Origin of the sequence: Flagellimonas baculiformis (genome assembly GCF_033441575.1) — a bacterium.
Taxonomy (GTDB): domain Bacteria; phylum Bacteroidota; class Bacteroidia; order Flavobacteriales; family Flavobacteriaceae; genus Flagellimonas; species Flagellimonas baculiformis.
In genome coordinates this window covers 1-57,671 of record NZ_JAUZVW010000015.1, presented here as the reverse complement: position 1 = coordinate 57,671, position 57,671 = coordinate 1, and the positions used below count along the sequence as shown (strand labels likewise).

59 protein-coding genes are annotated in these 57,671 nt (G+C 43.7%); 14 read left to right on the top strand and 45 right to left on the bottom strand.

From position 1 onward, the window contains the following. Positions 1-125: 125 nt before the first annotated feature. The 45 genes from SD450_RS17400 to SD450_RS17185 form a co-directional block, all read right to left on the bottom strand. Positions 126-578 (bottom strand): pyridoxamine 5'-phosphate oxidase family protein, encoded by a 453-nt coding sequence (locus SD450_RS17400; RefSeq protein WP_036378982.1) that lies wholly within the window; start codon positions 576-578, stop codon positions 126-128. A gap of 178 nt (positions 579-756) precedes the next feature. Beyond that, positions 757-1,938, bottom strand: a complete 1,182-nt coding sequence (locus SD450_RS17395) for a phospholipase D-like domain-containing protein (RefSeq protein WP_136565978.1) — start codon at positions 1,936-1,938, stop codon at positions 757-759. Positions 1,939-1,940: 2 nt separating this feature from the next. Further along, positions 1,941-3,200 (bottom strand): MFS transporter, encoded by a 1,260-nt coding sequence (locus SD450_RS17390; RefSeq protein WP_136565979.1) that lies wholly within the window; start codon positions 3,198-3,200, stop codon positions 1,941-1,943. Beyond that, the gene (locus SD450_RS17385) at positions 3,200-5,062 is read right to left on the bottom strand and encodes a copper-translocating P-type ATPase (protein ID WP_404828260.1); all 1,863 of its coding nucleotides are present in this window, start codon (positions 5,060-5,062) and stop codon (positions 3,200-3,202) included. The genes SD450_RS17390 and SD450_RS17385 overlap by 1 nt, the downstream gene beginning before the upstream one ends. A 71-nt stretch (positions 5,063-5,133) precedes the next feature. Then, complete coding sequence (locus tag SD450_RS19560; protein WP_404828259.1) at positions 5,134-5,268, bottom strand: hypothetical protein; 135 nt, start codon at positions 5,266-5,268, stop codon at positions 5,134-5,136. A gap of 91 nt (positions 5,269-5,359) precedes the next feature. After that, positions 5,360-6,091, bottom strand: a complete 732-nt coding sequence (locus tag SD450_RS17380) for a PPK2 family polyphosphate kinase (protein WP_036378977.1) — start codon at positions 6,089-6,091, stop codon at positions 5,360-5,362. 11 nt (positions 6,092-6,102) lie between these two features. Then, positions 6,103-6,396: a hypothetical protein gene (locus SD450_RS17375; RefSeq protein WP_036378974.1), complete on the bottom strand. Its 294-nt coding sequence runs from the start codon at positions 6,394-6,396 to the stop codon at positions 6,103-6,105. 3 nt (positions 6,397-6,399) lie between these two features. Further along, on the bottom strand, positions 6,400-7,053 hold the full coding sequence (locus SD450_RS17370) for a hypothetical protein (RefSeq protein ID WP_051947118.1): 654 nt from the start codon (positions 7,051-7,053) through the stop codon (positions 6,400-6,402). Then, entirely contained in the window at positions 7,050-7,943 is an 894-nt protein-coding gene (locus SD450_RS17365) for a ribose-phosphate pyrophosphokinase (RefSeq protein ID WP_036378972.1), read from the bottom strand. The genes SD450_RS17370 and SD450_RS17365 overlap by 4 nt, the downstream gene beginning before the upstream one ends. An 8-nt stretch (positions 7,944-7,951) precedes the next feature. After that, complete coding sequence (locus SD450_RS17360) at positions 7,952-9,454, bottom strand: thymidine phosphorylase family protein (RefSeq protein ID WP_036378969.1); 1,503 nt, start codon at positions 9,452-9,454, stop codon at positions 7,952-7,954. A gap of 3 nt (positions 9,455-9,457) precedes the next feature. Then, a complete protein-coding gene (locus SD450_RS17355; protein ID WP_036378967.1) occupies positions 9,458-10,834 on the bottom strand; it encodes an MBL fold metallo-hydrolase RNA specificity domain-containing protein in 1,377 nt (458 codons plus the stop codon). Positions 10,835-10,849: 15 nt separating this feature from the next. Continuing rightward, positions 10,850-11,104, bottom strand: coding sequence for a hypothetical protein (locus SD450_RS17350; protein ID WP_136565982.1), 255 nt, complete (start codon positions 11,102-11,104; stop codon positions 10,850-10,852). A 27-nt stretch (positions 11,105-11,131) separates the two neighbouring features. Further along, positions 11,132-11,971, bottom strand: a complete 840-nt coding sequence (locus SD450_RS17345) for an ATP cone domain-containing protein (protein ID WP_036378964.1) — start codon at positions 11,969-11,971, stop codon at positions 11,132-11,134. Then, positions 11,964-12,518 carry a potassium channel family protein gene (locus tag SD450_RS17340; RefSeq protein WP_318345665.1) on the bottom strand — a complete coding sequence of 185 codons (555 nt, stop codon included), beginning with the start codon at positions 12,516-12,518 and terminating at the stop codon, positions 11,964-11,966. Before SD450_RS17340 ends, SD450_RS17345 begins: the two co-directional genes overlap by 8 nt. Before the next feature lie 13 nt (positions 12,519-12,531). Beyond that, positions 12,532-13,362, bottom strand: coding sequence for a universal stress protein (locus tag SD450_RS17335; RefSeq protein ID WP_036378961.1), 831 nt, complete (start codon positions 13,360-13,362; stop codon positions 12,532-12,534). Between the two features lie 25 nt (positions 13,363-13,387). Then, a complete protein-coding gene (locus SD450_RS17330) occupies positions 13,388-14,383 on the bottom strand; it encodes a 2-hydroxyacid dehydrogenase (RefSeq protein WP_036378959.1) in 996 nt (331 codons plus the stop codon). Positions 14,384-14,405: 22 nt separating this feature from the next. Then, positions 14,406-15,686: an MgtC/SapB family protein gene (locus SD450_RS17325; protein ID WP_236640884.1), complete on the bottom strand. Its 1,281-nt coding sequence runs from the start codon at positions 15,684-15,686 to the stop codon at positions 14,406-14,408. After that, positions 15,686-16,768 (bottom strand): site-2 protease family protein, encoded by a 1,083-nt coding sequence (locus SD450_RS17320; protein WP_318345664.1) that lies wholly within the window; start codon positions 16,766-16,768, stop codon positions 15,686-15,688. The genes SD450_RS17325 and SD450_RS17320 overlap by 1 nt, the downstream gene beginning before the upstream one ends. Then, positions 16,765-19,122, bottom strand: a complete 2,358-nt coding sequence (locus SD450_RS17315) for a hypothetical protein (RefSeq protein WP_318345663.1) — start codon at positions 19,120-19,122, stop codon at positions 16,765-16,767. Before SD450_RS17315 ends, SD450_RS17320 begins: the two co-directional genes overlap by 4 nt. 7 nt (positions 19,123-19,129) lie before the next feature. Further along, a complete protein-coding gene (locus SD450_RS17310) occupies positions 19,130-20,098 on the bottom strand; it encodes a 6-phosphofructokinase (protein ID WP_036385910.1) in 969 nt (322 codons plus the stop codon). A 126-nt stretch (positions 20,099-20,224) separates the two neighbouring features. Continuing rightward, positions 20,225-21,523, bottom strand: coding sequence for a hypothetical protein (locus SD450_RS17305; protein ID WP_318345662.1), 1,299 nt, complete (start codon positions 21,521-21,523; stop codon positions 20,225-20,227). 14 nt (positions 21,524-21,537) lie between these two features. Further along, positions 21,538-21,759 (bottom strand): hypothetical protein, encoded by a 222-nt coding sequence (locus SD450_RS17300; RefSeq protein WP_318345661.1) that lies wholly within the window; start codon positions 21,757-21,759, stop codon positions 21,538-21,540. 24 nt (positions 21,760-21,783) lie between these two features. Continuing rightward, the gene (gene glgP, locus SD450_RS17295; protein ID WP_318345660.1) at positions 21,784-24,324 is read right to left on the bottom strand and encodes an alpha-glucan family phosphorylase; all 2,541 of its coding nucleotides are present in this window, start codon (positions 24,322-24,324) and stop codon (positions 21,784-21,786) included. Positions 24,325-24,367: 43 nt separating this feature from the next. Continuing rightward, positions 24,368-25,261, bottom strand: a complete 894-nt coding sequence (locus SD450_RS17290; RefSeq protein ID WP_036385904.1) for an alpha/beta fold hydrolase — start codon at positions 25,259-25,261, stop codon at positions 24,368-24,370. Positions 25,262-25,307: 46 nt separating this feature from the next. Beyond that, positions 25,308-27,002: an alpha-amylase family glycosyl hydrolase gene (locus SD450_RS17285; protein ID WP_220473567.1), complete on the bottom strand. Its 1,695-nt coding sequence runs from the start codon at positions 27,000-27,002 to the stop codon at positions 25,308-25,310. Between the two features lie 7 nt (positions 27,003-27,009). Beyond that, on the bottom strand, positions 27,010-28,380 hold the full coding sequence (locus SD450_RS17280; protein ID WP_318345659.1) for a dicarboxylate/amino acid:cation symporter: 1,371 nt from the start codon (positions 28,378-28,380) through the stop codon (positions 27,010-27,012). A gap of 16 nt (positions 28,381-28,396) precedes the next feature. Beyond that, positions 28,397-29,458 carry a class I fructose-bisphosphate aldolase gene (locus SD450_RS17275; RefSeq protein WP_036378945.1) on the bottom strand — a complete coding sequence of 354 codons (1,062 nt, stop codon included), beginning with the start codon at positions 29,456-29,458 and terminating at the stop codon, positions 28,397-28,399. 9 nt (positions 29,459-29,467) lie between these two features. Then, positions 29,468-30,481: a type II glyceraldehyde-3-phosphate dehydrogenase gene (locus SD450_RS17270; RefSeq protein ID WP_036378943.1), complete on the bottom strand. Its 1,014-nt coding sequence runs from the start codon at positions 30,479-30,481 to the stop codon at positions 29,468-29,470. Next, positions 30,478-31,788: a Na+/H+ antiporter NhaA gene (gene nhaA / locus SD450_RS17265; RefSeq protein ID WP_318345658.1), complete on the bottom strand. Its 1,311-nt coding sequence runs from the start codon at positions 31,786-31,788 to the stop codon at positions 30,478-30,480. The genes SD450_RS17270 and nhaA overlap by 4 nt, the downstream gene beginning before the upstream one ends. Before the next feature lie 22 nt (positions 31,789-31,810). Beyond that, positions 31,811-33,175, bottom strand: a complete 1,365-nt coding sequence (locus tag SD450_RS17260; RefSeq protein ID WP_051947539.1) for an NAD(P)/FAD-dependent oxidoreductase — start codon at positions 33,173-33,175, stop codon at positions 31,811-31,813. A gap of 119 nt (positions 33,176-33,294) precedes the next feature. After that, entirely contained in the window at positions 33,295-33,753 is a 459-nt protein-coding gene (locus SD450_RS17255) for a universal stress protein (protein ID WP_318345657.1), read from the bottom strand. Positions 33,754-33,781: 28 nt separating this feature from the next. Next, entirely contained in the window at positions 33,782-34,495 is a 714-nt protein-coding gene (locus tag SD450_RS17250) for a lycopene cyclase domain-containing protein (RefSeq protein WP_318345656.1), read from the bottom strand. Between the two features lie 4 nt (positions 34,496-34,499). After that, positions 34,500-35,294 carry an AlbA family DNA-binding domain-containing protein gene (locus SD450_RS17245; RefSeq protein ID WP_051947114.1) on the bottom strand — a complete coding sequence of 265 codons (795 nt, stop codon included), beginning with the start codon at positions 35,292-35,294 and terminating at the stop codon, positions 34,500-34,502. 146 nt (positions 35,295-35,440) lie between these two features. Then, on the bottom strand, positions 35,441-35,716 hold the full coding sequence (locus SD450_RS17240) for a DUF5676 family membrane protein (RefSeq protein WP_036378938.1): 276 nt from the start codon (positions 35,714-35,716) through the stop codon (positions 35,441-35,443). Positions 35,717-35,790: 74 nt separating this feature from the next. Further along, positions 35,791-36,201: a hypothetical protein gene (locus SD450_RS17235; protein ID WP_318345655.1), complete on the bottom strand. Its 411-nt coding sequence runs from the start codon at positions 36,199-36,201 to the stop codon at positions 35,791-35,793. Between the two features lie 75 nt (positions 36,202-36,276). Then, positions 36,277-36,492 carry an SHOCT domain-containing protein gene (locus tag SD450_RS17230; RefSeq protein ID WP_036385890.1) on the bottom strand — a complete coding sequence of 72 codons (216 nt, stop codon included), beginning with the start codon at positions 36,490-36,492 and terminating at the stop codon, positions 36,277-36,279. Between the two features lie 39 nt (positions 36,493-36,531). After that, entirely contained in the window at positions 36,532-36,750 is a 219-nt protein-coding gene (locus SD450_RS17225) for an SHOCT domain-containing protein (protein WP_036385889.1), read from the bottom strand. A 27-nt stretch (positions 36,751-36,777) separates the two neighbouring features. Then, positions 36,778-36,993 carry a heavy-metal-associated domain-containing protein gene (locus SD450_RS17220; RefSeq protein ID WP_318345654.1) on the bottom strand — a complete coding sequence of 72 codons (216 nt, stop codon included), beginning with the start codon at positions 36,991-36,993 and terminating at the stop codon, positions 36,778-36,780. A 14-nt stretch (positions 36,994-37,007) separates the two neighbouring features. Then, positions 37,008-37,271, bottom strand: coding sequence for a hypothetical protein (locus SD450_RS17215; RefSeq protein WP_081894146.1), 264 nt, complete (start codon positions 37,269-37,271; stop codon positions 37,008-37,010). A gap of 30 nt (positions 37,272-37,301) precedes the next feature. Next, positions 37,302-37,814 (bottom strand): hypothetical protein, encoded by a 513-nt coding sequence (locus SD450_RS17210; RefSeq protein ID WP_136565989.1) that lies wholly within the window; start codon positions 37,812-37,814, stop codon positions 37,302-37,304. A 24-nt stretch (positions 37,815-37,838) separates the two neighbouring features. Then, complete coding sequence (locus SD450_RS17205) at positions 37,839-38,156, bottom strand: hypothetical protein (protein ID WP_147378303.1); 318 nt, start codon at positions 38,154-38,156, stop codon at positions 37,839-37,841. A 20-nt stretch (positions 38,157-38,176) separates the two neighbouring features. After that, the gene (locus SD450_RS17200) at positions 38,177-39,334 is read right to left on the bottom strand and encodes a hypothetical protein (RefSeq protein ID WP_318345653.1); all 1,158 of its coding nucleotides are present in this window, start codon (positions 39,332-39,334) and stop codon (positions 38,177-38,179) included. Continuing rightward, the gene (locus tag SD450_RS17195) at positions 39,331-39,705 is read right to left on the bottom strand and encodes a c-type cytochrome (protein ID WP_318345652.1); all 375 of its coding nucleotides are present in this window, start codon (positions 39,703-39,705) and stop codon (positions 39,331-39,333) included. Before SD450_RS17195 ends, SD450_RS17200 begins: the two co-directional genes overlap by 4 nt. A 108-nt stretch (positions 39,706-39,813) precedes the next feature. Continuing rightward, positions 39,814-40,395 carry a helix-turn-helix domain-containing protein gene (locus tag SD450_RS17190; protein ID WP_318345651.1) on the bottom strand — a complete coding sequence of 194 codons (582 nt, stop codon included), beginning with the start codon at positions 40,393-40,395 and terminating at the stop codon, positions 39,814-39,816. Between the two features lie 166 nt (positions 40,396-40,561). Further along, positions 40,562-40,981: an HYC_CC_PP family protein gene (locus SD450_RS17185; RefSeq protein WP_318345650.1), complete on the bottom strand. Its 420-nt coding sequence runs from the start codon at positions 40,979-40,981 to the stop codon at positions 40,562-40,564. A gap of 550 nt (positions 40,982-41,531) precedes the next feature. On the opposite strand from SD450_RS17185, the gene SD450_RS17180 reads away from it, so the two are divergent. From SD450_RS17180 to SD450_RS17115, 14 genes are all read left to right on the top strand, one after another. Continuing rightward, positions 41,532-41,948, top strand: a complete 417-nt coding sequence (locus SD450_RS17180) for an HYC_CC_PP family protein (RefSeq protein ID WP_404828258.1) — start codon at positions 41,532-41,534, stop codon at positions 41,946-41,948. Positions 41,949-42,052: 104 nt separating this feature from the next. After that, positions 42,053-45,889, top strand: coding sequence for an efflux RND transporter permease subunit (locus tag SD450_RS17175; protein ID WP_318345648.1), 3,837 nt, complete (start codon positions 42,053-42,055; stop codon positions 45,887-45,889). Position 45,890: 1 nt separating this feature from the next. After that, positions 45,891-47,114 (top strand): TolC family protein, encoded by a 1,224-nt coding sequence (locus SD450_RS17170; protein ID WP_119618907.1) that lies wholly within the window; start codon positions 45,891-45,893, stop codon positions 47,112-47,114. A gap of 4 nt (positions 47,115-47,118) precedes the next feature. After that, on the top strand, positions 47,119-48,960 hold the full coding sequence (locus SD450_RS17165) for an efflux RND transporter periplasmic adaptor subunit (protein ID WP_318345647.1): 1,842 nt from the start codon (positions 47,119-47,121) through the stop codon (positions 48,958-48,960). Between the two features lie 73 nt (positions 48,961-49,033). Then, complete coding sequence (locus tag SD450_RS17160; protein ID WP_318345696.1) at positions 49,034-51,400, top strand: multicopper oxidase domain-containing protein; 2,367 nt, start codon at positions 49,034-49,036, stop codon at positions 51,398-51,400. Then, positions 51,401-52,708, top strand: coding sequence for an APC family permease (locus SD450_RS17155; protein ID WP_318345646.1), 1,308 nt, complete (start codon positions 51,401-51,403; stop codon positions 52,706-52,708). A gap of 131 nt (positions 52,709-52,839) precedes the next feature. Beyond that, a complete protein-coding gene (locus SD450_RS17150) occupies positions 52,840-53,469 on the top strand; it encodes a DUF3347 domain-containing protein (protein ID WP_318345645.1) in 630 nt (209 codons plus the stop codon). Continuing rightward, entirely contained in the window at positions 53,470-53,928 is a 459-nt protein-coding gene (locus tag SD450_RS17145) for a heme-binding domain-containing protein (RefSeq protein ID WP_318345644.1), read from the top strand. It abuts the gene before it with no gap. A gap of 339 nt (positions 53,929-54,267) precedes the next feature. Further along, the gene (locus SD450_RS17140) at positions 54,268-54,765 is read left to right on the top strand and encodes a YybH family protein (RefSeq protein ID WP_318345643.1); all 498 of its coding nucleotides are present in this window, start codon (positions 54,268-54,270) and stop codon (positions 54,763-54,765) included. After that, a complete protein-coding gene (locus SD450_RS17135) occupies positions 54,765-55,466 on the top strand; it encodes a PepSY domain-containing protein (protein WP_318345642.1) in 702 nt (233 codons plus the stop codon). The genes SD450_RS17140 and SD450_RS17135 overlap by 1 nt, the downstream gene beginning before the upstream one ends. A gap of 88 nt (positions 55,467-55,554) precedes the next feature. Continuing rightward, positions 55,555-55,737 (top strand): hypothetical protein, encoded by a 183-nt coding sequence (locus tag SD450_RS17130; protein WP_318345641.1) that lies wholly within the window; start codon positions 55,555-55,557, stop codon positions 55,735-55,737. A gap of 31 nt (positions 55,738-55,768) precedes the next feature. Further along, the gene (locus SD450_RS17125) at positions 55,769-56,326 is read left to right on the top strand and encodes a helix-turn-helix domain-containing protein (RefSeq protein ID WP_449757764.1); all 558 of its coding nucleotides are present in this window, start codon (positions 55,769-55,771) and stop codon (positions 56,324-56,326) included. A gap of 134 nt (positions 56,327-56,460) precedes the next feature. Then, on the top strand, positions 56,461-57,105 hold the full coding sequence (locus SD450_RS17120) for a formyltransferase family protein (RefSeq protein WP_318345640.1): 645 nt from the start codon (positions 56,461-56,463) through the stop codon (positions 57,103-57,105). 126 nt (positions 57,106-57,231) lie between these two features. Beyond that, positions 57,232-57,671: cation transporter (locus SD450_RS17115; RefSeq protein WP_318345639.1), on the top strand; the 440-nt coding region annotated here is incomplete at its 3' end.

The window sequence follows — 57,671 nt, the reverse complement described above, 5'->3', positions numbered from 1 at the left end:
ATCGTATTCCAATTTTAAACGAATTTTGGCCTTGTTTAATTTTTTTTAACCACGTTAAAATCTTTTCGTTTCTCATTTCGGAATCCTATGATTCAAAAAGATGGTCTCTTTTTGAAATCTATCTTTTATTTTTTTCTTCTTTTACCCGACATTTCTAGTATTTTGATTTGAAAGACGACTGGAATGCCATTAGCAGATGATTTACTGGAAAATTCATTGATGAACCCTACCTCTCTGTTTTCTTTTCTACGGATAATGTCCTTCACGCCTTCGGTGAATAGATGTAATTTTTGTTTGGCACTACTGCCTCGAATTTCTTCGAATGTACCTTGTAACATGACCGATTCCCAATTGGATATGGATTGCACTTGTTCGACTTGAACGGCAACCGATTTGTTGGCTCGCATCGCATCGATTTTATGGCCTTCCGAGGTATAGCTAATGATCGTATTGTCCGTAGGGTCAAAATAATAGGTAAAGGGAATCACATGGGGCTTCCCTTGCCATAGATAGGCCAAGTGGCCGAGGTAATTGTTCCTGAGTATGCGTTCGATCGCGTTTGGTGTTAAATCTGTCATTATTAATGTATTTCAATATTACTAATCGTTTTATATGTATGGTGCCTAGCGCAGTTACAGTTTGCATTCCGCCACTGATTGTATATTTCCTTATTTTAGGTTCTTGTGCCGTATGGTTTGCTGCTCGGGTCGTAAAGACAGATAAACGAGCCCAACCATTTAACCACTTGCCAACATATTATAACCTATAATTTTTCAAAAACCTTAAATGCGGAAGAAAGGTCAGAAAAAGCATAATCGTTCGTACCATTTGGTAAAAAATCCAATTACCCAACTTATTGAATATACCGGCTCTTTGTCTTAGACTCCCCTTTGTAATTTCGCTACACTCGCTTATAACTATTTCAAAGTCAGCCCGAAGGTTTTCGGCAAATTCTACTGAGTGAACCTCTACGTTCATTTCAATGCTGCCATAGCAACTAAGACTGTTCAAGTTAAATGAGCCTATGGTAGACCATTTGTTATCAACCACCGCAGCTTTACCGTGTACTACGGATCTGTTCCATTCAAAAATTCTCATATGATGGTCCAAAAAGGAGGAGTACAAATGTTCGGTTGCCCGCCGCACCAACGGCACATCGCTAATACCCGCTAAGATCACCGTTGTTCTTATTCCTCTTCTACAGGCCTTTTTCAAAGCCTTTGCCAATCTGCTTCCAGGCAAAAAATACGAGCCCACGATTACTATTTCCTTTTCGGCATGAATGAAGGCGTTCGTGTAGGCATCACAGACTTCTGTTTTTCGCTGCAGCCAGTCGTTTTGTAAAATTCCCACCAGTGCGCTACCGGCCGAATGTAACACTGGCGGTATTTTTTTTGAACTCCCCTTTTTGAAAAAGTAATCGCTACATAATATTTGTAGATTTTCAGCTGCCGGGCAGTTCAACTGAACGGCATAGTCCAACCAAGGTTCCGAACCTGTCGTTCCGTGGTATTTATCGGCAATATTGATTCCGCCTATCAATGCCATTTTTTCATCGGCGACCACAATTTTATGGTGCATCCGCCTACCGATATAAAAATTGTTCAGAGAGAATAAAGGCGAAAAAAAACGAAGTAAAATACCATGCTGCACCAAATCTTGGGCAAAACTATTGGGTAATGCAGCGCTACCATAGGCATCCAATAAGACATATACCTTTACCTTTCGTTGAGCGGCTTTCTTCAAACAGGAGGCTATACGGTTTCCCGTATCATCGTTTTCAAAAATGTAGGTCTGTATATGGATTTCTTTTTCTGCCTTATCGATTAGCTTTTCCAGCCTTAAAAAATAGTCTTCTCCCGAACGAACCAATTCAACATATTTCGAATTGTCAGCAGCATTTTGAAGTGCTGTTTTACTACATTTTCTATGATCCATCCCTATAGTTTTTTATGCTGGTCAGCCAATAAGGGCGCGTCAATCCCTTTATTTGGTCGCTTCAAAAAGTAAACCAGTCCCATAGCACCAAAAATGGTTGCACCGGCAATAATAAAAGGGTAATAAAACCCACCAGCTATCAGCCAAGTCCCCAATACCGGGCCCAAAATCTGTCCGATGCTGTTCGTGGAACTTTGAATGGATATATTCCTTCCCGTATTATCCCGGGAAATCAAAGAAACTGCCGAAAGCAGGTTTGGTGTCACCATGGCTCCCCCAGCTGCGAAAATTATTATGGTACCGTAAATGTATAGTTCACCGCTCACAAAGGGGAAGACAATTAACGAAACACCGGATATTAATAACCCTAATGTTATTTGCTGTTTTGAGGTCAGCATTTTTTCGCCATAGGTCGCGAACACAGGCTGCAAAATGGCCATTACAGAACCACAGAGCATAAAACCGATACCCACCTGATTGGTTGTAAATGCCAACTCATCCTTCCCATAAATTGAAAACACGGTCTCAAACAGGGTAACCACAAACTGTATCGCAAAGGATAGGAGCAACAAAATGATAAAATAGTTACTCAGGGAAAAACTGAATTTGACCGCCTCAGAAACAATACGTTTTTTTATTTCGGTATTCTTCAGCCATTTTATGATTATCAGTAATACCACAAAGCCCAAAAGAGCGGCCAAAATAAAGGGAACCGAAAAACGGTCTAAGTGGAACACCCCAAAAGAGTATGTATAATGTAGGTTCGTTTGCGACAGAAATCCCCCCAGAACAGGGCCAAATATCACCCCGGAACTGATAGCGACCCCAGACCAGGCCATTATTTTGGTCCTTCGCTTTTCAGAGGTAATATCACTTAAATAGGCATTACTGACCGGAATGACCGCTGACGTAAAGATGCCCCCTATGATACGGCCTATATATAGCATCGACAGAGAAGTGGCAAGACCGGTTAGCAAGTTCATCACGACAAAACCTACAAGCCCCAATAGTATTATAGGTTTACGGCCGTGTTTATCGGAAAGCTTGCCCCAGACGATAACGAACAAGAGCTGGAACAACGGATAAATACTGGTCAACATTCCGATATGGAAGTTGATAAGGTCCGTATCCAGATTGTCTTTTAAAGCCAGCCTTTCGGTATAATATGGGAGGGTAGGCAATAAAATGCCGTAGCCCAACATCACTACGAACAAACTCAATAAAACTAGGAATATTCTACCGAGTTTTTCTTTCCTGTTCATCAGTTGCTTCCGATTTTTCTTTTTAACAATTGAGCGTTTATGGCAACAATGATGGTACTCAAGCTCATAAATACGGCACCTACTGCTGGCCCCAACACAAATCCTGAAGAATATAAAACCCCAGCGGCCAACGGTATGGCCACAACGTTGTAGCCTGTTGCCCACACCAAATTCTGGATCATTTTGTTATAGGTGGCTTTACCGAACAATATCAGATTGGCGATATCTTTTGGGTTACTGTTTACCAAAATGATATCGGCGGTTTCCGCGGCAACATCGGTACCGGAACCAACAGCAATTCCTACATCAGCTTTTGCCAATGCAGGTGCGTCATTGACCCCATCTCCCGTCATGGCCACAAACTCTCCTTTGCTTTCCAGCTCTTTTACGATTTCCACTTTTTGATGGGGTAGCACCTCGGCATAATACCCATCCAAACCAAGTTTGTCACTCACAGCCTTTGCGGTTTTTTCATTATCGCCCGTAGCCATTAAGACTTTGATGTTATTCTTTTTGAATACTTTGATGGCATCGGCAGATTCTGGCCGTATTTCATCGGCCAGTGCAATATATCCTGCTAATTTTCCATCTATCAGAACAAAAACTACGGTCTCTGCGGCATCACTATAGGCATCTTCGGTAATTTGGATTTTTTCATCCCGAAGATATCCCGGACTTACTACCTTGACCTTCTTACCCTCTACGATTGCCTCTACACCCTTGCCCGTTATGGCGTTGAAGTTTTTGGGCTTTGGAATCTCGATGTCCTTTTCTTTGACCTTTTTGATGATCCCCACGGCGATGGGGTGTTCGGAGCTTAGTTCCAGAGCACTGGATAACCTCAGAATTTCATCTCTGGTGTACAATTCGTTCACTGATTCAATTCGGGTCACCCCAAAATCACCTTTGGTCAATGTTCCTGTTTTATCAAACAATAAAGCCGATATTTTTCGGGATTCTTCAAAGGCCGTTCTGTTCCGGATCAATAAACCATTTTGGGCAGATACCGCTGTAGATATAGCGACAACCAACGGAATGGCAAGACCGAGCGCGTGTGGACAGGCAATGACCATGACCGTTACCATTCTTTCCAATGCAAAAACAAATGGGAAACCTAAAATCAGCCAAACCGCGAGTGTCCCAAAGCCAATGGCCAATGCAATATAGGTCAGCCATTTGGCCGCCCGATCTGAAAGGTTCTGCATCTTCGATTTCGTGCGCTGTGCCTCATCGACCATCTTGATCACCTTGTTCAGGTAACTGTCCTTTCCAGTATGCTCTACCTTTACCCTTAAGGTACTATTGCCATTTATGGAACCTCCGATGACCTTATCCTGTACTTCTTTTTTTACCGGTTTTGACTCGCCTGTCAGCATCGACTCGTTCAGGTAGCTAGATCCTTCGGTGATGATGCCATCCGCGGGTACTTTCTCGCCGGGTTTAACCAATATGATGTCATCTTTTAATAAATCCTCTAGTTTTACATCTTGAATTTTATCACCCACAACTTTATGGGCCTCAGCGGGCAGCATACTGACCAAAAGTTGGAGTGCCTTGGATGCGCCCAGCACCGATTTCATTTCCAACCAATGTCCCAACAGCATGATGACAATCAAGGTGCTCAGTTCCCAGAAAAAGTCCTCCCCAGGGAGTCCGAAAACTGTAGCGGCACTATAGAAATAGGCCACACTTATAGCCATTGAGATTAGGGCCATCATGCCCGGACCCTTGGATTTTATTTCATTATAAAATCCCTTTAAAAATGGCCAGCCGCCCCAGAAATAGACAAATGTTGATAGTGCAAATAGGATATACGGATTTCCGGGGAGCAATAGGTCATACCCAAAAAACTCCTGTATCATTGGCGATAAGAACAATATTGGGATGGTAACGATTAAAGATATCCAAAACCGTTTTCTAAAATCCTTGACCATCATTTTATGGTGGTCGTGCCCCATTTGTCCGTGAGCGGGGTTATGGCCCGAATGGTCTCCACTTCCGTGATCCATTTTAGAATGGTCTTCTCTTTGGTGTTGCTTTTTGGAGGAGTCCATCTTAGCATGGTCATGGTTACTGTGATCCATTTTTGAGTGATCCATCTTAGAATGGTCCATTTTTTTGTCCTTGTGCTCTTTGTGATTGTCCATAGTGTTCTATTTTTAGGTATTTGGATATGTTAAATTATGTTTTTTAAGGTGTTCCAATACTATTTTGGCAACGCAATAGTTGCGGTACCAACGTTTGTCGGCTGCAATAATGTGCCATTGAGGGTCGTTGCAGTTGTTCATTAACATATTATAAGCCTCTCTGTAAACTTCCCATTGGCTGGCCGCTTTTTCGTCTTCGGCACTATATTTCCAGCGTTTATAAGGTTTGGTCTGTCTTTCTTTGATACGTTCTTTCTGTTCTTCTTTGGAGATATGAAGAAAAAATTTGAGTACATGAATGTTATTTTGCCTAAGATGCTGTTCCATATATTTTAATAGCTTGCAACGGTGTTCAAGTATTTCTTCTTCGAGGGAATTGGTAACCTTGGGTACCAGGATATCTTCATAATACGAGCGGTTAAAAACTTGTATCATGCCCTTTTGGGGAAAGTGCGGATAGACCCTCCACAGAAAGTCGTGCCTGAGCTCCTCTTCGGTCGGCTTTTTGAATGATTTTACATGAACACCCTGTGGATTCATGCCCTTAAGCGCATTACGAATCGTACCGTCTTTTCCAGAAGTATCCATTCCCTGCAAAATAATCAACAAGCCAAAGCGCCCATCGGCATAAAATTTGTTCTGAAGCTCAAAAAGTTCTTCCCGTATCCCTAACAATCTTTTTTTGGATTGTTTTTTTGAGCTACCTGCGGGAGGAAGGGTTGAAATTGTATTTAAGTCTATCATAGGTTACAGTTTTATCGTAATTTTCTTCGCATTGCTTCCGAGATATTTTCAGCATAGACCCCATAGGCATCTACCAAAAGCCCCTTTATACCATCTTTTGATGAAATGGCATAAAGAACACTGTTATCGTCTGTACTGCTCATACCTTCAAAACGATGGGTTTCATCCACATCAAAATCTTCGGGCTGAATTTCCATTTTCAGTGAGGCACATTGCAAGCATTCTGGTTTCAAGTTGAAATCATAGGTATATCCCCTGATCTGTAAATCATTAATTGCTTCTGATAGGGTGTCATAGTTTCTCATAATTTATGGTTTGTATGTCATCGTAAAATAGCTGCCGTCTTTCTCGGTAAATTTCTGGAATGATAACAAGTTCTCATTTGTAAGTTTTTCACTTGCAACATAGTCCAATTGTTTAATTCGTATACCAATGGCGTAGGCTTTAATATTGATTTTGGATTTGATTGTTTTCCCATTACCATTGGATTCCAACACCCGGTCATAAATTTTTATTTTGCTGTTAGAACCAAAGAAATTCAACAATCCGGAGTCGAAACTCATTTCGAGTTCGACACTATCCAAGTTCGACAGATCATAGAGTTCCTTGAAATTTTCAGAGGTCGTACTGATTTCGGTTTCCTTGGATTTTGGGTTCGAAAACGGAAAGGCCATTACCATTATACTGGCTTCATCGGGCTTGCAGCGATACGTCATGGTGTATTTGTCAGTAGATTTTTTGTCCTTGTCAAACAGTTCGGCAACCACTTCAACCTCATAATATCCATCGACTTCTTTTAGCTTTCCCGCCTTAAAGGTCTGCTTGTTCAGAAAGTCTCCATTTTTATTAAAACTTTCCCGTTCCACCCATCTATCGGACAATTGTCCGATCAACATTTTATTCTGTGCATATGCAGAAACGACCATAAAAATGAATACTGTAAAGTGCAATCCTATTTTCATTGATGGTGCATCAGTTCGTTTACTTCCTTGGCTATGGTATCGCTTAAATCAATTTTATTTGACTGATGTGGAATTGTATTGCAGGTAATGATATCCTTGACATGGGCATCCCAGAGATCTTGATAGGCATTCCCTGAAAATACGGCATGAATGCCAATGCATATTGCAGGTTTCATTCCCGTACTCTTCAAATGCTCCGTAGTATCTATCATGGTACGGGCCGTAGAGATGATATCGTCCACCAAAACAGGGGTCGCGTCCTTAAATTTGTCAACTTCAGGCACGGAGACTTCAACATCACGGTCACCATGGCGAGTCTTTTGTAAGACCGTGAAAGGTGCTCCCGCTTTTTTTGCCACATCTGCAACCCACTGCTCGCTTTCCGAATCGGGCCCGATCAGTACCGGATTATGGATATTTTCCTTGATGTATTTTGAGATTTCGTCAGCGGCATGGATGACTCTGTTCGGAATTCTATATACTTCGCCCAACGAATGTATCCGATGCAAATGGGGATCAATGGTGGTGATGCTATCTGCGAAACCCGAAATCAATTTCCCAAAAAAACCAGAAGTTACACCTTCACCTTCATTAAAAATCTTGTCTTGCCGCATATAGGCAAGATAGGGTGCTACCAAACAGGTACACATCGCACCAAGTGATTTTGCTGTTTGGCTTAAAAAATAGAGCGGTAATAGTTTTTCATCTGGTTCGTGTAAGGTACAGACCAAAACTACACATTTATCTTTTACATCGGAAAGTATGCGTGTATAGGATTCACCGTCCGGAAATTTTCTTATGTTGCATTCCCCGATTTCCGCTTTCATTTTTTTAGCCAACAACTCGGTGAGTTCCTGATTTCCGGGAAGACTGAATAATATAGTTTTCATTTTGTTTTTTATTTAATGGTTATGATATCGTTATGGCGATTTTTGTATTCTAAAGCATAGTTTAGCTCACCTTGTGATTCTGCAAAAAGCGTGTATAGTAAGCCGTCTTTTTCAACTTTATCATTTAAATGGACATTCAATGAAATTCCCGCAGATTTAGATTGGGGTGCACCTGAAAGTTTTGCGAGCTTCGCTATCTTTCTATTGTCAATACGCTTCAAAATCCCCGAAGTCTCCGCTCTGATTTCTGTTTTAAAAGGTGCCAAAACAGGTTGTGTAAAACGCCCCTGGGCTTTACAAATGGCAAGAAATTTTTCGTAGGCCTTACCAGATATAAGTACCTCTTTGGCGGTTTCCATTCCTTTTTCTTTTTCGACCTTTCCTGAAAGTTCTAACAGTTCTCCAGCCAACAGCACAACACGTTCCTTTAAGTCTTTGGGTGCATCTTCTTCATTTTTTAGCACATTCAATATGTCGATAGCTTCCAATGTTGGGCCGATGCCATAGCCTACAGGTTGAGAGCCATCTGTTATGATTGCTTTTACCTTCAGGCCGACAGCCTTACCGACATTTTCCAAATGATTTTTCAGCTTTTCAGCCATTTCCATACTACGAACTTTGGCAGTTTCACCTACAGGGATATCGATAACAACGTGAGTAGAACCAGCTGCAGCTTTTTTTGATAGTACGGAAGCTATTAGCTGCCCTTCACTGTCAATATCCAATGCTTTTTCAATTTTAATGAGCACATCATCTGCGGGACTTAGTTGGGCAGTACCGCCCCAAACAAAACAACCACCTTCTTGATTTACTACGTTCTCTATCTCGTCAGCAGAAAGCGCAACGTTGGTGAGAACTTCCATTGTGTCCGCCGTACCTGCTGGTGATGTAATGGCTCGGGACGATGTTTTGGGCATTGTAAGCCCGTAAGCGGCAACTATAGCCACTACCAAGGGGGTGGTTCGGTTTCCAGGCAATCCACCAATACAATGTTTATCCACAACTATTTCTTTGTTCCAGTTTAGTTGCTTTCCTGAAGCAATCATCGCTTTTGTTAGGTCGGATATTTCATCAATATCCATTCGGTCTCCTGCACAGGCTGTGATAAATGCTGAAAGATGGATATTTGAATAATCTCCCTCCACGATGTCTTTTATGATCTGATTATAGGCATCGTAATTGAGCTTTTGATTATAAATTTTTGCCCTTACGTGACTCAACGATTCAATAGGTTCCAAATGGGAAACATACAGCATATCATTTGGGGAAACATTCAGTTTTTTTGCAGCAGCGTCTGATAGACCTATCTCATTGGGCAACAGAATATCTGAATTTATGACGTTGAGGCTTGCCACTATTGAACGGGTTACTTTAGCAACCCTTATCCTTGTGAGTGCCTCAAACCCTTCCGAAATACACACGAGGCAATCATCACGCATATATACCACATTTTCGTTTTGGGTATAGATACCAAGATGTTTATATTTTAAAATATTTGAATGTTGTTCCATGGCCTATACTATTTCTTCAATGCTGTATAATTGCGGTATTTCTGCTTTCCAGCTATAAGTTCTCTCAATGTCGTTTTTCAATGCCTTTGCACCTTCATTTTCACCGTGTACAATAAAAATCCGTTCAGGCGTGTTCTGTATCTTACTCATCCAACCCAAAAGTTCTTTATGGTCTGCATGCGCTGAAAGCCCTTCAATTTCAACAACTTCCATGTTAAAAGGAACCCATTTTCCATAAACTTTGAGTTCCTTGTCACCTTCCAGTAACTTCCTGCCACGTGTACCTTCGGCCTGATAACCTACAAATAGAAGGGTATTATTGGAGTTTTGAGCTTGGGTTTCAAGATAGTTAAGCATTCTTCCTCCAGTAAGCATTCCGCTTCCGGCAATGACAATTTTTGGTTTATTATCAGTCCGCAATTCCATAGTTTCACGATAACTGCTTACAACGGTAAAGTGCGAGCACATTTCATCACATTCATTGTCTTCTAATCTGTGCCAATCCCTTGTGCGGTGGAATAGTTCTAGTACATTAGTCCCCATAGGGCTGTCCATTATCATTTGCACTTTTGGTATTTTATTTTCCTTGAGCAATCTCCAAAAAATAAGCATCATAAGTTGGGCACGTTCTACCGAAAAGCTTGGGACAAATAGACTGCCACCTCTATCAAGGGTGTCATTGACCAGTTTTTCAATCTGTGGAATGGCTTCTTCTTCCTCTGGATGAAATCTTCCGCCATAAGTGGATTCAATAAACAGTACATCGGCCTTTTTCGGGTTTAATGGTGGGTATAACAGTAAATCATGGGTTCTACCTATATCTCCTGAAAAGACATAGCGTTTTCCATGTACATCCAAATCGATATAAGTTGCTCCCAAAATATGTCCATTGTATTGGAAACGGGCTTTTACGCCATCAAACAATGGAATCCATTGTGATTGCGGAACGCCCTTAAAATGTGGAACGGTTTTTTCAACATCCTTTAAATCGTATAGTGGCTCTGCTGGGCTGTGCTTGGAATAACCTTCTTTATTGGCACGTTCGGCTTCCTGTTCCTGTATTTTAGCACTATCGTTCAGAATGATTTTGGCAATATCCAAGGTTGGATTTGTACCGTAAATAAAACCATTAAATCCTTGTTTGACCAATCTTGGTAGATAGCCTGTGTGGTCCATATGGCCGTGTGTGAGCAAAACCACATCAATCTCTGAAACGTTCACAGGGAGATATTCCCAGTTTTTGAGACGTAACTCTTTTAAGCCTTGAAACAATCCACAGTCAATCAGTATTTTTTTGTTTCCAGTATCCACTAAATATTTGGAACCGGTTACTGTACCAACCGCTCCCAAAAAATGGATGTTTATTTTATTATTTTTCATTTTTATAATATTTTTTTAGTGGCCACCACAGCAAGAAGGTGTGTTACTTTTGTCTTGAGTCGATTTGTACAACTCTACTATTTCATTATAAAGATTTCGCGAATCCTCTTTGATAAAAAGGGCTAACTTTTTAATGGATGAAGGTTCAAAGTTTACCATTTCCAATAGTATTTCCAAGGCTTCTTCAAGCAGTTTTGGGTCATCTTCCAATGCTTCGTAAAATGGTTCTAAATCAATACTCTTTTGTTTCTTTAATTCTTCTGTTTTCATGATAGTTATTTTTAAGATTTTATTTTTTTAATGGTTTTTGCACAGTGCTTCGGAATCCTCCAAAATCTTTTTGTGCCTTGTTTTATCTATTCCGATTTCATTTAGCAAAGTAGGTGTTTCGTGAAGCTCTTTGCAGAGCACAATGCCTTTATCCAATAATTTGGATTTCTCGGCCTTCGTCAAGGTTGTTAAAGAGGTTAAGGGATGTAGGCCGGATTTGTCTATGCGTTCTTTCAGACCGTTTCCTTCCGGATAATCCCAACTTGTAAGCATCAGCCCAACACAGGTGCCATATTGTATAGCATCAGTTGTAAAACGGGTGTTGGTGTACACTCCACCCTGATGAAACTTTGTTTTGTGGCCTTGCTGTTTTTCCCATTGTTTTTCGACATCCAAAAATCTTGAATGTATATATAGTGGAATCTTGACATTGCAAAACCTGCCTTGGTCGCTATGGTATTTGCATTCAATCATATAATGTTTCTTATCCTTTTGGGCAATGACATCTACTTCATGGGTCACACAGCTTCCCTGTATGATGCTACTGACTTGTGTCTGAAATCCTTCGTGTTCCAGCAATTTGCCGACAAACTTTTCAAAGGGGTAGCCTGAAGGCCCCAGTTCCATCAGCGCTTTTTTGAGTTTGTATTTTGATGCGCTTACCCGAGATTTCCTTTTCAACATCTTAAAGGCCATTTGATATATCTTCTTGGTGGTCATTCCGTCGAAAACGATGTCCTCAATATTTTTGACAATCTCATTAATTGTTATTTCATTCGCACCGGCCCGTTCCAATGACCGCCTTACTTTTTCCATTTGAAAAGGTGCCTTCTCGCCGCTTGCTTTTATAATTGTTATCTTATCCATTAATGTGTATTTTTTTAATATTGGCCAAAGCAAAGACGACCAAGAAAAAGCTTAGGAATATTTCGAGCATGACAACAAATCTGGCTACGTCTGAAGTAGGAACAATATCGCCGTAGCCCACCGTTGAAAATGTGATCACACTGAAATAAAAAAAGTGATACAAATTGTAGAGATACGAGTTCGAATAATCAGGAACGCCTTCAAATGTGGTATGGTTAAATTGGAAAAGACAAGCATAGTCGGTCGCATAGGAGAAAATGCTAATGATGATAATCAATCCAAAAACCCAAAGCAATCTCTCCAATGAATGACAGATCTTGATCAATTTTGACAAGCGTTTCAGGGTAGTTGTTGTTATCACAATGGTCTTTCCAAGTGCTGCCGCAACGATAATTATGTGGAATGGAAAAGAGGGGTGGTCTATCATCGACATCAAAACGACATACAGGATGCCTATTCCCAAAATGGTAACCAGGGGCAATACCGTTCTGTCCAACAATAATTTGTAGAAGGCTATTTCTCGTATTTGACCTAAGCTATCGGACATAGTGTTATACTTTTCAAATTTTGATAGTCATTACCGGCAGTGATGAATGGTTTGCAACCCCTTCAGCTATACTTTTTGAGAACAAACTCAAAAAACCTGTATTGCCATGTGTGCGCATGGCGATCAGGTCAGCTTTGTTTTGCTTCAAATAAGTGTTGATGCCCGTCTCCACCGTCATTTCGTTATAGACGTTCATAGAGAAATTCTTGAGTTTGGGAAAACCCTCCAAAAACTTTCGAATAGGGTCTAGGCCGAGGGCAATACTGTTACGGTCCGATTCTGTATTGATGCGCAAAAGGTGAATTTTTGCATTGCATTTTACTGCGATGGATAGTACCTCTTTAAAGGCATTGCCCACATCCTCCACAAAATCTGAAACGAAGACGATATCCTTGAAAGGAAACCTTACATCATCTTCTTTTACCACAATGACCGGAACATCAGATCTTCTTACCAAACGTTCGACGTTGCTTCCCAAAAGTTCCCGTACAATGCCCTTGGTGCCACTACTGCCCGCAATAATGAAATCATGGTCATAATGGCCAGAATGTTTCAGTATGTTTTCCTGGTCCACCTGAAATTGCAAAAAGGTCTGACATTTCAGGTTTTCTTGTTCGGCCTTTTTTTCCAATGCACGTAATGAGGCTTTTGCTGCCCCAATTTTTTTGAGGGTCTCCGGATATCGCTTTTCTTTTTGCTTATCCAATTTTACCCAATCCACCGGTGTTTTCAGCAAATGGAAAAAATGGATTTCTGCCTCGAAGAGCTTGGCCATCTTGATTCCAAACTCCGCCGCCTTATTGCAGTTCTCTGAAAAGTCTGTGGGTACCAATATGTTTTTCATCTTAACTATGATTTTATGGGTTGTTTCACTTCGTTTTTATTTCATTTCCTGAAACGGTTCCATTTTCGAAACAATCAATGTTATAAATGGTGGTTTCAGCAATGTTGGTCAAAGCCGTATTGGTCAAAAAAGCCTGGTGACTGGTAATCAAGACATTGGGAAAGGTCATTAATCGGGCAATTACATCATCTTGTAAAATCTCGTCGGAGTGGTCTTCAAAGAACAGCCCTTCTTCCTCTTCATACACATCAATACCGAAATAGCCGATTTTCCTTGATTTCAGTCCCTCTATGACCGCTTTGGTATCGACCAGCGCGCCCCTGCTTGTATTGATAAGCATTACCCCTTTTTTCATGCGTTCGATTTGTTCGGCACTGATGATATGCCTCGTTTCGGGGGTTAAGGGAACGTGGAGGCTTATGATGTCCGATTCGCTGCAGAGTGTTTGGCAGTCAGTGAATCGTACACCATACATTTCTTTCAATTCCTTATCCTCCTCTAGGTCGTATGCCAGTATCTTACAGCCAAAACCATATAGTATTTTGACCAGGACCGCACCAATTTTTCCCGTGCCCAATACCCCGACCGTTTTGCCGTTCAGGTCGAACCCTGTGAGTCCGTTCAGCGAGAAATTCATATCCCTGACCCTATTGTGGGCCCTAACCAGTTTTCTGTTCAATGCAAGTATCAACGCTATGGTGTGTTCGGCAATGGCATAGGGGGAATAGGCAGGAACCCTAGCTACTTTTATGTCCAATTCGGTAACTGCTGCCAAATCAACATGATTAAAACCAGCCGAACGCAATGCGATATTTTCTACGCCAATGACTTTTAGTTTTTTTAGTACATTCTTTGAGGCATCATCACCTGTAAATAAGCTAACTGTTTTAGAACCTTTAGCTAGAACAGCCGTTTCTTCTGTCAATCGAACATCAAGTAGTATTAATTGATGTTTATTATTATTTGCTTGAATTAGATAATGTTCTTCAAACTTGTGTGTGCTATATACTGTTGTGTTCATTTTGGTTTCTGCTATTAAAATCTCAATTTATCCAAGAATTAAGTACAATATAAAGGATGCCAAGAAGGACGACCGCCCCAAAGGCATAGCCCACTAGTCGCCCTGTTTTTTGAGAGCCTTTGAAAAAGGCAATGCCCAATTTCACGGTCATATTGCTCAGGGTCGCTGCAATGATGACATTCGATGCCAAAATCAGCTTTTCATTCTGCAAGGCAAATTTTGCCATACTGATGGTTATGGCATCGGTATCGGCCAAACCTGCTATCAATGCCGAATAATAAAGACCACTTTCGCCAAAAAATTTGTTTCCATAAAAAACCGAGAACAGGATGGCCACATAGATGCCGCCAAAACCGATCGCATTCCAGATGTTAAGTGGATTTCCCAAATTGATGTCGGTGTTCGGCTGATCGTCATCCTTCCGTATCAAAAGCAGGGAAGCTACGAGACAGACCACCGTAAGCAGGGCAAAGGGAATTGTAAGATAGCTCAGGATAGCAATATTGAAAATATAGGCAAGAGCCGCAAGTCTAGGGAACATAATCGCCGATGCTATAATGATACCCGCTGCGTATTTTTTTGAAAGCTCGGGAGACTCCTTACTTCTGGAGGCATAGATCCAAGCTACCGCCGTACTCGATATTAAACCGCCCAGAATAGCCGTCAACAAGATTCCCTTTTTTGATCCAACATATTTGACCAAAAAGTAGCCGATAAAGTTCAAAAAGGAAACAATGACTATAATAGCCCCTATCTCAAAAGGGTTCAGAAGGCCCTCTGGCCCATAATCCTTATCGGGCAGAAACGGTAATATCAAAAGTGCAATGATTGAGAATTTGATAAAGGCAAACAGTTCTTCGGATGTGATATTCTTTATGAACGAGCGGAAGGTGGTCTTTAGGGATAACAACGTAACCACAATTACGGCCGTGGCAATAGACTCTTTGTACAAATGGCCCGAAACCATAACACCAAGAATAAATGTGGCAATCAAAGCGAGATTTGTGGTATTACCGGTCATGGAATGTTTCTGCACAATGGACAAATGGCTGATGGCAAAGAACAAAATAATGGTCGCCAAACTAACAATGACAAGCCAAGAGGTATAAGTCTCGTTCAAACTGCCCAACATAAAACCGATTATGGCCGTTATCGGAAATGTTCGAATACCGGCAAACCCCTGCTCATCCTTTAGCTTGTCATATTCCCTTTCCAGTCCAAGGATAAGACCTATACCCGTGCTTAGGAGTACCCCCAGAATGTAGGGGCTTAATAGCTCACTTATGTTTTGATGTGTTTGCATTATTTTTTTCTTTCCCTTGTAACTATTATCATTTCATTAATTCCTTTCAGGGTCACAATTCCTTTCAGCTGCCCGTCATCCAAGACCGTGGCAAACTGGGAATTGTTAGACATGAGCTTTTCGTACACCTGCTGTAGGGGCATATTTGTGTCTACTGTTACAAAATCTTTTCTCATAAGATCGGATACATAGGAATCATTGCCATATGAGGAAAGCCCCTTGATCAGGTCCTTTCGTGTCAGCACGCCATGCACATGATTATTTTCTGTGACCAAAAAAACCTCTTCTTGGGTACTTTGCAATATCTGCACCAGGTTTCCCAAGGTTTCCGTGGGCGATAAACAGGTATATTGTGCAATCAAAACATCCTTTACGGTAAATCCGACCAGAGCAGATTTGCCACTTTCGTGCATTTGCTCGACTCCGGCACCTAGATAGATGAACAGGCCAATAAAAACCAACCAGAAATTAGAGAAAAAACCAAGAAAAACGAATACTATGGCTAAAAACTGGCCTACCCGTGCGGCAATGGTCGTTGCTTTCAGCTTATCTAACCTGAATGCCAATAGTGCCCTCAACACTCTTCCACCGTCCATTGGAAAAGCTGGTATCAAATTAAAGACCGCTAGGATCAAATTCGCAGCCATGATGTTAAACCAGAAATCTTCACCGCTCATGTGGTCTATTTTCGAAATTGGCAACAGTTCATCGTTAACGTAGAGAAGAACAAAAAGGGTCCCGGCAATCACAATATTTACTACAGGGCCGGCCAGTGCCACCACCAGTTCCTGGGCAGGTTTATCCGGCATTCTATTGAGACTGGCGACGCCACCAATGGGATAGAGCGTAATATCACGCGTTGGGATATTATATTTTTTGGCCGCGAGCGCATGGCCAAATTCGTGTAGGACAACGCAGGCAAAGAGAACGATGATGAAAAATGCTCCCTTTATGCCTTCTGTCCAACCATGGCCCATTTCAAAATGCATCATGAATATCCATCCGACAATGATCCAAAACGTCCAGTGGACGAAGATCTTGATGCCCGCATAGCTTCCAATAAAGAGGGACCATTTTTTCATGTGTTCTGTATTTTAAGGGTTTTTGATCTGTACGCCAGCACTATCACCAAACCGTATCCTAACAGGGCAAGAAGGAATACAAATCTATAACCGAAAAGGATGGAAATGACAACGGCAAAGATCGAGGCGGCAACGCCTGCCACGCTTGATATACCCAATAAATAGGGAATGCTTTTCTTCTCTTTCAGGGAGGAGGCCTTTTTCAGCAATACCGGAAAAGGGATTCCTATAAAGAAAGACGGAAGCAGCAAAAATAGGGCGATCCAGAATTCAGATAGTTGTTTATACCATATAGGGAGCAGTACGTAAACGGTTAGTAAGGAAACCAAAATAACCAAGACCGTGTATGTGATGAGCTTTCGGGAAAGATTTTTTTTGAAAGCCCCCGTCACAAGGCTGCCCAAGCCATTGCCCAACAAAAATGTAAAAAGCAGCAATGAAAAAGACTGTGATGGATTGGAAAGTTTTAAGTTGAGTACCTGAAAAAGATATCCCTGTACGAGGATATATGAGAACCCCAACAAAAAGGAAACGAGTGCCCAGGCCCTAAATTTTCTTCGTATATATAAAGAGGTGCTTTCTGAAAAAGAGACCGATTTCCATCCGTTCATATGATTGAAAATGAACCACCCGATGATGAACAGACCAAGCCATAAAGGGGTGGTCATGGCATCGGGTAGGCCATTGTTGTAATTAAAAAAATAGGGGGAATCATCGGAAACCGGACTCAAGTTTATGGAAGCGGCTTTCCAAAGTTCATCATACGCATAAGATCCGTTGGAGATATCGTACAACAGTTTGTCGAACATGAACCATTGATAGTTTACGTTCTGCACGATGGTGTCCAAACTTTCCTGTCTGATATACGGAAAATAAAACGGCTCCTTGTCCAATCCATAATAGTGTGCGGTATTATGTGCCTCCTCCATTGTTTTTTGTTCAAAAGGGTTCTTTTTAATGACCAATACAGGGTTCATTTCGTCGGAATAGATATACACCTTTTTTAACGCCTCTATTTGATTGACCCCCATCCGATCCTGGAGCTCCAAAAAGTTCGCCAACATTTTATATACCTCCTGCCTTCCGTGCATCGTAAAATAGATGGCCCCGTCTTCCGTTAAACCATCCAAATAATCGGCAAGTGCCTCCATGGTGAACAGATAGTTCTCGGTAAGTCCATAAAAATCGGTGCCCCTTGAACTTTTGGTCACCGGAATGGTCAACATGATGGCATCAAATTTTCCCTTGTTCTCAATTATGAAATTTCTTCCTTCGTTCACATGTACCTTTATGTTCTCCTTATCGAGGAAGGTAGAGGGATTGTATTTTTCCATCAATGCTACAAAGGAATGGTTGACCTCTGCTGCCTCGATATATTTAAAGCCCATGAAGTATGTTGTGGCAATATCTATTCCACCACCGGGACCTATTATCAGCACCGAATCCTTTTCCTTTTCGCTTAAAAAGTTCAAAGCAAATACGGCCGGAAATCCGGATAATACTTTTCTCATTTTAACAGTATCCTTTGCAAGTTCATCGATATCGATAACTTTGGTTCCCGCAGCAGCATCTATAAACATTGATTTGGACACGGTACCATCAGGATATGTGAACTTTACAAGATCCGTCTGACCAAAAGCACTCCAGCGGCTTTCGATTTTTTCGCTTTTAAAAGCGGGGTTGGCCATCAATCGGTACAAATCCTTGGACGGGTCTTTGGCAACGGGTATAGTGAAGTTCAGGGCATCTTTTGCAAATCCCATTAGAAAAATAACGCCAAGCACTAAGGGGGCCAGTATTTTTGAATAACGGTTCTTGTGTGCTATCAAGGCTACTACCAGGGCCAGCAGCAGTAACCCTATAGCAATCGCCACCACCTGTGCCAAGCCAAACGTGTTGAGCAAAAAAACGGAGGTGAGTGCACCTGTGGCCGCCCCTATAAGGTCTAAGGCATATAAGGTTGACAAGTGCCGATTATCCGTTTCAAAAATATGGGCATAGACTATTCCGATGGCCATGAACGGAATAGTTGACAAGAATATAAAAATGGGCAGGCCAAAATCAGTGGACGACGAAACGCCCAGTTGTGAAAGGCTGAGCAAAAGGGCAAAACTGAGAAACATCGTGACGGACGGTAGTGCCATCCACCAAAGCCATGAATGATTAATCATCTTGGAATATTTGGCATACGTGATCTGGCCAATACCCAAACCCAGTATGGAAAATGCAATGATAATGAGGACGAAATGAAAACTAAGAAGGTACGAGAACAGTCTTGACAGACTTATCTCGAAGACTATGGTAGCCGCAGTCAGCAAGAAAATAATCGCTATGTTGGTCGACGCTCTTTTCATTGTAATTTTAGCTTCCGAAAATTTTCAAGAGACTCCGCAGTTCATCGTTCACTTGATGTTCCTTTACCACTTGGTCAAACGGGGTAAGGCTCAGTTGGTTGTTCAAGATTCCCGCCATGACATTCTTTCTTCCATGTAAAAGTGCCTCTACGGCAGCAGTGCCGAGCCGTATGCCCAACATTCGATCAAATGCCGAGGCGTTTCCACCGCGTTGTACATGGCCCAGTTTGGCAATGCGCAAGTCCACTTCAGGGTTTATTTCCTTTATCTTTTTGGCTGCCGGCTCGACCCCTAGTTCATCCCCTTCTGAAACAATCACAACAAAGGCCTCTTCACGATCGTAGCTTCCCGCCTTTTCCAACAATTGAGTAAAGTCATGCCCACTTTCAGGTATCAAAATGGCATCTGCACCCGTACCCAATCCGGAATGGATGGCAATATACCCGCAGTCCCTGCCCATTACCTCTATCAGAAATATTCGATTATGGGACTCCGCCGTATCCCTGATCTTATCAATGTTTTCAATTGCGGTGTTCACTGCAGAATCGAAACCGAGTGTAAAATCGGTACCTGCCAGATCATTATCGATGGTGCCGGGAATGCCCAAGAACGGCAGGTCACAGATTTCTGAAAATGCCAATAGCCCTTTGAAGGTGCCATCACCACCAATAGCAATCAGGGCATCGACCTTGTTCGTTTCAAGAATTTGCATAGCTCGTTGTCTTCCCTCCAGCGTCAAAAACCGCTTGCTCCTTGCTGTTTTCAACAATGTGCCGCCTCTGTGAACGTTCTTTTTCAGTTGACTGGAATCCAACTGTACTAGGTCACCGTCGATTAGGCCTTCGTAACCTTTTTTAAAACCGCTGAGCCTTAGGTTGTTCATCTCAGCCGTTTTGGCCACCCCGTGCAAGGCGGCGTTCATTCCCGGGGAATCGCCCCCAGATGTGAATACGCCTATGTGTTTAATAGTCTTCATACTCTTATTCTTCATAATTTTTTACAGGTATATTACAAGAAAATCACCCAGCCCGGTTTTCAACGCTTCGTTCTGACAAACGGATATTTAGCACCGGACCGGAACAGGGAAACCGGAATATTCTTTTTACCCATCCCATATGGTGAATTTGTCAATATTTTTTCGAGTGGAAACCCTTGGCCTTTTTTGCCCTCCCCTCTTTTGGGGTGAAATTACTTTATCATAACTTTTATCTTTAAAATATTGATTGGCCAAGCTCTCTGCAATAACCAATTCTTCATCGGCATGAATTACCATGACCAGCACTTTACTTTGCTCTTTAGAGATTTTAGATGAATTTTTTCTGTTTTGTCCCTCATCGAGCCCAATACCTAAAAAGTCAAGTCCTTGACAAATCCTGGATCGTATTATTGGGGAATTTTCACCGATGTCACCCGAGAAAACCAGCACATCCAAACCGCCCAAGACAGCGGTAAACGCCCCGATCCACTTTCTTACTTGATAGCAGAAGGAAGTTACAGCTTCCGCTGCCCTTCGGTCAACATCTTCTTTTAAAAGTAAATCAAGCATATTCGTACTTGTTTCGGAGATTTTTGGCGAACCGCCCTCATCATCTGTTAAGCTGTTGGGCTGTTTTGACCCCATCCGTTCTTTTTTCAGTAAATGCGCAAAATCGCCAAGATCTAAATCTCCGCTTCTTGTACCCATGACGAACCCCCCCAGTGGTGTAAGCCCCATGCCGGCATCTATGCTCTTGCCCTCCTTGACGGCAGTTATACTGGCCTCTTTGCCAAGATGTGCAAGAATGAGCCTTCCATCGGCTTTTTGAATACCTATCCTTTTTTTAAGTTCCATCATGATATGGGAAAACGATTGCCCATGAAAGCCATGCCCGTGCGTGCGTGCCCGTTCAAAATGCCTTGGAATGAAAGGGGGTATCTTGGCAGCCTTGGGCAGGTTCACCAGAAAACTGGTATCAAAAAAAGCTACCTGCTGTAATGCCGGAAATCGCATTGTGAACGTTTCAACAATCTCAATCTCAGTTGAAAGACAGTTAGGAATATTATAGTCGGCAATCTGTTTCAGTTCGTTCAATAGGGCGGTATCGATTACTTTCGGCCCAGGATAGTTCAATCCATATGTTATCTTGTGTCCTATGTAACCAATACGATCGAAGCCGGGTTGGTTTTTTAGCCAACCTATTAAAAAAACGGTCGCTTGATAAAAGCCAGGAGCGTATATCCGTGAATTTTCCCCTTCATTGCCTTTAACATGGGTAACCCTGAAAACCTCTTTGCCGGATCCGAGGTGACGAATATCACCAAAAAGTTCCTTCACGGGATTTTCTGCCATTTCATACATTGTGAACCTAATATTTGATGGCCCGGCACTGATTGTTAAAAGGAGTGGGTTTTGCTGGTACATTTTAACTTGTGATTTTATTGGTTATCGTTATCTTCAAAAGCACAACTATTGTTTTCCATAAAATCGGCAGCCATTTTTTTGTATTCCTCGCCAAGGTGCTCCCCGCACCATTCGAGAAGGGCCGGCTGTTCGGAACAAGTGGTATTGCGAACGGCCTTTTTCAATTCCATCCTCAACAACCTCTTGTCGAAACTGACCTTTTTTAATATGGTTTCGTGATATTCCAGTGTTTTCATTTCTTCAATTATTTGAAATTTACTTTAATGTTGCCATCGTATCAAGTTGTTCTCCAACGGCACGGATACGCTTTCGTAGTTCGGTGCAATACGAACCGTGTAGTGATCAATTGGCCGGTCAGTAATTACCTGTGCGTAAAAGTTATGTTCCCCTTCTTCGCCCATCCAATCAAATTTCATCGTGTTTCTTTCGGGCGTTTTGCCGTTAACACCTTCTGCGAAAAGTTCTACCTGAATATGCTTGGGGTCAATACCATTCAGCCAAATGGGTGCTCTAACATGATGTTTATGGCGCTCACTTTCAATCTGAACTTTTCCGAATTTTATGGTATCCCATCTTTTCATAAGTTCGTTTTGCGTGTCTAAAATCCTTTTTCCAGCAGCTCCCTTTTTTGCCGCACGCCTCTTGTATTTTTCTGCTGCAGGCAGATAAAATTGTTCTGTGTACTCCCTTACCGTTCGATTGGTCGAAAAACGGGGCGTTAGGGTCGCCATACTTTTTCGCATTCTCCCTACCCACTGTTCAGGGATGCCTTTTTTGTTACGTGAATAAAATTCGGGTACTATTTGTTGCTCCAGAATTTCATATAAAGCTATCGCCTCGGCAGCATCCAAAGCAGGGTCATCACCATGTTCTTGTCCATCACCCAATGCCCAGCCCACTTCTGGGGTGAATGCCTCGGCCCACCAACCGTCCAGTTCCGATAAGTTGAGGCCACCGTTTACAAGTACTTTCATGCCACTGGTACCACTGGCTTCCCAGGGCCGTCTCGGGGTATTGAGCCATACATCAACGCCCTGGACCAAATTTTCCGTCAACAGCATGTCATAATCACTTAGAAAAAGGACATGCCTGTACAAATTATGTTGTTGGATGAACTGCGCCCACTTTTGTATCAACCCTTTTCCCGCTTCATCAAATGGGGGCGCTTTGCCGGCCAAAACCAATTGTAACGGATGTTCCGAATTGGTCAGAATTCGGACCAAACGTTCGGGATCGTACAATAAGAGATCCGGTCTTTTGTAAGGCACAAACCGGCGGGCAAAGCCCAAGGTCAATGTGTCCGGGTCAAGAACTTGGTCGGCGATTTCGACCACTTCAGATGGTAGGCCCGAGACTATTGCCTGTCTCTCAAACCTTTCCCTTATAAAATCGACAAGACGATTTCTGGATTGGTTCCTAAAATCCCAAAGTTTTCCGTCGGATAGCTTAGAAATATGTGCCGAATGGTCATCGAGTTCGCCCCGCCAGCGATCTTTTCCGCAGGCTGCTGTCCATACCTTGTCCGCATATTCAGAATCCCAAGAGGGCATATGAACCCCGTTGGTGACATGGCCAACAGGTATTTCTTGTATCGGCCATCGCTTAAAGAGATTTCGAAAAAGATTTCTGCTAACCTCGCCGTGTAAACGACTGACGCCGTTCACCGCACCGCTACCGCGAATGGCCAGATAGGCCATGTTGAAGCTCTCCCAATGATTATTGGAATCTGCCCTGCCCAAGGCCATCAGGTCATTGAAATCGATACCCAATTCGTTTTTGGCGTATTGGCCAAGAAACTGTTCCATTAGCATTGGACTGAAATGATCAAAACCGGCAGCAACCGCTGTATGGGTGGTAAACAGGTTGCCTGCCCGGGTAACGGCAAGTGCCCGTTCAAAAGAAGTTCCATTCATCTTCATAAAATCGCTGGCACGTTCCAGCACGAGAAAGGCTGCATGGCCTTCGTTCATATGGCACACTTCTGGCTGGATATTCAGGGCCTTAAGTAATTTGTAGCCCCCGATACCCAGAACAATCTCTTGTTTTATGCGATGGTCGGGGCCACCTCCATATAGCTCGTCGGTAATACCACGATGGAGGGGCAAATTGGCGGCATCGTTGCTATCCAATAGATATAGCTTTGACCTTCCTACCTGTACCTGCCATGTCCTTAGCCATAGCGGGTGACCGGGCAACGATACCTTTATGCGAAGCCACTCCCCGTTGGGTAGGCGTAAGGGCGTAACGGGCAATTGCCCTGGGTCATTGTGCGGGAACAAGGCATTTTGTGAGCCAAATTTGTCGATTTCCTGACGGAAATACCCTTTGGCATAGAGTAGCCCCACGGCCACGACCGGTACGCCCAGGTCACTTGCCGATTTCAACTGATCTCCGGCCACGTTGCCCAGGCCGCCTGCATAAATGGGCAGTGCCTCGCTCAGCATATACTCCATGCTGAAATAGGCAACACACTTAAGCTGGGTCTTGGCATAGTTTTGTTGAAACCAGTTCGGGGCCGATAGTGCTTTTTCGTTCTCATTCAAAAGGCTTTTGATTTTCGCCCGGAATTCTGGATCGTTCAAATGCCCCTCAAGCCGGTCGCGTGAAACGGTCTGCAAGATTACCCATGGATTTTGGGTAAGTTTCCAAAGTTCGGGGTCTAATTGTTGCCATAGTTTATCCGAGGCATGGTTCCATGACCAGCGAATGTTCAGGGCAAGTTCCAAAAGGTCATCGATTCCCTCGACATCAGTGTGTATCAATCCGTAGAGTTGATCAATATGATTTTTTTGTTCTTTCATTTTCATTTTGTCCTTACATTTCTTCCAATATTGTTCATTGCGGTTAATGATCAAAAAAATCGCTTATCGCTTTCCAAACCTTAAAGGGCTCTTTTAGAAAGAGTTGGTGGTCACCATTCTCCACACGCATTAACTTACTCTTGGTAAATAGACTTGCAAAATTCTCTACATTTACGTAGGGTGCCAATTTATCGACTGTGCCTTGGATAAAGAGGATCTTCCGGTCACGTATGTTTTTGGCAAGTACAAATAAATTTGTGTTGAGAATTACTTCGTTCAACGAATTGTAATAGCTCTGCCAAGTATGTTTTTTTGAGTCCTTAAAAACGTCATCGGTCAGATTTTCGGGCTTGAACCATTTAACAATGTATAAGGGGTGTAGCATACAGAACAATTTTCCATATCGGCCTACGGCGAGCGTATCAAAATAAGAACCATCGGGCATCTGTTCCAAAAATTGATCCCTGCTTTCAAAGACGGGAAAGCCGATTACGGTCGCTCCCTTAAACCAGTTAGGATGTTTTTCGAATAATGCCAGCGATATTATGGCTCCCATGGAATGACCGACAATAAGGCTCCCTCCTTTGTCAAACCCCTCTGCCGAGATGACCTTTTCAAGGGCCGTAAGTTGAATTTCGAGGGTATATTCGCTTTGGGGCTTGGGAGAGTCGCCAAAGCCCAACAAATCGACCAAAAGAAGTCTATGCGTTCCGGTAATTTGTTCCAAACCCCTTTTCCAATAGTTTTTTGAACCTGCCAGACCATGGATCAAGACCATGTTTTTATCTCCCGAACCCACTATTTCATAGTTCAAGGGCATGGTTTCTGGATCATATTCAGGAGCTACGGCGACCGTAAGGTATTGGTATCCCGCTACCGACATGATGAGTGCCACAATCGCCAATACTGCCCAAAAGGTCTTTTTCGCTATTTTCATCATTGCATGTTTCATTATCCTATGTCGAACCCGACCTCGTTTTTTCTTACACCCAATTGTTCTTGAAGATCAAAAACTCCATGGGTCTTAGTTTTACCTTGATGAAAAGGCGATCGGTTTCTAAAGCTGTGTTTTTTTCGATTTTGACTTTTTTCTTGTTCCCATAGATACATTCCATTAGAAGATTTTCTTTGTTGATAGCGTTATCTATGGTTACGTATCCTTCTTTGGTATTCTTTGGAGAAGAATTATAGACGACAAGTATCTCGCCCTGATAAAGGATCCTTGAAAATGCCAAAAGACATTGTTCACAATCTGGAAACCGAAAATCGAGCCCATTTTCTGAAGTTTCCCTAAAATACATTCTACCGAATTTTAGAATGGCTTCCCTTTGCCTAAGATGTGCCAAGAACGAAATTCTCTTGAATAGCCATGACCCTTGGTTCAATACGTTGGTCTCCTTATCATCGGGATTGAACATGCCCTCCCTGATATACCGATCATCAGTACCGTTGCCCTCAAAACCTTGTTCGGTACCGTAATAAATACATGGAGCGCCAAGGGCACAAATGAGAAAGCCCATGCCCGCAACAATTTGCTCGGGAGCGGCATTGTGGCCAAAGCGGTGCTTAAAATCCATCCCAACCTGGTCGTGGTCGTCGATATAGGTCACCAGAAATTCGCCATACTCGCCACGGTGAAGGGCATTCTTTCGCAGTTCTTCATAGCGCCGTATCAATAGGTTCGGTGATGAATTGCCCTTTATCACTTCCGCCAGGACACTGTGCAGGGGGTGATCTAAGATAGAATCAAGCCCATAATAGATGTTACGGTCTTCAGGCAGTACTTTAGGGCCTATATAGGGATTGCTCATTTCATCGTTGCCGATAATTTCACCGAACAGGAAAAAGTTTCTTTTGCCCAAAGAGTAAGCATATTCCCGAATCCTCGAACAAAAACGGCTGGTATCCTGCCCTTTCATATGTTTGACAGCATCCAAACGAAAACCATCAACATCCACCTCACGTATCCAGTAACAATGGATTTTGGCCAGTAGCTCCTGTAAGTCTTCACTGGCGGGGGAACCATCGTTCCGAAATGTTTTTAAGGTAAAGAAGTCGCCTTCCTGGGTCTCGGGATACGCATCGAAATTCTTGATCTGCCCTTTACGGTTATACATTTCGGGATTTCTCAGTTCAAGGGGTATCGGTCTGTCCTTTTCTCGCCAATCACCCAACGGAAAACGCTCTCCTTTGAAATAATAATAGCTGTAATCAAAGGGATAGGACCAATTATCGCCAGAATGATGCAGAACGATATCCAAAAAGACCCGTATATCAAGCCCGTGTGCCTTGTCAACGAGTTTTTCCAAGTCTTTCTTTGTGCCCAAGCGTTTGTCCACATCCATATAATTCTGAATGGCATAGCCATGGTAGGACTCTGGATTGTTTTCAAACACGGGGCTTAGCCAGATGGCCGTACAGCCCAAGTTTTTGATATAGTCAATGTTGTTGATGATCCCCTTAAGAGTACCGCCAAAGGGCTTTCGCAATTGATCTTCATTCCCGAAACCAGGGTGCCGGATATCGAAATTCTTTGAGTGCCGTGCATTGCTATCATGAAACCGGTCAACCATAAGAAAGTAAATGATCTCCTCACGCCATTCCCTATGGCAGTTTACCCAATATTTCTTGTCTGGGCGTGGTGAAAGTTCTATTTCCTCAATTGATTTTAACATCATCTCGTTTTTAAACATTCACATTGGAATATGGTGTATTTGTAGTTATATCTACCTCTTTGCTTTCTTGTGATCTTGCTCCATAAAAACGGTTGAAAACCATACAGGCCGTTAGGTCACCGGTAACATTGACCGCAGTTCTGAACATGCCGAGCAAGCGCTCCACCCCTATAATTATGATAATGCCTTCAGCCGGTATTCCGGCACTTGACAAAACGGAAGCCAAAATCACCACACCGCCACCGGGTATGGCAGGGGTGCCGATGGAGGCGGCAACTATGGTGACCACGACAACAATAATATTCAGAAGGCCCATTTCAAGGCCATAAGCCTGAGCGATGAACAAAGTCGTTATGGTTTGGTAAAGTGCTGTTCCATCCATGTTCACGGTAGCCCCTATCGGAATAATGAAATTGCTGATGGAGCCGTTCACTTTGAGCTCTTCTTCCGCTGTTTTTAAGGAAAGGGGCATTACTGCGGCAGAACTCGTGGTCGAGAATGCCAATAGTTGAACATCCGTGATCTTTTTCAAAAATTTAAACGGATTGCTCTGGCCCAATAGACTTACCAATAACAGGTAAACACCGACCAAAAGGAATAACCCTATCAGTACCACGAGCACATAAAAGCCCAAACCTGAAAGGGAGTTTAGACCAACACTGGATGTAAGTTGCGCCATTAAACCAAATACTGCGATGGGTACCAACAACATGGCCCATTTGACCACGGTCATGCAGATTTCCTGTACGGCACCCAAGAGCAGCTTGACAGGTTTGAGCAAATCGTCAGGCAGCGACAATACGGCAACCCCGATTATAATGGTAAAAATCACAATGCTCAACATTTCACCACTGACCATCGAGGCCAATGGGTTTTCAGGCAGTAGATCGGTAATGACATTCGGTATATCGTTTATTCCAAACGACAGTTCCGTACTTTCGTCCGTATTGGCCAAAGCATTTGCATGATCGACTTCCGCCTGTTGGTGGAGAAACTTTCCCGGTCTAAAGATCAAGGCCAGAACCGTACCTATGGTTACCGATATAAACGTTGTCGATATAAAATATAAGAGTACGCCCCCGCCCAATCTTTTCAGATTTTCCTTGTCGTTACTCGCTATGCCGGTGATGATGGAGGCCACAATCAGTGGTATCATGATCATCTGGACCAATTTCAAAAAGAGCATGCCCGGCAGGGCCAGCCAATTCCCCAGAACATCGGCGGTGCTTTTGGTGATCCAACCGTTTTGGGGACTTAACAACAGGCCTACTCCAACACCAAGAAACAAAGCAATGATAACTTTGAGCCAAAGCCGGTTCTCAACCAACCTTTGTAGGTAGTGGTTTAATGATTTTAATGATTTTATTTCCGTATCCAGCATTCTTTTATCAGATGACTTATGCTATTGTTATTCTTTCTTCAAGGTAAACGCCCTGCACGGCATGCAATAATTCCACACCGTCCTTAAAAGGTCTTTGAAAGGCCTTTCTCCCTAAGATCAATCCTGCTCCGCCTGCCCTTTTGTTGATGACCGCAGTTCTGACCGCATCCGACATATCTGACTCGCCTTGTGAACCGCCACCTGAGTTTATCAAACCTATTTTGCCCATGTAGCAATTGGCCACCTGCAACCGGCATAGATCTATGGGGTGCTCCGTGGTCAGTGTTTCGTACATGGCATCATCAAACTTGCCGAATTTCAGGTTCTTGAAACCAAAATTGGTCGTGGGCAACTTCTGTTTGATGATATCGGCCTGTATCGTTACCCCTAAATGGTTGGCCTGACCCGTTAAATCCGCGGCGGTGTGATAGTCCTCTTTGTCTGTTTTGAAAGCATCGTTGCGGGTGTAGCACCACAAAATTGTGGCCATACCAAGGCTATGGGCCTCGGCAAAGGCTTCCGCAATCTCCCTTATCTGTCGATTGCTTTCCTGGGACCCAAAATAAATGGTAGCCCCGATTGCAACCGCGCCCATGTTCCACGCTTCCCTGACTTTTCCGAACAGGTTCTGGTCATAAGTGTTGGGATAGGACAATAATTCATTGTGGTTTATCTTGACAATGAAGGGGACTTTATGCGCATATTTCCGAGAACAAAGGCCCAACACCCCAAAAGTGGAGGCCACACCGTTGCAACCGGCTTCGATGGCGAGCTTTACAATGTTCTCGGGATCAAAATAATCGGGGTTCTTGTAAAAAGAAAATAAGGCACTGTGCTCGATTCCCTGATCTACCGGTAAAATGCTGAGATACCCCGTACCTCCCAGATTACCATGGCCATATAATTGCGAAAGGCTTCGGAGTACTTGTTGATTTCGATTACTATTGACGAATACGTTGTCCACAATATTCTTATCGGGCAACTGCAGTTCATCTTTGGTGACCTTCTGGCTTACATGATCTAAATAGAAAGATGCTTTGTCCCCTAAATGCGCGACTATGTTATCATAAGTTTTCATAATGAAATTTTATCCGATTCCTAAACTTGCATTGGTTTTTTCGATGGATCTGTGTGCATCGGTCTCAATACCCGTGAGGGCCCGAATGGCATCAATGGTCTCAGGGATTACAATCGCTTGGTTATCGACCACGTATGCATAAAAAAGTTCATCGCCCACAACCTTGAGCATGTCTTCCCATAGGGCCACCTCGTACATATCGCCCCAAGGCCTACCCATATCCAAAAACATTTCTTTGATGGTATTGTTGGAGACCAAGCCTTGATCATAGTGAATGAACTTGATTCTACTTGAGGTTTTGAGGGCGTTCAACACCTCTTCCTTTGAGGCTTTTTTTCGTAGCTTAACGTTCCAGTAATGCATATGGCTCAAAGTCTCGGGAACTTTGACCGCAGAAGTAATGACATCCAAATCCGGATCGACACTTTGCGCGTCGGGACCTTGATGGCTCGGGATGTCCTTTTCCGGCACCATGGTGTTCATGATGCCGCCCAAGTGGCTTTCCCATGGGTCGGTCGCCCTTCTTAATAATGTTCCCCGTGCATAATCCAATAGATCTGCCTTTTTTAAAGCGGTCAATGTCCTTAAGATAGATGTGGTGTTACAGGAAACCACCCGGGTAGCATCTAGATTTACCGCAGTGCTATAATTGTTCTCGGCACTAAAGGAGTGGCCTGTGGTCTTGTGTTTTTCACCTCCCTGTACGATAAACTTGATCCCTTGCCCTTTGTATATTTCCACATTTTTCGCGGCGATGTTCTTTGGCGTACAGTCCACTACAAGATCTACTTTTTCTAAAATGTCTTGCATACTTCCTTCAATGGCAATATTGGCTGCTTTCATTTCTTTTTCGGCTTCGGGTGTGGCCGCATAAACTGCATACCCTTTTCGCACCGCATTTTGTATGCGCCAATCGCTGATGACATCACAAACCCCAATAAGGCTCATATCATCTTGTACATTAATGGCATCGGCCACTCTTTTCCCGATAACTCCGTATCCTACTACTGCAATGTTTTTCATGTTCTTTTATGTTTAACTGTTCTTAATTGTTTTCTGTTTCTGTATAATAATAGAGCACCCATTACCCCCGCTGTCAATGAAGCGAATAGGATGCTTACCTTGGCCGTAAATATTAGGGACTCGTCCGTAAAAGCCAGTTCGGTTATAAACAACGACATGGTAAAACCGATACCGCCAAGAAAACCTATACCATAAATCATTTTCCAATTCACGTTTTCCGGAAGCTTGGCGAGTTTAAATGCAACGAGTAGTCTTGAAAAAGCAGTAATACCGATAAACTTGCCAAAAATGAGACCTAGACCAATCCCCAAGCTAACCGGGCTGGATAGTACTTTCAGCAAATCTCCATGAAGATGTATTCCTGCATTTGCCAAAGCGAACAAGGGAAGAATTACAAAGCCCACTATTGGGTTTAAAGTCCTTTCCAATTTTTGGAGTGGAGTTTCGGCCTCGGAACTTGCAGTCTTTATATCCTCCAATATCTCCAATTGCGTTTTTGAGATAAGCGTCCCCTTTATGGACTTGGTTTCTTGAAATCTCTTATGTAAACGGTCTAAACGCTCTAAAAAGGTAGTCTCCTTAATTTTTACCCTACCAGGAATGGCAAATGCGGTCAGAATCCCGGCAATGGTTGGATGTACCCCTGAAAAAAAGAAGGTCAACCAAACACCACCGATGCCAATAATGGCATAGAACCATGTGCTTCTTACTCCCGCATAATTACCAATTATCAAAGCCGCGAAGAACAATAGTCCATGGAGTAGATCCATCTGCGAGATACCTGAGGTATAAAAGAGGGCAATGACCAAGACACCACCTAGATCATCCACAATAGCCAGTGTAATAAGAAAAACCCTCAAGGTCGAAGGAAGTCTTTTTCCGATAAGGGCCAGAACCCCTAATGAAAATGCAATATCCGTGGCCATGGGAATGCCCCAACCATTGGAAGCCTCGCCCGAGTTGTTGAACATAAAATAAATAAGGGCAGGGAGCACCATACCACCTATTGCTGCACCGATGGGCAGTATTGCATCCTTTGGGGACGACAGTTTACCACCGATTATTTCACGTTTCAGCTCTAGACCGACTTGCATAAAAAATAGTGCCATTAAGCCATCGTTGATCCATAACAGTAGCGACTCAGATAGCTGAAATGTACCCACACTAAAGGCAAATTCGGTTTGCATTAGGCCGACATAATATCCCTTCCATGGCGAGTTGGCCCACACCATAGCAATAACAACAGTGATAAAGAGCACAATGCCATAGTTGTGCAGTCTTTTGATCGAGCTGCCGAAGAATTTCATAATACTGTTATTTGAATAATGGCTAGGCATCAATGCTGGATTTTTTGGGATTTACATCCTTTTCCCATTCATTATTGGAACTATATTTTAAGGAGGCTTTCATATAAGCATCACGTTTGAAACTTCTTATGATTACCCGGTTGCTTTTTTCGTAGGTAAAATAACTGATGGCCCAATTGAAGCCCACCAAAAATTTGTTTCGAAACCCGCTGATGGAAAGCAAGTGAACCACGGACCATAAAAGCCAGGCAGCATACCCGCCGAAGTGGAGCTTTCCTAAATCAGCGACCGCTTTTCTTTTGCCAACTGTGGCCAATGAACCTTTATCTTTATACCTAAATGGTTTGGAAGGCATTGATTGAACGGTGTTCAATAGCACTTTGGCCAAATGACCGCCCTGTTGAATGGCGGTTTGGGCTACCTGTGGATGGCCCTTAGGGGTCTCGTCGGTGATTACCCCGGCAATGTCCCCAATGGCAAAAACATTATCCATGCCTTCCACTTTTAGATGGGTATCCGTTTTTAGACGGTTCCCATTAATTATATGTTTTTGATTGATGCCCGCTGGAACCTGGCCTGTTACACCTGCCGTCCAAATCAGGTTTTTCGCCATGATTTTCCTTCCACTTTTGGTAGATACCACATTACCGTCGTAACCGCTCACGGCCTCGTTCAACAACACTTGCACATTTAGATTTTTTAGATACCGAAGTGTTTTTGTCGAGGCTTTGTTGGACATTGAGGCTAATAGTTCGTCCGATGCTTCGATCAGGTAGATGTTCATTATGCTATTCGGATACTCGGGATAGTCTTTTGGAAGGATGTACTTACAGAATTCCGCCAAGGCACCTGCCATTTCGACACCGGCCGGGCCACCGCCCACAATCACAAAATTGGTCAGCGCATCGCGTTCTTCATCATCACAGGTTATGGCTGCCTGCTCCAAGTTTTGCAACATCATATGACGTATGTTTAGCGAGTCCTTGATGTCTTTCATACCAAGACTGTTTTGTTCCACCTCTTTCATGCCGAAGAAATTGGTCTTGGTTCCGGTGGCCAAGACCAGATAATCGTAGGTGAGCTTGCCTTTGTCTGTTACAACTGTGTTGGAAGCGGGTTCGATTTGCGTCACTTCGGCAAACCTAAAGCTCACATTACCATAGCCCTTGAACTGTTTTCTGAAGGGAAATACGATACTGTCCGGTTCAAGACCGCTGGTGGCCACTTGATAGAACAAGGGCTGAAATTGATGGAAGTTGTTACGGTCTATCAGCACGACCTGTACCTCCTTGTTTTTAAGGCCTTCTACCAGGGCCAGCCCTGCAAAGCCACCACCCACAACCACTATACGCGGCAAAAATGTTTTGGGCAAACAAACAGACTCCATCACTTCACAGTTGGCATCGGTATTGTTCTTTGATATGCAGGTATTCTGATTTCCCATGATCTGCTCTTTTATTTTTCTACGGACAAAATTTATCCTGTCACATTGTAAGTGGCCATATTTTATTTTTGATGTTTTTTTCTGACAATCAAAACAGAACAATGCGCGTGCATGGCAATGGATTGGGCGACCGAACCAAGCAAAAAGCGCGAGAATGCGCCATGGCCTTGTGATCCCAATACGATAAGATCCACCTCCAAATCAGTTGCCTTTTCCAAGATTGCATTTTTGGGAAACCCTTCTACAATATTGGTCGTTATCGACAACTTGCCGTTCTTTTGTTTTAACGACTTTGCAGCATTGTTAACGATGGTTTCAGCCGATTTTTTCGCATTTGACATGGCTTCTTCTTTATAATGGCCGATACCACTTAAGGGGAAAGCCCCTGGTACAGTTAACATTGGATTTTCATAAACATTTAGAACATGTATTTTAACTAATTTTGGCAGCGACATTGCCGCTAGTTCATCGATGGCACCTTTGCTGAATTCAGAGCCGTCAATTGCGAGTAATACTTTCATCTTCTTCGTTTTTATTTATAGACTTAACTTAAAAATTTTGATTCAAAACAATTGGGTTGATTAATTTTCTCCAATACAAATGCTCATAGAGGCCTGACCAATACATGCCAAAAGTGAAAGCGAACAAAAGCTCTTCGATTGGTATGCCGGCCACTAGAATATCACTCAGGTTTTCCAGATTCCAAAACAATGTTACGTAGTCGGGGTAAAACGGGAGAATACTTCCAAAATAAACAAAGTACAATGCCGTGAACAGAAATCCACTTATCCAGATTTTGGTCTTAAGGTCTGGGCGGCAGTATAACGTGGCCATTCCACCCAAGAACATGGCCAATATTCCACAGTAAATATGGTTCATGGGAGTGAAAAGGGCCAATGTCAAAAACACGACCGCCGGTACGAAAAGGATATATAGATGCAACCTATGTCTATAATGGTTACGCTCGGTATGCGGTATTTTAACATACCTTCGCTTGAAAATAAGATTGTAAAGTACGGTGCCAATACCCCCGATGGCAAAAGAGAAAATGATGCTTTCAATATCGAACCCGGTCTTTATCGCCAAATCGAAGAGCGATGGCGGGTGCCAATATTCGGGAACGAACAGCGGCTCGGTTAGCCCAAAGGGCATGGTTATCCAACTCATCCTCAACATTTCTTTACGGGAATCCTTCTTCAAAAGATAGACCACGCCCCAAAGGGCCAGTATGATAAGGGACCATATAAACCAAACGTATTGCATATGATTATAATTTTCTGGTTTCTAAATAATCAACCGCTTCCTTGACCGTCAAGGGGTAGGTGGCATTCCCCGTTCTGACATAAAAGGTTGTATTTTCGGTATCGCTGACATAGATTGGTTTTTTAGAAGGTTCGACAGCTATTACGCACACATCTTCACCATTTAATTTGTAAAATGAAATGTGATTGCTAAAACAAGCCTCGTGACCTAACTGTGTTGAAATTATCCTGAAAATTTCACGCTCATATCCATCTTTGTTCTTGTGCTTTAGGGTCTTGAAATCTTTTTCAAGGCCCACAATGTTGCCATCATCGTCAACGCCAATGATCAATTTTCCACCTTTTGCATTCATAAAACCAGTGATGGTCTTGGCAATGACTAGTTCCAGTTCGCGGTTCGTGGTTTTCCTAAAATAATCGTAACGAATAGATGACTTGAATTCTACCCGTTCATTCTCACCCGCCTCTATCAATTCTTCTAAATCACGCAGTAACAACTGCTGTTGTGTGCCTATAAGCTTGTTCTTTCGCCTGAGGGTTATGAAAAATAGACCGGAAACTATCCCTAGGAAAATGCCAAGGATTGTAAGCGAGACGCTCATCCCTCTCATATCAAAAGTGAAAGATTCTAAAAACTGCGACTTTAAGACGTCCCAAAACAGGGAAAATGAAAATGGTGTATTGCTAAATTCAAACCAATAGAGCACCATGGTAAAAGGATGGACAAGGAAATAGAAAATGCCCCCCCATATTGCCGTTTGGGTGAAAATTGTTTTGATATTTCTTGCAGTACTATTCACTTATTCTACTTTATATGGTTGTACTCTAGGTTCAATTCCGGGATTCTATTGTCAATTGCTCAGTTCTTTGGCACTTTCCGCCAACAAATTGCCTGTGGTCGATGCGACACCGGTTCCTAAAAAGTCTCTCCGATCTTTTGTTCAGATTATCTACTCTTAATCTGTGTGTTGTAAAATGCTGCAATCAGGGCACCTGTGAGCCAAGCAATGATAAATGTCTGGACAATGCCAATAAGTGCCTCCCAAATTGGCACGTCTACCCGTATTATACTGGTAGTGTCCAAGCCGTGCAGCAGGCTGTTGAAAAAGGTTATGCTTCCTTCTTGTCCTGCTGTCGCCAAAACAATCATGCAGCCGGCGTAGAGGATTGCAGCGGTCAGCCCCATGGCAAAACCGAATTTTTTTACATTGATACGATTCATGATTCTTGTTTTAATGTTTATTGTTGTTATTATTCATTTATGAGTTTGTTCATGTGCAAAAACCAAAGTTGGAGTCAATGGTTGCGCTCAAGGCTCTTTTTGTATTCCATTTTATTGTGCATGGCCTTGGCGAGATCCTCGTGTTCTAACGTGTGATCACAAAAAGAATCGGTCAAAAGGCTGTCCGAAGCAATGACCGGCATAAAATGGTGGGTGGTCAGTAGCATAAGGTCAGGATATCTAGTAATCATATCGCTCAATTTGTTCGCTAGTATGGTATCCTTTGCTGCTGCTTTTACGAGTTCGTCCACCATCATTCCCATGGCATGGTCGTTATCCATCATGTTGGCAATGTATTTTTTGCCCAGATCGTGATTTTCGACAAGTGCGGACAATACCTCTTCTTGCTGAGAGTGGTCCTCGAGCATATCCTTTACAGAACTACCCTGTTTTTGTGAGCAGGCCGAAATGAGTAAAGTAGCCAATACCATTATGCCTGTCTTATAAACTTTTATCTTCAGTTTGACTTTTTTTAGTAATTAATATTTGCCCTACATTCCTTAATTTGATTTCAAGATCTTTTTTGATTCTTCATATTCCTCCTTAGAGATTTCGCCATTGGCGAAGCGCTTTTTTAGAACTGAAAGTGGGTCTTCCTTCTTTGATTTTCTGTAAGGGATGTCATATGGCACCAAGAATATCCATATCAAGAGGATCAACCATATGACCCACCAGATGACGTGCATGCCGCCCCAATGTCCGTCGAAAAAATGCATAGTTTTAGTTTTAAAGGTTATACAATACTTGTTTTCGGACTATTTGTCCGATTGTAAAAGTTTCTTAGATTGCTCGTATTCTTCTTTGGAAATCTCGCCCTTCGCGAAGCGGATTTTGAGCAACATTAGTGGGTCATCTCCCTCAATCTCTTCATAGGAGGAACTGGTTGGGGCAAAGAAAATCCAGCCCAATGCCACAATCCAAATGGCCCACCAGATCAGGTGCATGCCCCAAAAAAAACCATCTTTGTAAAACATATTTTTAATTTGAAGGTTTTTATGATTTTAACTAATCTCTGTAATGGTATAGCCCTCAAGTTTGTTGAGTTGCCCTTGCAGTTCTTCTACCGTAAGCTTCTTGTTCATTGTTACAATGGTTGCGCCCATAGGCTGTAAAAAAACTTCTACTTGCTCTACTTCAGGATGTTCTTCCAAGGTCTTCTTGATTCTTGTGATACAGCCACCGCAGCTTATTCCGTTAATTTGATATCTGTACTTCATTTCGAAAGTATATTTTAATGGTGCCGATGCCCCCGGTGATCTTCTTGGGTCTCAGTGGAATCTTGCTCTTTGTCATGATCATGGTATTTACTGTTATCAGATTTTCCATGATCACCATGCCCGTGACCACCGTGAGGTATGAAAAGGTGTATCAAAAACATCACGATGATAAAGGAAAAAAGCCCATTGTACCCTGTAATGCCAAATGCAGGCGCAAAAAAAATCAACAATAGCGGGAGACCACAACCGATGACCATCCAAATCCAATGTCCTTTCATGATTTTTATTTTTTCGTTACCTATTATGTGTTAATGGTGCTCAGAATGGTCATCTCCTTTTGATTTCATTGTACCATCATCCATCATTCCCATTCCTTCCATATCCATTCCCTTTTCCTTCATCATATTCATGCACGACTCCATACAATCATTGCTCATCATCCCTTTGTCTTGCATCATTTGCATCATTTCGCCCATCATCTCGCCATCCTTTATCATTCCGTTCATCATGGAATGCATCATTTGTCTGTTGCCCATCATTTGGTTCATCATGGTGCTGTCGCCCATCATCATTTGCATGCCTTGTCCCTTCATCATGGTGCCCATCATTTTTTTGTTTCCCTGCATCATTTGCATGGCATGGTCGCTCCCTTGCATCTGTTCCATGAATTCCATCATATAATCATGGTTTTGTACCAGATCTTTAAGGATCTCGCTTCTGGTTTCCTCGTTTTGAAGCAAGGTTTGTACATCGGTTGATTGTTTGCAACCGTTCAAGGACAAAAGCCCTATCACAGAAAAAATAATTACTAAATTTCTCATTGTATATGAATTAAGGATTAATCGTCAATTGGCTGATTTCAGAAAGGATTCGATTTTGGTGATCTCCTCTTCCGTCAGATTGGCCCTAACCCGCATGTGCAGGCTTATGGTTTCCCAATCGGTATCGTTGTAATCCGCGGGTGAAGGGGCAATATGACATCGGTTGCACACCTCGCCCCAGAGCTGCGCCCCGGATTTTTCAATTTTGAAATCCACTTCACTCCCCGCCACCTCGGTCGCGGTATCCGTCGCAATGGGTTTTTTATTGGAGGAGCAGGCGACCATGATCGATGCCATGACGGACAGGATTATTGCTGCTTTAAAATTCGTTGTTGTTTTCATTTCACTTTCTTTTTTTGATTTTAAAATCCAATGGCCCAATGCACAAACAATCCATTGGTACGGGTCGTGCCATCACTGTCATGACCACCTTCCATCTTGGTGGTTTGATAGCTGAATTTGACCACGGAACGCCAACTCAGCCAATAGTTCAAACCAAAAGCGTACTGCGTTGACTTCTCTTCCCACTCCGCTCCTTCAGGTGCGTTGAAATCGGAATATCGACCCACAAATTCGAGTTGCTTTATAAAGTCGCTTCCCGACATGATGGGGCGATAGCTCAATTGTGTATAAAAGGAGCTGCTTTGGTTGTCAAAGGAGTAAGGTTCGGAAATCCCATCTTCGATTTCATAGTAGGTGGCGGTATCCACATTGGAACTGTTGTACTGGGCCTTGATGTCCACAACCCCTTGTAAGGGGGTGATCGATTTTACATAGGAAAGATCCAACGCCCAAAGAAAGGCACCCACATCCTTGTAATCTGAGTCCTCTGCACCTGTACTGTTGGTGGTATAGGCGGAAATCCCCCATTCCATGGATGAATCCGAGAGCGGGAGTAGGCCGATCCTGCCACCCAAGGCCTTGGCCTTGTTCACATCTTCATAATAACCGAAATCCAGCATACCCGCTTCTTCAGGCTCCTCACTTCCATCTTTGATGCGCGGACCGTTGGTCACATAAACCGCATAGTTCAATTTGGGACCGCCCAGATCGAATGCCCCCCTGAGTTCGACGCCGATATCGGAGGCCGGTGCAATACCGTCGTGACCAAATCCAAGGGGTCTGCTTGGAAGTCGGTTGATCCATGCAGGGTGCAAACGCTCCATAAAGGTTCCAAAGGGAAGCAGGAATTTACCGGCCCTTACGGTCATGTGCTTGTTGAGCACATACATCACATCGGCATATTCCAGTCCCGTTTTCAATTCATTTCCTTCGAGCTCAAACTCCAGTTCGGCCTCGAACATGAGCTTGTCGGAATGCTTGTAGAGGAATATAGGGGCGAATGTGGCCCCTAAAAAGGTGGATTCTTGTTCACCACCGGTATCCAAATATTCAAATCCGGTGTGTCCGTAACCACGCAGCATGAACTGCGTCTTACTGGGTTCAAAGGTGTTGTAGGTCTGGGCCAAAGCCGAAGATCCCAACCCTAAGATAATTAGGGTCATTAGTAGTTTTTTCATTTATTCAAGGTTCTGATATAGTTGATCAATTCCCATCTCTTGTTTTCGGGAAGTGCGGTTTCATAGGAAGCCATAGGGGGCTTCCCGTTGGTCAATTTCCAGAATAGGGCACCGTCCGATTGGGACTGTACCTCGGTACTGGTCAAGTCGGTGGGTTTAGGGGTCAATCCGGCTCCGCCCATGCCGTCCCCTTTGCCCTTGGCCCCGTGGCAGATCACACAGAGCATTCTAAAGGTCCGTTTGCCGCTTTCTGCCGCCGTGGCATCATTTTTTAAGGGATTGTTCAAATTGTCCGCACTGGCCGGGGCTTCCCATTGGGTCTGTGCTCTGGTCGCCTGTAGGGCCAAAAGGGTCATTAGGAACGTTAGCATTATGGGTATCGATTTTTTTTGTGTAAGTTTCATTTTATTATTTATTAGGTTGTTGCGTTAAAACTACTGTTTGACCTGACAGGCCATCTTCATAATATTCCTGGATTTCTATATAATTTCGTCAAGAAAATCCCTTTGCCAGAATTGTCCGTTTTTGTAATCCGTCATGCTCATCCCCATAATTTCCTTGAACTGTCCGGATAAATGGTTGACGCTGCTGTAATCGAGCATATAGGCGATATCGGAAAATGAATATTGTCCCAGTTGGATGAGCTCCTTTACCTTTTCGATCTTGAGCTTGATAAAGTACTTTTCGATCGTGATGTTTTCATTTCTGGAAAAAACCTTGCTCAGTACTTTGTAATCGCGATGCAATAAATCGACAAGGTAGTCCGAGGTGTTCCCTTTGTGGTTAATCGGGACGTTGGTCACTAAGGAAATCAAGCCTATCTTGATTTTCTCAACGATCATTTCCTCTTCGCTTTTGGCTATTTCAAAGCCATTGGAATGTAGGACGTCCACGACTTTTTGGTCAACTTCGGCAATCCCTATTTCAGGAGCATTTACCGTAAGTTTTCCGAGTTCAAGGGATAGTACCTCAATGCCCGATTCATGCAATTCTTGTCTTATGACCTTGAGGCATCGCCTACAGACCATATGCTTTATCCAGTATTCCTTTTTGGAATCCATGGCGCCTGAGTTATTGTTAAGCGTAAATAATATCGGGTCAAAACCCGATAGGAGAATCGATCAGGATATGCCGTCGTGGAGATAGCACACGACAAAAAAGGTCAATTAGTGGCCATGACCAATGTGAAGAGCGAACGATTGCATTGACGTTCCGCCAGTGTAAAAATCAAATTAGGAAAGTTTCATGAAGGACAAGAAGATCCTGTTCGATCCACGGGGGATCGTAGTCTTTAAAAGGGATTACGTTTTCCTGTAGCCCTTCGAAACGATCGATATGGTAAAAAATAAAGGCGTTTAGAAATACAAGTGTATCGAAATCAAGGTCAAAGGAATCCAGCATCAGGTCATCCTTGCCAATATTGGCATAGGTATCGGTGCTGCAGCAATCCTTTTGTTCCAAAGAGCACTTCCTTGAGGTGTCTTTGGGATTTTGAAGCTTTTGGTCGCAGGGTTTTGCCTTGCCGGTCACAGAAAAACTGACCAACTTGTTACAGCAAAAATGGGCACTCGATGCAAAGGAAGTGGTACTGATCAATACCGAACAGGCCAGGAACAGAGACAATATTTTCGAGACGACTTGCTTCACTTCCTAAAGTTACTAAATTTTGTTTAACCTTCTAAAAATAAAACGGTTATTAATAACGCAAATATCTATATTATAACTGTTTGTGTGCAATTTCAGAAGGATTCTGTTCCAAAAGTAACGTATGGGATTCGGAAAAAACATGACAAATATCAGGTTTTCCAAAAGTGCTATACTTGGGCCATTAGAAAGAACAGAAAATGGTACCGGTATACAATAAATGACCATCGGCCGTCCAACCATCGGATTCGGTATTGGGCAATTTTAGGTCCATTAGGGTTTATTTAAAGGCAATGGTTCCAAATTTGATCGGGTTGAAAATACAATGCTATTGGTCAGGGTTCCATCCGTTGCCAATAAGGAGGGCCTTCGAACCACGAAGTGCTTTATACCGTCCCGGAGCAGATACGATGGTCGTATAAATGTTTGAAGATCAAAAGTATGGGGTGCCATGGTCGGTACTTTGAAAAGCAGGGGCTTTAGGTGGAATCCTTGTATAAATTGTGTTAAATTTAATGAGGTTGTTAAAATTTTTGTAGTTTTGTAACCGCTTATGAGAGTATTTTGGTTCAAAATATTATCTTGTTTTATGGCACTCAACGTGCTGGCATCCACCTTTTCCTTTGCAGTGGCACAACACTATTGTGGGGACGATCTTGTTGATTTTTCCTTCTTCGGCAAAGCGGAATCCTGTGGAATGGATATGCACCAGCCATCGGATTCACACGAGCACAAGCTGCAAGAAAAGCGGTGTTGCGATGACGAAACCCTTTCCGTACAAGGAAATGGGGATCTATTGCTTTCCGTTGAAAACTTAAGTGTTGGGGAGCATCAGTTTCTGGTTGCCTTCACCTACAGTTACATCAATCTTTTTGAGGGATTACAGGAAAATATAGTTCCTGTCGTACATTACCCTCCGCCCCTTTTGGTCAAGGATATTCAGATTCTTGATCAAACTTTCCTTATTTAAGAGCATATCGATGACGTTTGGCCGTGCTATGGTTTTTGGCATGGCCCTAGGTATTTATTGCCTTTGGAACATTTTCATTATTTCCAACACAATAAACTCATGATATGCTCAATAAAATCATAAAATACTTTTTAGAGAACAAACTGGTGACCGTTCTCGTTTTAATAACTTTGGTTACCTGGGGGATTGTCACTTCCCCCTTCAATTGGAATACGGGCTTTCTGCCCAAAGATCCGGTCCCCGTGGATGCCATTCCCGATATTGGGGAAAACCAGCAAATTGTTTTCACGCAATGGCCCGGGCGATCGCCACAAGATATCGAGGATCAGATTTCTTATCCAATGACGACCTATTTACTGGGAATTCCAGGGGTGAAAACGATCCGTAGTTCATCCATCTTTGGATTTTCCAGTATCTATATCATTTTTAATGATGATGTGGAATTCTATTGGTCGCGCTCCCGGATCCTTGAAAAATTGAATTCACTTCCCGCAGGGCTGTTGCCCGATGGGGTAACCCCGACTTTGGGTCCTGACGCCACGGCATTGGGACAGGTATACTGGTATACCCTGGAAGGAAGGGACAAGGATGGGAACCCTACGGGAGGATGGGATCTGCACGAAATACGGACTGCCCAGGATTTTTATGTGAAATACGGGTTGAATGCTGTGGATGGGGTGTCCGAAGTGGCTTCGATCGGTGGTTTCGTCCAAGAATATCAAGTTGATGTAAATCCAGATGCCCTGAAAGCCTATAATATCCCCTTATATAAGGTCATGGAGGCCGTACGGAAATCGAACAGGGATGTGGGCGCCAAGACCATTGAAGTCAATCAGGCGGAGTATTTGGTCAGGGGCTTGGGATATGTCAAAAATACGCAGGACATCGAAAAGGCCGTGGTTGCCGTCTTTGACAATGTTCCGGTTCGGGTCAAGGATATCGGGGTGGTCAGCTTGGGACCGGCCACACGAAGGGGTGTGCTCGATAAAGGGGGCGCCGAAGTGGTAGGTGGCGTCGTGGTCGCCCGTTATGGCTCCAATCCCTTGGCGGTCATCAATAATGTAAAGGACAAGATCAAGGAAATCGCGCCCGGCTTGCCCAAAAAGACCTTGGCCAATGGTGTCGAAAGCCAATTGACCGTGGTCCCGTTTTATGACCGGACACAGCTCATCCATGAGACTATAGGTACTTTGGAAAATGCCCTGTCCCACGAAATACTGATCAGCATCATCGTTGTATTGGTACTTGTGCTCAACCTGAGGGCCTCTGTGATCATATCCAGTCTATTGCCCGTTGGGGTCCTAATGACCTTTATTGTCATGCAATATGCCGGGGTTGATGCCAATGTGGTGGCCCTTTCCGGGATAGCCATTGCCATAGGGGTGATGGTGGACGTGGGGATCGTGTTCGTCGAGAACATTATCCGTCATTTGGAAATGCCCGAGAACCATGGTGCCAAGGGCAAGGAACTCATTCAGGTAATATATAGGGCCACCGTGGAAGTGGCCTCGGCAATTACCACCGCATTGGCGACCACTGTCGTGAGCTTTGTGCCTGTCTTTGCCATGCAATCGGCAGAAGGCAAGTTATTTAGGCCCTTGGCCTTTACCAAGACCTTCGCCCTGTTGAGCGCCTTTGTACTGGGAATCGTTGTACTGCCTGCCTTGGCCCATTTTGTACTGGGGGTGGATTATGACAAGAAACGGGTGCGACGATTTTGGTCCATTCTATTGATATCCACTGGGCTTATCTTTGCATTCTATGCCCAGATGTGGTTGCCATTGGTCATTTCACTCATTGGGTTGAACAATTTGATGGAACCCAAATGGCCGGAGCACTATAAATCGTTTCCCAACTATATCAATTTGGGATTGACCGTTTTTATCGCCTCGTTCTTCCTGACCGAGGAATGGATGCCCTTGGGACCCCAAAACGGTATTGTGGTCAACTACTTTTTTGTGTTGTTCCTAGTGGGCATTATCCTGGCCGCTTTGATGGGAATCGTACATTTCTATACCCCGGTCCTAAAGTGGTGTCTGGAAAACAAGGGAAAGTTCATGCTCATCCCATTCGTGACCCTGTTTTTTGGGGTATTGGTTTGGCTGGGGTTCGATAGCACCTTTGGAATCGTGGCCAAAGGCTTTGAATCGGTAGGTTGGAAAAGTGTCAGACAGACCTCGGGATGGCAGGCAGCTTCCAAGAGATTCCCGGGAATAGGGTCCGAGTTCATGCCATCGCTCAATGAAGGTTCGTTCCTGTTGATGCCGACATCCATGCCGCATTCAGGGGTGGAATACAACAAAAGGGTGGTTGGACAGTTGGATATGCTCTTGGGAAGCATACCCGAAGTGGACTTGGTTGTCGGTAAACTCGGTCGCGTTGAATCCGCACTGGACCCTGCACCCATTTCCATGTATGAGAACATCATCAACTATAAACCTGAATTCATTGTGAATGAAGACGGACATAGGGTCCGTTATAAAGTAGATCGAAAGGACAGGTTCATTACCCAGCATAAAGACACTTTGACCAATGAGGAAGCCTTGCAGCGAGGGATTGCCGAGAAGGACCTGATCGTGGATGAGGACGGTGAGTTTTTCCGAAACTGGAGGCCCCATATCAAATCCCCCAACGATATCTGGGATGAGATCGTAAAGGTCACCAAGATCCCGGGCATAACCTCTGCTCCCAAATTACAGCCCATTGAAACCCGGTTGGTGATGCTGCAGACCGGAATGCGCGCTCCCATGGGGATCAAGGTTTTTGGGCCCGATTTGAAGACCATCGAGGATTTTGGGATGCAATTGGAAGGTATCTTGAAGGAAGTGCCCTCGGTCAAGGCAGAAGCCGCATTCGCCGATAGAATAGTCGGCAAACCTTATTTGCACCTCAATATCAACAGGGACGGGATATCCCGATATGGTTTGAACATTGAAGATGTGCAGCAAAGCATCGAAACAGCGATCGGTGGGATGAAGATCACCTCCACCGTTGAGGGAAGGGAACGTTTTCCCGTGCGGGTGCGCTACCCGAGGGAATTGAGGGACGACCCGGAATCGTTGAAGAAAATTTTGATTCCCACACCGGTAGGGGCGCAAATTCCCTTATCCCAAGTGGTGGATTTTGAATATGTCCGCGGGCCTCAGGCCATCAAGAGCGAAAACACCTTTTTGGTGGGCTATGTGCTTTTTGATAAACGGGACGGTTTTGCGGAAGTCGATGTGGTGAACGATGCCCAGGAAGCCATCCAGAAAAAAATCGATGCAGGGGAATTAACGGTTCCCGCCGGAATAAGCTATAAGTTTTCTGGGAGTTATGAGAACCAAATCAGGGCAGTGAAAAGACTGTCCATTGTCATACCGATCAGTTTGATCGTGATTTTCTTGCTCCTGTTTTTTCAGTTCAAGACGGTCATCGCATCCTCCATCCATTTTTCAGGCGTTTTTGTTGCTTTTGCGGGAGGTTTCATAATGCTCTGGCTCTATGGTCAGGATTGGTTCATGAATTTTGCCATTGCAGGGGTCAACATGCGCGATCTGTTCCAAATGCACACGATCAACTTAAGCGTTGCGGTTTGGGTAGGATTTATCGCGCTTTTCGGTATTGCCACCGATGACGGTGTCATCATGGGTACGTACATCCACCAGGTTTTCGAGGAAAAGAACCCTCAAACCGTACCGGATGTGAGAGCGGCGGTTCTGGAGGCAGGGAAAAAAAGGGTTCGTCCCGCCATGATGACGGCCGCAGTGGCCATTATCGCCCTTTTACCAATACTCACCTCGACCGGAAAAGGGGCCGATATCATGATTCCCATGGCCATCCCGACTTTTGGGGGAATGACCATACAGATCATGACCATGTTCGTGGTCCCGGTACTCCAAGCCTATTGGAGGGAAACAGTCATTAAAAATCGCAACAAAGCATTGAAAAAAATACAGTAAAATGAAAAAGGTAGTGACCATTATATTTATCTTGACAAGTATCCTATCCAATGGCCAGACCTTGGAGGACTACTTTGAGATTGCTGCTGGGAACAACCCGGGGCTGCTTTCACAGTACAAAGATTTTGAGGCGGCGTTACAAAAGGTACCGCAGGTGAAGGCTTTACCAGATCCAAACCTGTCCTTTGGGTACTTCATCTCCCCGGTCGAAACCCGGGTAGGGCCCCAAAAGGCAAGGTTTTCACTGACCCAGATGTTTCCTTGGTTTGGAACCTTAAAGGCCCAAGGTGATGCCGCTGCACTTATGGCAGAGGCCAAGTACCAGTCTTTTTTGGATGCCAGGAACAAACTTTATTACGAGGTTTCGGCAGCTTATTTTCCATTGTACGAACTTAAGGAGTGGGTACGGATCGAAGAGGACAACATCGCCATCCTGGAATCCTACAAGACGGTTTCCAATACGAAATTTAAAAACGGCCTGGGATCATTGGTCGATGTCTTAAGGGTGGACGTGCTTTTAAAGGAAGCCCGGACGAATCTGGGTATCCTTAAACATAAGGAAATCCCCCTTCTGGCGTCCTTCAATAAACTATTGGACCGTAAGGAAGATGAACAAATAAACATCCCTGAGACCTTTGGGGTCAATGTACTGCCCATTGATTACACAAAAGATTCCTTGGTGGTGGACCATCCGCTTTTGAATTCCCTGGAATTAAAGGTCAAGGCAGCAGCGGCCTCTGAAAGGGCAGCCCTTAAACAAGGCTTGCCAAAAGTCGGGATCGGACTGGACTATGTAATGGTCGATGAGCGAACGGACATGGTGGTTCCCGATAACGGCAAGGATGTATTGATGCCCATGGTTACCTTGAGCCTGCCCCTATTCAGGGGTAAGTACAGGGCAGCCGAAAAAGAGGCCCAATTGATGCAGGAAAGTTATGCACTGCAAAAAAAGGAAGTCACCAATACATTGAAGACCAATTATGAAATGGCTGTTTTTGACATAAGGCAGCAGACCGATCTGATTTCCCTCTTTGATGAACAGATCATGGAATCGGAACAAGCACTCAATCTGTTGTTCACAGCCTATGGGAATTCCGGGAAGGACTTCGAGGAGGTGTTACGAATGCAGCAACAATTGTTGAAGTATACTAAATTGAAAATAAGCGCATTGACGCAATATGAAATAGCGTTGGCCAAGTTTAACTATATCACGGCAAAAAAATAATCAGATGAAATCAGAAACACAAAAAATAGTAAAAATAGCCTTGTCCACCTTGGTTCTTGGACTTTTGCTGGGATGGCTATTGTTCGGGGGCTCCAAGGGCAATGCCACAGAGGAACACCAACATACTTCGGAAGTATCGGGAGAAACCATTTGGACCTGCTCCATGCATCCCCAGATCAGACAGACGGAACCGGGAGATTGTCCCATTTGTGGGATGGACTTGATCCCTTTGGAAAATGACAACGGTTCGGAACTGGACCCCATGGCCGTTAGCATGTCGAAAACCGCCATGCAGCTTGCCAATGTCACTACGGAAATCGTGGGCAAGACCGCCCCGGTCAAATTGATCGATCTAAATGGCAAAGTGGAAGCGGACGAACGATCGATCTATTCCCAATCTTCCCATATTCCCGGCAGGGTGGAAAGGCTAATGGTGAATTTTACAGGGGAGTACATCAAACAGGGGCAGATTATCGCCTATATTTATTCCCCTGACCTGGTCACTGCACAAGAAGAACTTTTTGAAGCAAGAAAGGTGGCGGACACCCAACCGCAGTTTTTTAATGCCGCCAAGGAAAAATTAAAAAACTGGAAACTTTCCGACAACCAAATCGCACAGATACTTCAATCCGGGACCGTTAAGGAGGAATTGCCGATACATGCCGATGTTTCAGGCTACGTTACCGAAAAAATGGTAAACCTTGGCGACTATGTCAACAAGGGCAAGGCATTATATCAAATTGCCAACCTGAACAGCGTTTGGGTACTTTTCGATATCTATGAGACCGACATGCCCTGGATAAGAAAAGGCGATGAAGTGGTCTTTACCATACCCTCACTTCCCGGTGAAAACTTCAAAGGCAGGATTTCCTATATCGATCCGGTGATCAATCCCATGACAAGGGTTGCCAAGGCCCGAGTCGAGATCGGGAACGCCAGTCTAAGGTTAAAGCCGGAAATGTTCGCTTCCGGAACCGTGGAAGCAAAACAGCCCATTGCATCAGAAGCGATAACCATTCCAAAGTCGGCAGTGATGTGGACCGGGGAACGATCTGTGGTATATATCAAAAATACCACGTCCAATGGGGTGAATTTTGTGTTGCGCGATGTCACTTTGGGGCCATCGTTGGGAAATGGTTTCATTGTCAAGGAGGGTCTGCAAGAAGGGGATGAGATCGCGGTAAACGGGACCTTTAGTATCGACGCGGCGGCCCAATTGGCCGGGAAACCGAGCATGATGAATCCTGAAGGTGGGCCCGCCATGACGGGACATAACCACGGAGGAATGAAGATGGGGGATGACAAGGGTACAGGCGGTAGCGATCATTCGGATATGGATATGGGCGATGTCAAACAGGAAAGTAAAACAGACCATTCCGATATGAACCAGCGAATAGCGACGACAGGGACTTTTAAAAACCAATTGAAACAGGTGGTGAGCGCCTACTTGGAGTTAAAGGATGCGCTTGTCAATGATAATGCCACCAAGTCCAATGCCGCTTCCAAAAAAGTGTTGTCGGCCTTGGAACATGTGGATATGAAACAATTGACGGACAAAAAGGCGCACGACCATTGGATGACGATCTCGAAGGAAATCTCCAATTCGGCGAATTCCATTTCAAAGATATCGGATATCAAGGCGCAACGCGATCATTTTAAACATCTGTCCGCCCATCTATCCAAAGGTGTCAAGCTTTTTGGGGTCGATCAAAAGATATACGAACAATTTTGCCCGATGGCCGACAACAACAAAGGTGCCTATTGGTTGAGTACGACCAAAGAGATCAAAAACCCCTATTTCGGTGAGGCTATGTTGACCTGTGGGGAGACTACCGATGAAATGTAATTAAAGAATGTAAAGGATGAAATGTATGGTGAAAAGGAAGATATTGAAAACTAAATTCCCGTTTTTTGTTTTAATGGCCCTGACGACCCAAGTTTTTGGGCAAGTGGGAACAAATGGCGAGGACAGAAAAGAGGAAGGTAGGCCTGTTCGGGAATACAATCTTGTACTGGAACAGAACAAATTGACCCTCGGTGGGGTCACCGCCGATGCAATGACCATCAACGGGAGTATTCCCGGACCGGTCTTGGAATTCAACGAGGGTGACCTCGCCCTGATCAACGTGACCAATAAGATGGATGTGGAAACCTCCGTACACTGGCATGGATTGATCTTGCCCAATTTTTATGACGGGGTACCGTACCTGACGACCCCTCCCATTGAACCTGGCACAACTTTCCAATATCGGATTCCGATCAACCAATCAGGTACCTATTGGTACCATTCCCACACCATGCTACAAGAGCAAAAGGGGGTGTATGGCTCGATACTGATCCATCCCAAGGAAAAGACATTGGACTACGATAAGGATTTGGTCGTGGTACTTTCCGATTGGACAAACGAAAAGGCCATGAACGTGCTTCGAAACCTTAAAAGGGGAAACGAGTGGTATCAGGTCAAAAAGGGGACCGCCGTACCCTTGGGCAGGGTCATCAAGGAAGGTGCGCTCGGGGCACAGCTCAAATTTTGGCGAGATCGTATGGAAGGAGCGGATATTGCCGATATCTATTACCCGGCATTTTTGACCAATGGGGAAATATTGGCCGAATACCCTGATTTCAAACCCGGTGAAAAAGTGCGGCTCCGGTTCGTCAATGCCTCTGCCTCCACCTATTATTGGATGGATTTCGGTGGCGGTAACCCCATGGTGGTTTCCGGGGATGGTGTCGATGTGGAGCCAGTTTCCAAAAGTCGTTTTCTTTTTGGTATTGCCGAGACCTATGATGTCATCGTGACCGTTCCTGAAGGCACTTTGGAGGTAACGGCCACGGCACAGGATGGCTCCGGGCATACCTCGTTGCATTTAGGTCAGGGAACCCTTTTTCCCGCAACGACCATCGATAGGCCCGACAAAGTGGCGATGATGAAACAAATGGCCCAAATGGATATGAAAATGGGGGCTCCGGCAATGGCCGGCAACAAGAAGAAAAATACACCCGAATATTTGATGCAAAAGTATGGGATGCAGATGGGCATGAAGGATAGCAGCATGGATATGGGTATGCACAATGGGATGTCTATGGATAAGACCAAAATGAGCGGTCAAATGGAAAAACCCGTTGCGAAGATGCATACAAAGATGGGGGATATGGCAGCAATGGAAAAGGATTCAATGTCAATGAAATCCACTGGACATAAGGATAAGATGTATGACCCTATGGGTCATAATATGCCAAAGATGCAGAAAGATACTTCAGCTTTTGATTACGATACCCGTAAAACGTATTTCAACTATGATTTCTTAAAGGCAAAGGAAAGTACTACCTATAATGCCAATCTGCCCGTCAATGAGATTCTGTTGAACCTGACGGGAAATATGCAACGGTATATCTGGAGTATGAACGGTGTGCCACTTTCAGAAACCGATAAGATCAAGATCAAAGGTGGGGAAGTAACCCGGATCACCCTCAATAACCTGACCATGATGCACCATCCGATGCACCTCCATGGGCATTATTTCAGGGTCATCAATGAGAATGGTGAAAAGTCACCCTTGAAACATACGGTCAATGTGCCGCCCATGCAGAAAGTGGTCATCGAATTTTATAATGAAGAGTACGGGGATTGGTTCTTTCACTGTCATATCCTCTACCACATGATGGGGGGCATGGCCAGGGTTTTCAGTTATGATACCCCAAGAGATGCAAGGATGAAGGATTTTCCCGTTCAAAAGTTGGTAGATGAAACTGACCATTATTATTCTTGGGGTGCTGCCAGATTGGGTTCCAATTTTAATGAACTATTCCTGGTTTCAAGTAATATCAGGAATGAATTTGGAGTACGGGCAGAATTTGACTACGACCAAAATGCCGAGGTGGAAGTCAATTATAACAGGTATCTCAACGACTGGGTACGGGTCTATGCAGGGGTGAACACGGAAACGTCCATCCCTGACTCCTATGACCGGTTCAATACAGTGGGACTGATTGGGGTCAAGTATTTTACCCCATACCGCTTTAATATGGATGTGAGTATGGACCACCAGCTGCGTCCAAGAATAAGGTTGGATAGGGAACTATTGCTTTTTCCAAGGATTTTCCTCGAGGGGGAATATGAATTTCGAGCCGATTTTGGATGGGTCAACGATTTGGAGGGTTCATCCTATGAAAGTGAGACCCAATGGCTGGTGGGGGCTTCCTATATTCTTTCGCGTAATTTTTCAATCCAGGCCAATTACAACAACCGATATGGTTGGGGTGGAGGCCTGTTAGCCCGTTTTTAAATGACGGAATACAAAAAAAATAGTCTGAGTCTGACCAACACCGTTGCTTTGGGAACCGGTGTGATGATTGGTGCGGGAATTTTTGCACTCTTGGGTCAGGTTGCCGAACTCTCCGGCCATTGGTTTCCCTTTGCTTTTTTAATCGGGGCAGTCATCTCAGGTTTCAGTTCCTACACCTATGTCAAAATGTCCAATACCTACCCTTCTGCCGGGGGCATTGGCATGTACCTCAAAAAGGTATACGGTAAAACTGCCTGGACTGCTACCGGTGCCCTGTTGATGGCCCTTTCCATGGTCATCAATGAGAGTTTGGTGGCCAGGACGTTCGGGACCTACGTATTGGAGCTTTTTGATGTGGAGTCGAAAGCATTCTGGCCCCCTGTCCTTGGGGTATTTTTATTGGTCGCTGCTTTTATTGTCAATGTGATGGGGAACAAAGCGATCGGGGGATCGTCCTTTGTCATGGCCATACTAAAAATCGGCGGTATAGCGGTTTTTGCCCTAGGAGGGCTTTGGGTCGCTGGATTCACCTTTGATCAGATCGTTCCCTCCCAGCCCTTGACCGAGCATTCCCCGGTGGATTATTTGGGAGCACTGGCACTGTCAATATTGGCCTATAAGGGTTTTACCACCATTACCAATAGCGGGGACGAGATCGTCGATCCCAAACGTAACGTGGGACGGGCCATAGTCATTTCTTTGGTGATATGCACCTTGGTCTATATCATGGTCGCGTTTGCTGTGTCTTCCAATCTTTCCATTGGGGAAATCATTGCGGCCAAGGATTATTCGCTTGCCGAGGCATCCAGACCCGCTTTTGGAAAGTATGGGGTCTGGTTCACCGTCGGCTTGGCGATCGTATCCACCATTTCCGGGGTCATTGCCAGCATTTTTGCCGTTTCCCGCATGACCACCATGCTTACCGATAAGGAATTGATACCACATCGACATTTTGGGATGCCCGGGGACATACAGAAACATATGTTGGTGTATACCGTGGTGATCGCCATAGGGCTCACAGTGTTGTTCGATCTGAGCCGGATCGCTGCATTGGGGGCCATCTTTTATTTGATCATGGATATCGGGATCCATTGGGGGGTCCTAAAAAATCTACGAAAGGAAATCGGTGCAAATCCCATTATCCTCATCACGGCCCTTGTGCTGGATGTACTGGTGTTAGGCGCCTTTATTTGGTCAAAGGCCGGTAGTGACCTTTTGGTGGTCATTGTTGCCCTGGTATTGATGGTGCTTATTTTTTTCGGGGAACGATTGTTTTTGGGGAAAAAGCGTACAGTCGAGGAAGAATGAGGACTGAGTGCCTGCGTGGGAGAAATGGAAAATTTGATGTAAAAATTAAAATAGTAACAATAATGGGGGATAATACAAAAATGCCGACCCCGGGCAATCAAAATGAGGAATTAATCTTAAAATCAATTACAATGAAAAGAACAACAGTTACATTAAGTACAATTGCCATTGCGCTTTTGACCGTTACCGCTATATCCTGCAAGGACGGTAAAAAGGAAACAAACGACAAGGAAGGTACCCATATGGAGATGGGAACGGACGAGGGCCATCACCAGGGGAGCTCGGCAGGTGAAATGGACCATGGGACCATGGACCATGATATGGGGAAGGCCGATGTACAGGGTATGACCGTGATCGACAGCTATCTCCAACTAAAGGATGCCCTGGTGGCGGACAACAAGGATGAAGCGGCCAAATCGGGCCAGGCCTTGGCCAGTGCCTTGGGAAGCTTTGATATCAGCGGATACGATGAACAGCAACAGAAGGAGCTGTCCGACATCATTGAAGTGGCCAAGGAACATGGGGAGCATATTGCCAAAAGTGATATTGGTCACCAAAGGGAACACTTTCAGGGATTGGGCAAGGATATGGTCGATTTTATAGCCATAACTGGGACTTCCAAAACCTTGTACCAACAATTTTGCCCCATGTACAACAACAATCAAGGAGGAACTTGGCTCAGCGCAAGCAGCGAAATCCAGAATCCATTTTTTGGAAGTCAGATGTTGACCTGTGGTAAGGTGCAAAAGGAAATCAATTAGATGAAAGTACTGAAAATCATAGCCTTGGTAGTGCTGTTGGGATTTGTGGGCATCCAGTTTGTGCCCACAGAGCCCAACCTGAGCGAAGTAGTTCCCGATACGGACTTCATTTTGGTGAACGAGGTTGCCAAGGATATCCAACACAATTTGCGGGTCTCTTGCTATGATTGCCACAGTAACAACACCCATTACCCATGGTACAATAAGGTCCAACCCATCGCCTGGTTTCTGGAAGATCACATCAAGGAGGGAAAGGAGGAACTCAATTTCAATGAATGGGGCGACTATTCGGATCGAAGAAAAAGGAGCAAACTAAAGTCCATCGCAAGTCAAATTGAAGACGATAAGATGCCCTTATCTTCCTATACCCTGATCCATAAGGATGCAAAATTATCGGTGGAAGAGAAAGAACGGATATTGACCTTGGTAAATGATCTAATGGAAGAATTGGATAATTGAAAATGACATGGAAAATACCCTGAAACCGGGAAAAACGATATTGCTATTGTTGTTGGTCATGTCCGGTCACTATGAATGAGGAAATAAAGTCCTGAAAGGGAGGGGAGCACCCAAAGTTGATTGGTTGGTGAGTTAGTTAGTTAATCGTTCCCTTCCCTTGTCAGGCGCTAATGGTAAAAAAAGATGAAAGATTGTTGTCGTACCAATGGACCTATCCAGACGAAAAAGGCCGTTTAAAAAAATGGTTGGGCTATATCCTGTATGGGATCGTCATTTCAATCGTCCTAGGGGCCTTTTTCGTACAATACATACTAACCTAAACAATTATAGAACAAACCAATGAAACGTATTACTTTACAGATTTTTCTACTGGCCATACTTATCACAGGAGCCTGCTTCGGTCAAACAAACCCTACGATGGAAAACCAAAACCAGGACAGGGCCACTGTGCTGCGGATAATGGAAAGCTACAAGGAGGCCCTGGAAAATTTGACCACGGAAGGCACCTTGGAACTTTTTGCGGAAGATTCCGAGGTTTTTGAATCCGGGGGCGTCGAAGGCACCTATCAATATTATCTCGACCATCATATAGGCCCAGAACTTGGCCATTTCAACAGCTTTAGGTTTTCGGATTATACCATTGAAGTGAAGGTGGAGCTACCCTTTGCCTTTACTACGGAAAGCTATGTCTATACCATTGGCCTAAAATCCGAAAATGGAGGTGAGGGCAAAACGATCAGCAGAAAAGGGGTTGCCACCTCCATCCTTAAAAAAACGGATGGGGAATGGAAAATTGTGAAGATGCATAATTCCTCACGAAACAACGGGAAGAACTAATGGTCGGAAGAAAAACATCGATGAAGGTCAGAAAGATACATAGGTATCTTGGCCTTTTTATTGGGATCCAGTTCCTTATGTGGACTATAAGCGGACTATATTTTAGTTGGACGGACATTGACGAAATCCATGGAGATCAATTCATCAAGGAGCCTGTGAGCCAGCCCGAGTTTGGCAATTTGATTGCACCCAATGGGGAAATAAACATTAAGATCACATCTTTGGAAATGAGAAATATAGGGGGAAGTCCCTACTATTGGATAAATGATGGGGTTTTGATGGATGCAAAAACGGGGGAGATTAAAAAGGGTATCGATGAACAACAGGCTTTGGCCGTTGCTTCCCAATATATGTTGCCAGACCTTAAGGTCAAAGATGTCGAAAGACTCACCCAAACAGGTGGGCAGCACGAGTATCGGGGACGTCCATTACCGGCCTATGTGATCACCTATGAAACGGATGAAAACCTAAAAGCGTATGTCTCAGAGGCCGATGGGTCGTTCCAACGTGTAAGGCATCGGGCCTGGAGATGGTTCGATTTTTTATGGATGACCCATACCATGGATTATGAGGGACGGGACGATTTTAACACCATGGTTTTACGGATTTTTTCCCTAATGGGATTGATTACCGTTTTGAGCGGATTCTTGTTGTGGTATGTCAGCTCCCCAACGATCAGAAAATTATGGAAAAGACGATAGTTCAACTACTTAGACATCAGAAGTGGCAAAGCACTTATGTTAGGAGCAAATAGTCGTCCATAGGGACAGTTGAGTCAATGTTGGGAAAATGAGCGAACTTAGAAGGCAAAGACGAAAGAAAAAAAGGGGTCTGGTAAAGAGGAAACGGGACCCGGCCAAGGAAAGAAAGGAAAAAAGAATGAAAATCCTTGGTATATTGGCATTGGTACTGATTGTAATATTGGCAGTGGTCGTCATTTTTTTGAAGGCCCTGTGGAAATTCACTGTATAATATGGAGGTTGAGCCTGGTAAATCGAAAGAAGTGTTGTATATCAAAAACATGGTCTGTCCGAGATGCATCATGGCCGTCAAAGGTATTTTGGACAATGAGGACATTCCCTTTATAAATGTATCGTTGGGTGAAATAACACTTAGCGGAAAAATAACGGATGAAAAACGGGAAGGTCTTAACAAAAGACTTGGGAAAATCGGATTTACGATTGTCAATGATCGTAAAGGTCAGTTGATCGAACAGATTAAAAACCTGGTGATTGAGGCAATCCATTATGCTCGATCCATGGAAAAGGTCAAATGGCCCGAATACCTTTCCGATGGATTGCATCTTGACTATAAGTATATGAGTTCGCTGTTTTCCTCGGTGGAAAGCATCACTTTGGAGCAATATATCATCAACCAAAAGATTGAAAAGGTCAAAGAGTTACTGGTTTATGACGAATTGAGCTTAAAGGAAATAGCGTTTCAATTGGATTATAGCAGTACCGCATACCTGAGCAATCAATTCAAAAAGGTGACGGGTATGACCCCGACTTTTTTTAAGCAAAGCTTGAAGCATAATAGAAAGTCTTTGGATGAGATTTAAATTAAAGGAAATTAAATATGGAAGGCTTCTGAATTATATCTTATTACAAACGAAACTGTGATTAAAGAATTGGTTTTGGCCTTGTCTTCAATCTTCTGCAATGTCTTATAAGTCGAATTTAAAATATTCTTATCATGGAAAACGAAAAAATAACTTGGGGTATCTTCTTTTCTGGAGGTGGAAGATGTGCAAAGGATTGTTTGGACCTTTTAACGGAGGGACGACTAAGGGGACATAAAATAAAATGTGTGGTGACAGCGGGGCAGCCGGCTGGAAACCTCAAACACTTTTCGGATAATCAAATCACTATTATTGATCGATATCCGGGTGATTTTGGTTCCATCACAGAGTATCAGATTTGGTTGGCGGACATTCTTCAGAAGAATAAAATTGATTATCTTTTTTTGTTGGGATATAAGTATAGGATAAGGCCTGAATTATTAGTGCCATTTAAAAATAGAATATTGAATATTCACCCTTCATTGTTACCATCATTTAAAAACACCCAAACAGCAATACAGGATGCAATGGATTTGGGGGCTAGGGTTTCAGGAGTAACCACTCACCTTATAGATGAAAAAATTGATGAAGGTTTTATTCTGGATCAAGAAGCCGTTAGAATTCCGCGGAACACTAATTTTATAACAATTGACATTGCTTTTAACAAGGCAGGAATAGAACTTATTGAGCGGACCTTCAATTTAGTGGAAAATGAACATAAGCCCAATATCTATTTGGATAGTTATATAAAAGAACATTTAGGTCGGTCCAAAACATAGTTTGATCCATTCCATTACAATAAATAGCCATGCCCTTATGACAATTTTATAATTCTTTCGGAGAATTCTATAACTTCTCATCATAATTCTGTTCTGAAATTTGTACCATACAAATCAGAGTAGAAAATGGATGCAATCGATATTATAGAGGATACTGCAAGGAAAGCGAAGACGGTGTCCAAAAAATCATTCCCGGTCACTGGAATGACCTGTGCTGCCTGTGCATCCAGCGTGGAATCCATGCTGGGCCATACGGAAGGGGTCTACAATGCCAGTGTCAACTTTGCCAACAGTACGGTCCTTGTGGAGTATGACAGTGCTATGGACCTAAGCGATCTTCAAAATGCGGTACGTCAAATCGGTTATAATATAATTGTGGATGCCGAGGATCCTACCGAAGTACAGGAAGAGCTTTCGAAAAAGCATTATGTATCCATAAAAAAGCGAACCCTTTGGTCCGCTATTTTGACACTTCCCATTTTCCTTCTTGGGATGTTTTTTATGGATTGGGTCCCGGGTAGGTGGATTTCGTTGGTACTTGCCGTTCCTATCCTGTTCTGGTTTGG

Excerpts from the sequence above, each read along its gene's own strand:
- SD450_RS17355 (WP_036378967.1), bottom strand. The coding sequence starts at position 10,834 with ATGAAAAATAATAAAATAAACATCCATTTTTTGGGAGCGGTTGGTACA.
- SD450_RS17150 (WP_318345645.1), top strand. The coding sequence starts at position 52,840 with ATGAAAAGAACAACAGTTACATTAAGTACAATTGCCATTGCGCTTTTG.
- SD450_RS17340 (WP_318345665.1), bottom strand. The coding sequence starts at position 12,518 with ATGTCCGATAGCTTAGGTCAAATACGAGAAATAGCCTTCTACAAATTA.
- SD450_RS17310 (WP_036385910.1), bottom strand. The coding sequence starts at position 20,098 with ATGAAGACTATTAAACACATAGGCGTATTCACATCTGGGGGCGATTCC.
- SD450_RS17330 (WP_036378959.1), bottom strand. The coding sequence starts at position 14,383 with ATGAACACAACAGTATATAGCACACACAAGTTTGAAGAACATTATCTA.
- SD450_RS17195 (WP_318345652.1), bottom strand. The coding sequence starts at position 39,705 with ATGCTAACGTTCCTAATGACCCTTTTGGCCCTACAGGCGACCAGAGCA.
- SD450_RS17250 (WP_318345656.1), bottom strand. The coding sequence starts at position 34,495 with ATGCAATACGTTTGGTTTATATGGTCCCTTATCATACTGGCCCTTTGG.
- SD450_RS17350 (WP_136565982.1), bottom strand. The coding sequence starts at position 11,104 with ATGAAAACAGAAGAATTAAAGAAACAAAAGAGTATTGATTTAGAACCA.
- SD450_RS17225 (WP_036385889.1), bottom strand. The coding sequence starts at position 36,750 with ATGTTTTACAAAGATGGTTTTTTTTGGGGCATGCACCTGATCTGGTGG.
- glgP (WP_318345660.1), bottom strand. The coding sequence starts at position 24,324 with ATGAAAGAACAAAAAAATCATATTGATCAACTCTACGGATTGATACAC.
- SD450_RS17320 (WP_318345664.1), bottom strand. The coding sequence starts at position 16,768 with ATGAAAAAATGGTCCCTCTTTATTGGAAGCTATGCGGGCATCAAGATC.
- SD450_RS17360 (WP_036378969.1), bottom strand. The coding sequence starts at position 9,454 with ATGGAACAACATTCAAATATTTTAAAATATAAACATCTTGGTATCTAT.
- SD450_RS17230 (WP_036385890.1), bottom strand. The coding sequence starts at position 36,492 with ATGCATTTTTTCGACGGACATTGGGGCGGCATGCACGTCATCTGGTGG.
- SD450_RS17380 (WP_036378977.1), bottom strand. The coding sequence starts at position 6,091 with ATGATAGACTTAAATACAATTTCAACCCTTCCTCCCGCAGGTAGCTCA.
- SD450_RS17335 (WP_036378961.1), bottom strand. The coding sequence starts at position 13,362 with ATGAAAAACATATTGGTACCCACAGACTTTTCAGAGAACTGCAATAAG.
- SD450_RS17285 (WP_220473567.1), bottom strand. The coding sequence starts at position 27,002 with ATGATGTTAAAATCAATTGAGGAAATAGAACTTTCACCACGCCCAGAC.
- SD450_RS17325 (WP_236640884.1), bottom strand. The coding sequence starts at position 15,686 with ATGCAAACACATCAAAACATAAGTGAGCTATTAAGCCCCTACATTCTG.
- SD450_RS17205 (WP_147378303.1), bottom strand. The coding sequence starts at position 38,156 with ATGAAAACAACAACGAATTTTAAAGCAGCAATAATCCTGTCCGTCATG.
- SD450_RS17155 (WP_318345646.1), top strand. The coding sequence starts at position 51,401 with ATGACGGAATACAAAAAAAATAGTCTGAGTCTGACCAACACCGTTGCT.
- SD450_RS17375 (WP_036378974.1), bottom strand. The coding sequence starts at position 6,396 with ATGAGAAACTATGACACCCTATCAGAAGCAATTAATGATTTACAGATC.
- SD450_RS17395 (WP_136565978.1), bottom strand. The coding sequence starts at position 1,938 with ATGGATCATAGAAAATGTAGTAAAACAGCACTTCAAAATGCTGCTGAC.
- SD450_RS17365 (WP_036378972.1), bottom strand. The coding sequence starts at position 7,943 with ATGAAAACTATATTATTCAGTCTTCCCGGAAATCAGGAACTCACCGAG.
- SD450_RS17305 (WP_318345662.1), bottom strand. The coding sequence starts at position 21,523 with ATGTACCAGCAAAACCCACTCCTTTTAACAATCAGTGCCGGGCCATCA.
- SD450_RS17280 (WP_318345659.1), bottom strand. The coding sequence starts at position 28,380 with ATGCTGGATACGGAAATAAAATCATTAAAATCATTAAACCACTACCTA.
- SD450_RS17120 (WP_318345640.1), top strand. The coding sequence starts at position 56,461 with ATGGAAAACGAAAAAATAACTTGGGGTATCTTCTTTTCTGGAGGTGGA.
- SD450_RS17270 (WP_036378943.1), bottom strand. The coding sequence starts at position 30,481 with ATGAAAAACATTGCAGTAGTAGGATACGGAGTTATCGGGAAAAGAGTG.
- SD450_RS17220 (WP_318345654.1), bottom strand. The coding sequence starts at position 36,993 with ATGAAGTACAGATATCAAATTAACGGAATAAGCTGCGGTGGCTGTATC.
- SD450_RS17200 (WP_318345653.1), bottom strand. The coding sequence starts at position 39,334 with ATGAAAAAACTACTAATGACCCTAATTATCTTAGGGTTGGGATCTTCG.
- SD450_RS17240 (WP_036378938.1), bottom strand. The coding sequence starts at position 35,716 with ATGAATCGTATCAATGTAAAAAAATTCGGTTTTGCCATGGGGCTGACC.
- SD450_RS17180 (WP_404828258.1), top strand. The coding sequence starts at position 41,532 with ATGAGAGTATTTTGGTTCAAAATATTATCTTGTTTTATGGCACTCAAC.
- SD450_RS17370 (WP_051947118.1), bottom strand. The coding sequence starts at position 7,053 with ATGAAAATAGGATTGCACTTTACAGTATTCATTTTTATGGTCGTTTCT.
- SD450_RS17300 (WP_318345661.1), bottom strand. The coding sequence starts at position 21,759 with ATGAAAACACTGGAATATCACGAAACCATATTAAAAAAGGTCAGTTTC.
- SD450_RS17140 (WP_318345643.1), top strand. The coding sequence starts at position 54,268 with ATGAAACGTATTACTTTACAGATTTTTCTACTGGCCATACTTATCACA.
- SD450_RS17390 (WP_136565979.1), bottom strand. The coding sequence starts at position 3,200 with ATGAACAGGAAAGAAAAACTCGGTAGAATATTCCTAGTTTTATTGAGT.
- SD450_RS17345 (WP_036378964.1), bottom strand. The coding sequence starts at position 11,971 with ATGGATAAGATAACAATTATAAAAGCAAGCGGCGAGAAGGCACCTTTT.
- SD450_RS17130 (WP_318345641.1), top strand. The coding sequence starts at position 55,555 with ATGAGCGAACTTAGAAGGCAAAGACGAAAGAAAAAAAGGGGTCTGGTA.
- SD450_RS17160 (WP_318345696.1), top strand. The coding sequence starts at position 49,034 with ATGGCCCTGACGACCCAAGTTTTTGGGCAAGTGGGAACAAATGGCGAG.
- nhaA (WP_318345658.1), bottom strand. The coding sequence starts at position 31,788 with ATGAAATTCTTCGGCAGCTCGATCAAAAGACTGCACAACTATGGCATT.
- SD450_RS17385 (WP_404828260.1), bottom strand. The coding sequence starts at position 5,062 with ATGATACAGGAGTTTTTTGGGTATGACCTATTGCTCCCCGGAAATCCG.
- SD450_RS17260 (WP_051947539.1), bottom strand. The coding sequence starts at position 33,175 with ATGGAGTCTGTTTGTTTGCCCAAAACATTTTTGCCGCGTATAGTGGTT.
- SD450_RS17315 (WP_318345663.1), bottom strand. The coding sequence starts at position 19,122 with ATGAAAAGAGCGTCGACCAACATAGCGATTATTTTCTTGCTGACTGCG.
- SD450_RS17165 (WP_318345647.1), top strand. The coding sequence starts at position 47,119 with ATGAAATCAGAAACACAAAAAATAGTAAAAATAGCCTTGTCCACCTTG.
- SD450_RS17215 (WP_081894146.1), bottom strand. The coding sequence starts at position 37,271 with ATGAAAGGACATTGGATTTGGATGGTCATCGGTTGTGGTCTCCCGCTA.
- SD450_RS17400 (WP_036378982.1), bottom strand. The coding sequence starts at position 578 with ATGACAGATTTAACACCAAACGCGATCGAACGCATACTCAGGAACAAT.
- SD450_RS17275 (WP_036378945.1), bottom strand. The coding sequence starts at position 29,458 with ATGAAAACTTATGATAACATAGTCGCGCATTTAGGGGACAAAGCATCT.
- SD450_RS19560 (WP_404828259.1), bottom strand. The coding sequence starts at position 5,268 with ATGACCATGCTAAGATGGACTCCTCCAAAAAGCAACACCAAAGAGAAG.
- SD450_RS17135 (WP_318345642.1), top strand. The coding sequence starts at position 54,765 with ATGGTCGGAAGAAAAACATCGATGAAGGTCAGAAAGATACATAGGTAT.
- SD450_RS17290 (WP_036385904.1), bottom strand. The coding sequence starts at position 25,261 with ATGAAAATAGCGAAAAAGACCTTTTGGGCAGTATTGGCGATTGTGGCA.
- SD450_RS17170 (WP_119618907.1), top strand. The coding sequence starts at position 45,891 with ATGAAAAAGGTAGTGACCATTATATTTATCTTGACAAGTATCCTATCC.
- SD450_RS17210 (WP_136565989.1), bottom strand. The coding sequence starts at position 37,814 with ATGAGAAATTTAGTAATTATTTTTTCTGTGATAGGGCTTTTGTCCTTG.
- SD450_RS17255 (WP_318345657.1), bottom strand. The coding sequence starts at position 33,753 with ATGAAAGTATTACTCGCAATTGACGGCTCTGAATTCAGCAAAGGTGCC.
- SD450_RS17145 (WP_318345644.1), top strand. The coding sequence starts at position 53,470 with ATGAAAGTACTGAAAATCATAGCCTTGGTAGTGCTGTTGGGATTTGTG.
- SD450_RS17190 (WP_318345651.1), bottom strand. The coding sequence starts at position 40,395 with ATGGATTCCAAAAAGGAATACTGGATAAAGCATATGGTCTGTAGGCGA.
- SD450_RS17175 (WP_318345648.1), top strand. The coding sequence starts at position 42,053 with ATGCTCAATAAAATCATAAAATACTTTTTAGAGAACAAACTGGTGACC.